The sequence below is a fragment of the Sulfurimonas sp. ST-25 genome, assembly GCF_048079205.1.
Lineage (GTDB): Bacteria > Campylobacterota > Campylobacteria > Campylobacterales > Sulfurimonadaceae > Thiomicrolovo > Thiomicrolovo sulfuroxydans.
The window spans coordinates 563522-619332 of record NZ_CP182225.1; the positions used below are offsets into that span (position 1 = coordinate 563522).

Genomic DNA, 55811 nt, shown 5'->3' on the forward strand with positions numbered 1-55811 from the left:
CCCGCTTTACGAGTGTGCTGGTCCCCTTTATGATCGCCGGCTATGTGCTGGGGGCGCTCGCCATCATCGTGCTGAACCTTGACAAGGTGCCGGGGGCGTTTGGGCTCATCTTTACCCATGCCGTCACGCCGATTGCCGCGGGGGGCGGCTTCGTCGGGGCGACGGTCGCGGCGGCCATAAGGTACGGGGTCGCGCGGGGCGTCTTTTCCAACGAATCGGGCCTCGGTTCCGCGCCCATCGCCGCGGCGGCGGCCAAGACGGATTCGCCGACCCGTCAGGCGCTGGTCAGCATGACGCAGACCTTCATCGACACCCTGGTCGTCTGTACGATGACGGCACTGGTCATCCTGATGGCGCCGCAGTGGCAAGAAGGGGTGGCGGCAGGGGAGCTGACGATGGCAAGCTTCACCCACTTCCTGGGCGTTGCCGGGACGGTGATTGTGACGGCCGCGACGGTGCTCTTCGCCTACTCGACGCTGATCGGCTGGGGCTACTACGGCGAAAAGGCGATTGAGTACCTCTTCGGCGAAGGGCACATCCGCTATTACCGCGTCGTTTTCGTGCTGATGATCTTCGTCGGGGCGGTGCTGAAGCTGGAGCTGGTCTGGAACATCTCCGACCTCTTCAACGGGCTGATGATCATCCCGAACCTGATCGGCCTCCTGCTGCTGCATAAGGTGATTGTGCGCGAGACCGAGCGCTATTTCGGCGGCAACGCGAAGCAATAACGTTTAGCGCTCTTTTTAGAAGCGGATGCAGAAGCGGTGCGTCCCCTCGCGGTAGTCGTAGACGAGGGTGAAGCCGTGCGCCTGCACGACGGTATCGGTGATGGAGAGGCCGAGCCCGAGCCCGCCAGCCGGATTGGCGCTGGAGAAGGGCTGCATGATCGTGTCCAAAGGGACATCCAGCGGTGCACCCGTGTTGGCGATGCAGATCCCCTGGCGGTCGGCGGTGACGGTGACCGGGGGCGCGCTGCTGTATTTTAGGGCGTTGTCGAGGAGGTTGGACAGGGCACTGATGAAGAGGGGGGCGTCGGCATTGATGCTGACGTCTGGTTCGATGGTGATCATCAGCGCCTGGCGCCGCTCGGCGGAAAGGTAGAGCTGATGCACTGCGGTTTCCAGCAGCGCACCGAGCTTTTGGGGTGTGCGGTCGAGCCCGATGCTCTGGAGCTTTTCGACCTGTGCGACGCCGTTGATGAGGTCGTCCATCCGGCTGAAAAGACGGTTGAGGTAAGCGGTCTGCTCGTTTTCTTCCATCATCGCCAGGGAGAGTTTGCCCTTGGTCAGCGGGGTTTTCAGCTCATGCATGACGTTGCGCAGAAAGAGCTGGCGTGACGCGCGCAGTTGCCGGAGCTGCTCCACGGCGTCGTTGAACTCGTTGGCGATCGCCGCGATCTCGTCGCGGCGCGTGCTGGAGGTGTCGATCTCGAGTTCACCCCGGCCGAAACGGCGGATCTGGGTGTGCAGATCGCGCAGCGGCAGCAGGCTGCGGCGCAGCAGGACATAGAGGGTGACGAGCCCCGCCAGCAGCAGCACGAAGATCAGCTGCAGGCCGCCGAAGTTTTCGGCGCTCCGTTCGTCTCTGATGACGAAAGGGTCGCGGCGGAGCGTGGAACGGAAGTAGTAGCTCCCGTCCGCCTCGTAGAGCCTCAGATGCGGTTTTTCCCGGTGTTCATCGTCCTCATGCTCCTTGTCGCGGCGGGGCGGTAGGAGTTCCCGGGCGCCTGCGGGGAGGGCATCGTGCTCGAGGAGCGTGAACTGCGCCTCCAGGAGTGCGGCGGCGCGTTCGGCTTCTCCTGCACTGCGGGTGTGGCGCAGCAGGCGCCCCAGCTCCATCCCCCGCAAAACCTCCCGGCGATCCTCCATATGCGATGCGGTGACATGGAACAGGGCAAAGAGCAGGGCCAGGGTGGAGAGGGCGAGGAGGAAGAAGAGGTTGAGCTTGAAAAAGATGGAGCTATGGCGGGGCATGGTCACTCCGTAAATTTGTAGCCGACGCCGCGGACGGAGTGGATGAAGGCGGGGTGTTTCGGGTCCGTCTCGATCTTGCGGCGGATGCGGCCGATGAGCACGTCGATGCTACGTTCCATGCTCTCCCAGCCGATGGCGTCGACGTTGTTGGCGATGAAATCGCGGGAGACGACTTCGCCTTTATGCTTGATGAGCAGGGCGAGAAGTTCGTATTCGGCGACGGTGAGGGAGAGGGGCTCGCCTTCTTTGTCGATGCGCATGCGCGCGGCATCGACCGAAAACCGTGAGGATTGGCGCGTGACGGTGCCCGCGTAGCGCCGCAGGTGGCTCTGGATGCGGGCGACGAGTTCGCGTGGTTCGTAGGGCTTGGGGAGGTAATCGTCCGCCCCGTACTCGAGGGCGATGACCTTGTCGCTGAGGTCATGCCGGGCGGAGGAGATGATGATGGGGATGTCACTGCGTTCGCGAAGACGACGGCACACCTCGAGCCCGTCGATCTGCGGCAGGGTCAGGTCCAGCAGCACGGCATCGTAGGATTCGATGCCGAGCGATGCCAGGGCGCTTTCGGGATGGGTATAGGAGACGACCTCCATCCCGTACTGCCCGAGGTAGCGTTCAAGCAGTGCGGTGATCTCGGTGTCATCTTCGATCAGCAGTATTTTTGCCATTTCCTAGTCGTATTTTGGTCTCTTCATTGGCATTTTATCACGATCGCACCGTTTATCCATACGCTGTTGCATACGGTCGCTGCGCGCGGCGATGTAGGCTTTCTTCTGGTCTTCGGTGAGGACGGCGAGGATGCGGTCGTTAGTTTTATCGCGCAGATCGTCCATCTGGTCTCTCAGTTTGAACCGTTCGTCCCGCGCTTCCTTGCGGATGGTCTTGAGCTGCTGTTTCTGCGCCGTTGTGAGGTCGAGGGAATTAAAAAGCATGCGGTCGCCGCCGTGCGGCCCTGCGAAGGCGCTCGTGCCGGCGGCTGCGAGCAGTGCTCCGATGAGAAGTGTCCGTTTCATGGTCTATCCTTTAGAGAAGTTTTCAAGAGGAAATCCTCTTTACGTTTACCATGATAGGACGTCAATGTAAGCGCTCGCGCAACGGGGTGTAAACCGGTGTAAACGGATGAAGGGTGCTAAGAGTTAAGAGTTAAGTGGGTAGTGCGCCGTAGGCGCGTTACGAGCTTCGGCGTGCCGAAGCGCATTAAGTTAAATAGTGTCTGTCGTTGAGCGGTTCTTTGAAAGCCATCCCGGAGGCACAAAGCCGGGAGGGATGAGCGATTCGCGAAACGACGCTTTTTGTGCTACTTTTTTTAAAAAAGTGGCAAGGGGTTATGCGTGGAGCTCGATAGTTGCTGTATCAGGCCCGCATCGATTGCCGTTTTGTCGATGCGCTTCCCTGTGCGGCCTCCCCGCCGCTGCTCTCCTCCGGGGCGTAGGTGCGCAGAAAGGGTGGGAGGCGTTTGCCGTGGCTCTTGGCAAAATCCGCGGCCATCGCGCGGCCGACGCGCTCTTTGTCACAGTGCCTGACATCGACGAGGTAGTCGAAGAGCAGGCGGGCCATCCGTTCCTGGGCGATCTTCCAGGTCGCCGCGGTCTCACCGTAGACCCAGGCGCTGAAATCCCGGAAACCGTCAAAGACCTTCCCCTCGGGCCAGAGCAGGGCGACACTGCGCGCAAAGTTGCCGCTGTTGTAGAGGATGTCCCAGTAACGGGCAAAACGCTTCATCCTCTGGATCTCTTCGAAGGAGACATGGGTCGTCTTGAGGACGTCGTAGGGCGGCGCGTCGGAATAGACCATGCCGAAGGGGTCGTCGTGGCGGGCCATCGTCGTACCGGAGAGCTTTTTCAGGATGCCGATCTGGATCTCCCCGCTGCTCCAGGAGACGAGGGTGTCGAGTCCCTTTGCAAAACTTTCCAGCGTCTCGCCGGGGAGGCCGACGATAAGGTCGAGGTGCAGGTGGGCGCGGGTATGCTCCTCGAGGAAACGGAGGTTTTCCTCTATTTTTGCCAGCCGCAGGGGACGGTGGATGTTCTCGGCGATCGCCGGGTTGAGGGTCTGGATGCCGACTTCGAGCTGCAGTGCGGCCGGGGCGAACCGCGCGATGCGGCCGCGCAGCGCTTCGGGGAAGTGGTCGGGGATCACTTCGAAGTGCAGGAAGTAGGGTTCATCTTTGGCGAGGAAAAAGTCGAGGATCCTGTTCGCGTAGGCGAGCTTGAGGTTGAAAGTGCGGTCGATGAACTTGTAGCTGCGCACCCCGCGCTGCCAGAGCTTCTCGAACTCCGCGGTCATAACGTCGATGTCGAAGTAGCGCATCTTGTCGTCAATGGCCGAGAGGCAGAACTCGCAGAGGTAGGGGCAGCCCCGCGACGTCTCCAGGTAAACATAGCGGTTTTGGATGTCGTTGCTATCGTAGTCGTCATAGGGGAGGGCAATGGCAGTGAGGTCTACCATTGGGGCCTTGATCATCCTTTCATTCCGTTCCGTGCCTGCCAGCAGGTCGCGGCAGAGCTCGTAGAAGGCGATCTCCCCTTCGCCGCTAATGATGTAGTCGGCGTGTGAGAAATCGACGCGGTGGGGGAGGTGCGACGCTTCCGGTCCGCCGAGGACGACGACGGTTTCCGGGGAGACCTTCTTGAGGATGCCGATCAGCTCCGCGACGTCGCCGGCGTTCCAGATGTAGGTGCTGATCCCGACGATCTTGGGGGCTTCGGCGAGGATGCGTTCGGCGAGCTGCTGGATGTTCTCGTTGATGACGAATTCGCGGATGACGCTCTGGGGGCGCAGTTCGCGCAGGTTGGCATAGAGGTAGCGCAGCGCGAGGGAGGCGTGGCTGTAGCGGGCGTTGAAGGTCGCGAGAACGATGGTATGCATAACGGCATTGTAGCGTGTCTGCGGCAAGCTGATTCTAAAAGGGGCGTGGCTATAATCAACGCAAAAAAAGGAGTGTACGCATGCGCATTACGGTTTTTCTGGCTTTGGCACTTTCAGTTATGGCGGCGTTCGGAGGCTGCTCATCCGCACAGATCAACGAGACGGCGGACAGCATCGGTTCGGACATCAAGAATTTCGGTGAAAAGGTGACCGAACAGCACTAAGCTGCCGGCGGCCTATACCTTATTCTGGATCGTGATCTTCGTCGCTTCGAAGAGCTCGGTCGCTTTCTGGATCATCGGCTCGTCGAGAATGGCGTTGCCGTCGATCTCCCGGGTGCTCAGATCCGGTTCACAGCTCCCGGTCACACAGCTTCCCGAACCCGTTTCGACCTCTTCGGTCATCGAGGCGCTCTGGGGCGCCTCTTCCGCAGCACTGTAGCTCTCCATATAGGCGGGGCGCTCTTCCATCTCTTCTACCGGTGACACACTCTCCCCTGAACCATAAGCGCTTTCTGGCATCGGAGCAGATTCTGGTGTCGGTACCGTACCCGCTACGTTTACCGGTCCGGAAACCGGTTCAGGCTTTGGGACAGCTTCCTCTGCCGGTTGCGAGCAGGGGTTGTGCTTGATTTTCGTCTCGAATCCGAACACCTCCCGCACCAGCTGTTTGATCACCGGGAAACCGTGTTTGAGCTTGGCGCGGCAGTCGTCGTCGGCGCAGCTCTCCCAGGTGAGGGTGTCATCGCCGTAAGCGATAAAGGTGATCTGTTCGCGGAAACATTTGCCGAGATCCGCGCTGCGGTCCTCGATGCGTGCGCAGAGCGCTTCGAACTTCGCCAGCGCGGGGTCGGGCGCCGGTGCGACGACCGGCTCCGGTTCGGCTGCGGCCGGCGTTTCCGGCGCCTCTTCGTTGACTGCGGCTGGTGCTGCGGTGGCAGTGGGGACAGCAGGGGCGGCTGTGGCAGCGGGAGCGGACGCATAGGCGACGCTGTCGGGGCGGGCGACCTGGGCTTCGAGGGATTCGATCATCTGGTCGATCTCTTTGACCTTCAGCGCCTCCATCATCTTGAAGAAGATCAGCCCCAGGACGAAGCTCCCTTCGGCGTTGATGGCGAAGAGGGACTTCGCCTCGCTGAGGATGCGGAAGAAACGCTCCAGCAGCAGCGGAGAGAAGCGGGCGTCGTCATGGTCGTAGAGGCGCTCTTTGAGCCAGGAGGTGAGTTCGTCGACGACCATCTCCGCCTCGTAGGCCTCCAGCTCCCGGAGGGTGTCGACGAGCCGTGCACGGTCTTTGGAAAAGACGACGCCGAAAAGCGACTCGAAAAACTGCGGGTCGATCAGGCCCAGCATCTCCGTGACGGTGGAGACGTCGACGTGGTGCTTGGAATAGATAATAGCCTGGTCCAGCAGGGTCAGGGTGTCGCGCAGACTCCCCGAACCGCTGCGGGCGAGGATCTGCAGCGCTTCGGGCTCGTAGGTGATATTCTCAAGGTTGAGGATGTGGCGCAGGTGCGCGCTGACATCCTGGTTCGAAATTTTCTTGAAACGGAAGTGCTGGGTCCGGCTGAGGATCGTTGCGGGGAGTTTCAGCGGGTCGGTCGTCGCGAGGATGAACTTGACGAAGGGCGGGGGCTCCTCCAGGGTTTTGAGCAGGGCGTTGAACGCCTCTTTGGTGAGCATATGCACTTCGTCGATAATGAAGATTTTGAACTTCGCGCTGGCGGGCTGGTACTTGGTGTGTTCGATGAGGTCGCGGATATCGTCGATCTTTCGGCTGGAAGCGGCGTCCATCTCGATGATGTCCATGTGGCGCCCCTCGTTGGCGGTGACACAGTGTTCGCACTGTTCGCAGGGGTGCGAAGTCGGTCCGTTTTCACACATCAGCGCCTTGGCGAAGATCCGCGCCGTCGAGGTCTTGCCCGAACCGCGCAGGCCGGAGAAGAGGTAGGCGTGCGAGAGGCGTTTGGAATCCAGCGCCAGGGAGAGCGTCTGCGCGATCGTCTCCTGCCCGATCAGGTCTTCAAAACGGCGGGGACGGTACTTCAGGGCCAGGACTTGCGAGCGCTCGTTCACGTTGGGAATCCTTTGACGATTAATGTCTTTGAGTTTAACACACGATGGTTGAAGCGGGGGTTATTTATGGCAGTTAGCCGGGCTTACGGGGTCGGGAGGCCGAGCCACTGCGCGGCGACCTGCCGCAGCCCGTCGGGGTTTTCCGAGGCGAAGAATTTCATCTCGGTGTTCGCGGCGCTCTCTTTGATGCCGTAATGGGCTTCGAGGTACTCCACGATCGCTTCGCCGGAGTGGATCATCAGCGCTTTATCCCCGAAATAGTTGGAGATGGCCCCGGCGATAAGGGGGAAATGGGTGCAGCCGAGGATAACGGCGTCGGGGGCTTTGCAACCGGCGAAGTAGTGGTGCATCGTGCTCTCAAGGACTTCGCCCTCAAAGAGCCCCTCCTCGACGATGGGGACGAAGAGGCCGGTCGCCTTGGCCTCGACGTTGCGGTAGCCGTGGGTCTGGAGCAGTTGCTGATAGGCCCCGGAGCCGACGGTCGCCTTCGTGCCGAGCACGAGGACCTCCGCGTCGCTGTCGCCCAGGGCGTTCTTGGCGGCGAGGATGCCCGGCTCGACGACGCCGACGACGTCGAAGGGGGCCTGGGCGCGCATCTCGTCCAGGGCGTAGGCGCTGACGGTGTTGCAGGCGACGATGAGCAGGTCGATGTCGAAGTTCTTGAAAAATTCCACCGCTTCGAGGGCGTAGCGGACGATGGTGTTGCGGTCTTTGACCCCGTAGGGGACGCGGGCGGTATCGCCGTAGTAGACGATCTCCTCGAAGAGGCGGTGTTCCAGCAGGGATTTGACGACGGTCAGGCCGCCGATACCGCTGTCGAAAACACCGACACGCACGGGCTTAGCCCTCGTTCATCATAGAGAGGAATTCGTCGTTGGACTTCGTCTTTTGCATCTTGGTGTAGAGGAAGCGGAGCGCTTCGACCTCGTCCTCTTGCTTGTGCAGCATGGAGCGGAGGATAAAGACCTTTTGCAGGACGTCCGGCCCGATAAGGAGCTCCTCTTTGCGGGTACCGGATTTGAGGATGTCGATCGCCGGGAAGATACGGCGGTCGGAGATCTTGCGGCTGAGGACGACCTCGGAGTTACCCGTCCCTTTGAACTCTTCAAAGATGACCTCATCCATACGGCTCCCGGTCTCGATCAGGGCTGTCGCGATGATGGTGAGGGAGCCGCCGTTCTCGATGTTACGGGCGGCACCGAAGAAGCGTTTCGGTTTGTGCAGGGCGTTGGCGTCGACACCGCCCGACAGGACTTTGCCCGAACTCGGTGTCACGGTGTTGTAGGCGCGGGCGAGGCGGGTAATGGAGTCCAGCAGGATGACGACGTTCTTGCCGATCTCGACGCGGCGCTTGGCACGCTCGATGACCATTTCGGCGACCTTGACGTGGTTCTTTGCCGGCATGTCGAAGGTGGAGGAGTAGACCTCGCCCTTGACGGAGCGCTCCATGTCGGTGACCTCTTCGGGGCGTTCGTCGACGAGCAGGACCATCAGTTCCGCTTCCGGGTGGTTGTGGCTGATACCGTGGGCGATCTCTTTCATGAGCTCCGTTTTACCCGAACGCGGCGGGGCGACGATGAGCCCGCGCTGCCCTTTACCGATGGGGGCGAAGAGGTCCATCATGCGGCCGGTGAGATGGGTCGGCTGGTACTCGAGCTTGAGCTGCTCCAGGGCATAGAGGGGCGTGAGGTTTTCGAAGAGCGGGCGCTTCTTGCTCTCTTCGGGTGGTACGTAGTTGATGGCCTCGATCTTCAGCAGGGCGTAGTAGCGCTCCTGGTCCTTCGGCGCACGGACCTGGCCGGTGACGACGTCCCCGTTACGCAGGGCGAAGCGCTTGATCTGGGTGCTGGAGACATAGGCATCGTTGAGGGAGTCGCTGAAGCTCTTGTCGACGGAGCGGAGGAAGCCGTAGCCGTCCTGCATCACTTCGAGAATACCGGTGAAGAGGATAAAGCCTCCCTGGGCCGTCTGCGCCTTGAGGATTTCGAAGATGATGTCCTGGCGTTTGAGCTCGTTGGGGCTCTCGACACCGAGCTCTTCGGCCATGGTGACGAGTTCGTCGATCGTCTTTTCTCTGAGGGCCTCTACAGTGTAGCCTTCGACGGGCTTATGGGTCCTGTTTTTATTGTTTCGTGAATTGTTGCTGCGCGAAGTATCGCTCATGAAGGTGTTCCTCTATGTCTGCTGAGTGGATTTTTCTAAGGAAGAAATCGAGGTCGTTAATGTGAAAGATTTCCCGTATTTTATACTATTTGCGTTTTACTTGTCAACAAGTAACGCGCTTTTTACCATCCCGGCGGTACAATGGCATCACTACTAATAGAGAGAGGAAGGAAGAGCTATTGATGAGAGCCTACCTTGAAAACGAAATTTCAGCTTCCATAGAGACCAAACAGAAGATTTTGAACGACGACGCCCTGCTGAACACGATCGCAGCAGCGGCCACGGCCTGTGTCGAGGCCTACCGCCGCGGCAACAAAACGCTGCTCGCGGGCAACGGCGGCAGCGCGGCGGACGCCCAGCACATCGCGGCGGAACTCGTCGGCCGCTACGGTTTTGACCGCCCCTCTATCCCGTCACTGGCGCTCACCACCGATACGTCGAACCTGACGGCCATCGGCAACGACTACGGCTACGACAAAGTGTTCTCCCGCCAGCTGGAAGGCATGGGCGTCGAAGGTGACATCTTCTTCGGTATCTCCACCTCGGGCAACTCCCAGAACATCGTCAATGCGTTCGAGAGTGCCAAGGCGAAGGGGATCACGACCATCGCACTTGTCGGCCGCGACGGCGGTAAGATGGGAGAGATGGCCGATATCGCCATCATCGTGCCCTCCAACGCGACGCCGCGTATCCAGGAGTCGCATATCCTGATCGGGCACATCATCTGCGACGTGATCGAAAAAGAGCTCTTCGGCGACGGCGTCGGAGCGTAGGTAAACAGACGATGCGTATGTCTGAGAATTCACAAAGAGCGCAAGGCGCGAGGGCACGCCGCCGAGGCGAACTCAGCGTTGGCGTAGCTGTCCGGACTTAGTTCGGATGGCGTTTTCATCAATGGGTAAACCGGCCCTCTTCCTCGACCGCGACGGCGTGATCAACGTCGACACGGACTACCTGTACCGCATCGAGGAGTTCGAGTTCATCGACGGCATCTTCGAGCTCTGCGCCGCCTACCAGGCACGGGGCTACATGATCGTCGTCGTGACCAACCAGTCCGGCATCGCCCGCGGACGCTACAGCGAAGCGGATTTTGACCGCCTGACGAAGTGGATGGTAGAGGAGTTCGGCAAACACGGCGTCAAGATATCCGGGGTTTATTACTGCCCTCACCATCCGGAGGTGACGGGGGCCTGCACCTGCCGCAAACCCGAGCCTGGGATGCTGCTTCAGGCCGCGGAAGAGCTCGGCATCGACCTGGCGCATTCGGTGCTGGTCGGCGACAAGGAGCGCGACATCGTCGCGGCCCATCGTGCCGGTGTGCGGGAAACCTACCTGTTCGATGGCGAAACGAAAGTGACGGAAGCATCGCGCACTATCAAATCATTAAGGGAGCTGATATGAAGATCCTCAATACCGGCGGGACGTTCAACAAACGCTACGATCCCATCCTCGGGGTGCTCGAGGTCCCCTTCGACAACGAAGCGGTCGAGGATATCGTCGAGAGCTTTGCCTACAGCGTCGAGATCGCCGGGATGCTCTATAAAGATTCGCTGGAGATGACCGAGGAGGATCGCGAGCAGCTCATCAACATCATCGACGTCGACGACGAGGAGGTCTACGTCATCGTCCACGGCACCGACACGATGGACCTGACGGCCAAAGCCCTGGCGGAGTGGATGGAGGAGGATGAAGAGGAGCGGGTCATCGTCCTCACCGGTGCCATGGTGCCCTACAGCATCGACAAGACCGAAGCCAGCGTCAACCTGGGTATGGCGCTGGGATACGCTGCGACGCAGCCCGCGCCGGGGGTCTACATCTGCATGAGCGGGATCATCGCGCCCTATGACCGCATCCGCAAAAACCGTGGAGAGGGGATTTTCGAGATTGTCTAACGTTAAGTGCGACCACTGCCATCTGCAGTTCGATGAATCGGTCATGATCAAGGAGGGTGACCTCCACTTCTGCTGCAAAGGGTGCCAGGGGATCTACCACCTGCTCAAAGACGAGGGGCTGGAGCGCTTCTACGACAAGCTCGGCGAGGAGACCCTCGTGCCGCCGACGGAGCAGTTCGAGGACAGCGGCAACTTCAACTCGCCGGCTTTCTACGACCGCTACGTTAAGACGGACAGCGAAGGGTTCAGCGAGGTGTCACTCATCATCGAGGGGATCCACTGCTCCGCCTGTGTCTGGCTCAATGAGAAAGCGCTGCACAAGATGGAGGGCGTCGTCGAGGCGCACATCAACCACACGAACAACAAGGCGCGCATCGTTTGGGACGACGAGGTGGTCAAACTTTCCAACATTATCGACATGATCCGCGCCATCGGCTACGACGCTTTCCCGTACGATCCGCAGATCCAGGAAGCGCGGGCGGAGAAGGAGCGCAAGGATTACTACCTCCGTATCGCCGTCGCCGTCTTCGCGATGATGAACATCATGACCATCGCCGTCGCGCAGTACGCCGGCTTCTTTACGGGAATGACGCAGGGGATCAAGAACATCCTCAACGTCGCCGAGTGGATTCTCTCGACGCCGGTGCTCTTCTACAGCGGCTGGGTCTTCTTCCGGGGGGCCTACTATGGCATCCGTACCCGGTCGGTCAACATGGACATCCTCGTCGCGACCGGGGCGTCGCTGACCTATCTCTACTCCATCTATATCACTCTCTTCGAGCTGGGCGAAGCCTATTTCGACTCGGTGACGATGATCATCACTTTCGTACTTGTCGGCAAGTTCCTGGAGGTGCTCAGTAAAAAAAGCGCCGCCGATACCCTTGATGTGCTCTCCAAGCATGTACCGGGCGAAGTGACCCTTCTTAAAGACGGTACCCAGGTGAACGTGAGCGTTAACGAGGTCGTCGTCGGCGACGTCATTTTGCTCAAGGCCGGGGAGAAGGCGGGCATCGACGGGGAGATCCTCTCGGGCGAGGGGAGCTTCGACGAATCGAGCCTGACGGGGGAGAGCGACCCTATCTATAAACGGCCAGGCGACAGCGTCGTCAGCGGCACGACGAGCATCGATGCCGTCGTACAGTATGAGGCGACGAAAGATTTCGAACATTCGACCCTGTCGAACATCCTGACGATGCTCGAACGCTCTATGGCGAAAAAACCGCGTATTGAGCAGCTGGCCAACAGGCTCTCCGAGTACTTCTCCACCGTGATTCTGCTGCTGGCTTTCGGCACCTTCCTCGTCTGGTGGTTCTGGCCGCACCCTTTCAATATCGCCTTTATGGTCGGCATCTCCGTCATCGTCATCGCCTGCCCCTGCGCCCTGGCGCTGGCGACACCGGTGGCAACCCTGGTCGGCCTGGGGCAGGGAGCGAAGCGGGGCATCCTCTTCAAAGAGGCGGCCCAGCTCGAGACCCTGGCGCAGACCGATACCCTTGTGCTTGATAAAACAGGCACCATTACCGAGGGGCGGCCGCAGGTCGTCGATGTTCAGTGGTATGCTGCGGAGGCCGAGCTTCAGCGCTATCGCCTGAAACTCCAGGCCCTGCTCAACGCCTCCAAACACCCCGTCGCCATCGGCGTTTCCGAATACCTCAGCGGCGAAACGGAACTGACGGCGCTGCCCATCCTCGATGAGGTGCGCCAGATCGCAGCCAAGGGGATGGTCGCGCGATGCGAGGAGCAGATGCTCAGCGGCGGCAATGCCGCATTGATGCGCGACCAGGGGATCGCTCCTACCGACGAGAGTGCACATACGCTCTTCTATTTTGCCGTCGGCGAGACGCTGGTCGCCCGTTTTGAACTGGCGGACAAACCCCGCCCTGATGCGGCAGAGGCGATCCGTGCGTTGACCCATGCCGGCATCGACGTCATCATGCTGACGGGGGACCATGAACGCTCCGCGCGCAAGGTGGCTGCGGCAGTCGGTATCGAGCACTACCATGCCGAGCTGACCCCCGAAGCGAAGGCGGCTTTGGTCGCGCAGATGCAGAGCGAAGGGCATAAGGTCGTGATGGCGGGCGACGGTGTCAACGACATCCTCGCGCTGGCCCAGGCCGAGATCGGCATCGCCATGGGCAACGGCAGCGATATTGCCATTGATGTCAGCGACGTGGTCCTGATGAACGATTCGCTCACCTCTTTGGAGGAGGCGTTCAGGATCGGACGGGCGACGTACGGCCTGGTCAAGCAGAACCTCGGCCTGTCGCTGGTGTATAATGCCGTTACCGTGCCGCTGGCGATGGCGGGCTACATCATCCCCCTGGTCGCCGCGATATCGATGTCATTGAGCTCCCTGCTGGTCGTGGGCAACTCGATGCGCATCGCCTACAGCTGGAAACGCGCGGCGAAGCGCCGCTGAATAAGGAGAGACATGGACAGTTGGGTGATTATCATGATGCTGGCCGTCTCGGTCTTTCTGGGATCGCTGGCACTGCTGGGGATCATGTGGGCTATCCGGACCGGGCAGTTCGACGACAAAGAGAAGTTCCTCAACCAGGTACAGTACGACGGAGAGGACGAACTCAATGACGCCGCGAAGCAGGCGGAAAAGAAAAAGGCGATGAAGAAGAAAAAAGAGGAGTACCGGCCGGAGTAGGGTCGGGAGTGTTGTGAAACGCACCGGACGCTTTTTTTCTCTTGCCCTGGTGTATGCGCTGCTGAGTTCAGCGCCGGGCAGCGCCACTGACACCATCGAACGGTCGGGAGATGCGCTTAGCATCATGCTTCCGCTTTGCGCGGCGGCGGCAACCGCCTACCATCATGACGGCGAGGGGGCGCTGCAGTTCACGGAAGCGTTCGCGACGACCATGGGGGTCACCTACGCGCTCAAGTACAGCATTGATAAAAGGCGTCCCGATGGCAGCGATCAAGACGCCTTTCCCTCCGGCCATACGGCTGCCGCGTTTTCCGGGGCCTCATTTCTGCAACAACGTTATGGCACGCCTTATGGACTTCCGGCTTATCTGGCAGCCGTTTATGTCGGTTGGAGCCGTGTGGAGGTAAAGGCCCACGCCGTTGAGGATGTGCTTGCCGGAGCCGCAATCGGGATCATCGGCACGTACCTGTTTACCAAGAGGTTCAAGCGGGAGATGTCTCTTGTCCCCGTGGTTGGCAATAAACAATTCGGTCTAGTGTTTCAAAAAAAGTTTTGAGGATCAATAGGGTGGTAACAAAGTGGCACGCCCGGAGGAATTCAGATCCCCGATACCTCGGTAGCGGACTTCTACACAAAATCTTGGGATACTATGGTTTTGCATTGCCATTGATTTTAGATTTTTTCTCATCCATATATTTCCGATACATGATCCAATTAACCCACAGTGATTCTGACAGGACGTGGATGCTGTCATCACCGTGATCAATGACGAAATCCTTTAGGTTGTCTTCATATCTCACTTGTCTCGGTACCACATTGTAATCCAGCCACAGATATTCTTCATGTTCGTTATCGTCAATTTGCCAGGAATTAAAGTTCTTATCTATGCATGCTTCCACATGCAGTTTGTAATCATGATGATCACTCAGGGCAATACATTCGCTTTTTAAACTTTGGCTGGCTTCTTCTATAGACTTGTACTTTTTCGTCTCCCTTTTCATCCGACGTTTGAACGCAAAAATCTTGTTCATGCATTTGACATGCAAATCGAATTTTTTAGAATACGCTTCGTCCAACTCGATTGCAAAAAACACTTCAGGCTTTCCTAGTCGTATCAGTTCCCGGGACATGCCCAAAAACAATGCATTTGCGGCAATCTCTTCATAATCGATATAGTTTTTGACATCGGGCAGCATAAGCTCCTCTTGCATTTCATTCATGAGCCAATTCAGTGGACTGATTTTGATATCATCTTCTCTGCGACAGGTGGCGGCATTCGCCGCTCCCGATACGCTTGGGGAATATTTTCCTCTGAAAACAGATACATTTTGGCTTCGTTTACCCACAAGAAGCTTGGAACTTTCACCATTACGGCAAATCACCAGACAACTCAACCCTAAATGATTTTCAACCATTGTTTCTTCGAGCTGATTGAGTCTTTTTCCCGGCATGCCCGGTTCCAAAACATCACGTACCGTTGTGTTGTGGATGATGCCGACATCAGCCATCATATTCGTAACAAGATAATTAAAATAAAAAGAGTTCTCCATTTTTATCGTAATGTTATCGGCACTCTTTTCAATCCCCTTTACGCGTAACGTCACTCCGTTATAATTGGATTTATTTGTCGCCTGATGGTAAAACTTTTCCTCTAGCTTCACTTTGGCCGATGCTGCAATAATCCATGGTAAAGCGTAGTGGTTGTTATCGTTGTGGAATAGAAGATTATCAATGGTAAAAGAGGGGTATTGAGGTTTGATCAAATAAATTGATCTGGTTAAAACCTGATTCTTACTGTCCATAATGTCAGTGATTGCCTCCGCCGTATAGCGGCTGCCGTCATTTTCATTCGATAAAATCCGAATCAGATCAGGGTAATGTGCCTCATATTTTTCAATGAGTTCTTTGTGACTGGTTGTAAATAATTGGTCTTCATCTTTATTGGTCTTGCAAAATAAGTACCACAGTGTAGGGAAAAATAATACAAACAATACGTACAGATTGTTTTCGAAAACACTGGAAACCCTATGAGCGAAATTAGCCATTATACGGGTTATTTGGAGTATTGGACTTTCTGTGTCATTCACCTTCATGTCATCGTCAATAAGAGCTTGTTGCAATGATTTTTGAGCCATCATTGAAACATTCGTATCTGTGTTGACTTGTGTTGTATTTCCTGACTGAAACAGAACAATGAATCCAGCAATGATCAGAATAAAATAGATCCACAATATTGATCTCTTTTTCTTTTGACTGTATTGAGATATCGTCGCAAAAAATGTATCTTTGTCAAGACAAGACATCATTTTTAAATTCACCCTTGTTTTCAAATACACCCTTTTAGTAGTTAAGACGGATAGCACTCGCATCATCTGATTTTTTGAATCTTGGAAACTTTTGCAGCATGGAGTCGTCTTCTTCAATTTTTCTGATTGCTTCAACGATATCAACAAGGCTATGCCCGAACAAATCTCCGATTGAAAAATAGCCATACGTATCCACAACAGCACTAAACCCGTCAGTACTCAAGAGGATTCTATCATTTTGCTGAGGATTTAATACGGTCTTGTCGATGAAGTTTGAACATTTTTTTATCCCTTCACTGTCAATCGTCAAGGCACCGTACCCATCTTCGGTATTTATCAATGATCGATGCTTCTTCAACAAACTTTTTATTTCATCATCAGAGATTGGGGCAATCTTCATTTTTGTTAGGATGAGGTTGTCGAGTGCACAAATTTTCGGTTCATTGAAAATGGAGTATTCGTCACCCTTTGTGGAATAGTATGCTTTGCAGTCACCTAATCTGCTTACTTCGACTTGCCCGTTGTCCAAATTTCTAATTAAAACCATGCTGGCAGAAGGCAGTTCATACTTCGGTAATGTGAATGTCCCTACTATCCCCATGTAAAGTTTTTGGATTTCGGACAATACATTTTCAATTAATATCTTTGTAGTAAGTCCGCGGGCATACTTTTCTTTGAATAATTTTATAAACATCTGGACAAACCATTTAGCATCGCTTTCAGCATGAGGAATATGATTCATCCCCAATCCTGTCGCGCCGTCTAACAGCAAATAGTAGGCATCATTAGTATCAAAGCCATCTTCGTTGGGTTTGTCACTTGAACCTGAACGGGATATATATTCAATTGATTTATTTAGTGTCATTTTTTTTTATTCAAAATACATTTTATGCCAGCAGCATAGAAGAGTCCAGTGAAGTTTTACTGATAGTGATGAGCTTACTCAATCCCTCTGTATAATCAGCTGAAGAGAAAGTAGTGGCACGCCCGGAGGGATTCGAACCCCCGACTCCTGGTACCGGAAACCAGTGCTCTATCCAGCTGAGCTACGGACGCATTTATAAGTGAAGAGCGAAATTATAGCCTAGAATCTTTAAGGGAGGTAAAGGGCGCGCAATGGAGGTTGGGCGAATGCCTAATCCGCCTTTGAAAAGTGGATGATTTTCCCCTCTTTGGTAATGGTGATCCCTGTCCCTTTCTGTTTTTGCCATGCGTTGTGCAGGGCAACGAGGAGGGCAAGATCGGGGCGTTTTTGCGTGATGACCGGCTTGAAAAATTCGGCCTCCTCGAAGATCTCGGCATGTGTATCCTGCTCAAAGCCCATCGATACCAGCCCCCTTGGGTGAGAAAGCCCGAGTGCCACGGCGATGGAGTGGAGGCTCGCTTCGTCCTTGCGCTCTATCGCTTCGTCGTAGATACAGTAGGCTTCCAGGGGGTTTTGAAGGTAGCACTGGTAGATGGATGCGAGATCCGCAATATAGAAGAGATCGTCGGTGAGCTGTTTGTAGGCTTCACCCCGGTCAGCCTCCGGGCCGAAATTCAGTGATGCGATATCACTCCCGGCCTGGTGGAGCAGGGCGCTGCCGATCACGACGAGCCATTCGGCCATGGAAAGCGTATCGATCTCCGCATCGCGGCCGATAATGATAACAGGCCCGACCCGTTCATTCCGAAACGCGATGCCCTTTCCCGTGACGTCGATAATAGGCGGGAGCGGATCGACCCCGAAGGCTTTGAGGTGGTCTTCCATAAAGGTTTTGGTTTTTTCGAACATCGGGAGAGCTCCGCGCAATTTTTGCGCTATTGTACCTTCATCATCGCCAAAAAGTGATGAACCGGTAAGGATGGCCAGTAAGGTATCAAGGTCAAAGATGAAAATCGAAGTGGGCCGCCTTCCCCTTACAGAAAAGAGCGGCCGGGTGTGAAAGGTTACGGGGCTAGATTGATTTTAAAGACGCCCTGTGCCTCTTCGGAAGCGCTGATGAGTTTCCAGCCTATGGTTTCATTACTGTCATCCTTGCTCGCATAGACTTTCCAGCGGTAGATCGCACCGTCTTGCAATGCAGTCGTACCATTGTATTCGACCGACGTAACACTGCTGTCCATATCAATTAGTTTCGTCAGGTTTTCATCACTCCTGGAAAACAGTGCAAAATGTTTCATGCTAATGCTCCTTTAATTTTGGTCGAGGTGAGTCACCGCTTGACAAAGGTGCGTGATGGTTAGCAGATGATCAATTAACTTGTCGGGTTTTAAAGCGATCTTTTTCACTCTGTTTTTTTGAACGTTATTTTTGATGAATATCTATAGGGTAAGTGTCGTAAAGTCGGCATTTGCTTTTTGCGGGGAGTGGCGTTGGGATAGAAGAGACAACACCCCGATCACAGGTGTTGTCGATCGTCGTTGATTTTCTGAAACGTTGTGAAATAGCTTACCTTAGCTAAATCAAGATCGGTATGACACATGACGTACGTGTTGGATACTTGGAAAATCGTTTAACAGTAGTAAGAATGTTTGTGTGGATTGTATTCTTGAAAGTAAATGGTGCGCCCGGAGCGATTCGAACGCCCGACCGCTGGTACCGCAAACCAGTGCTCTATCCAGCTGAGCTACGAGCGCACACCAGTTATCCGTTTAAGGAGGCTGAAATTATAGCTGTAAAAGCTTATAGTTTTTTTAAAAATCCTGCTTCTGAGCCAATTCCGTCAAAAAAGTCTCCATATCGTATTTACTGCGGTATTCCGGCGTCATAATGTGAATAAGAACGTCACCGAGATCGACGACGATCCATTCGCCGCTTTCATCCACCTGGTTGAACTGTTCGCCCGGCTTGAGGTCCTTCTTCAGATAGTCCAGAAGGGCGTGGGTATGGCGTTCACCCAGGGAGGTGGCGATGATGACGTAGTCGACGAAGTAGTCCCGCTCGCGGAGATCGAAGAGTTCGATCGCCTCCGCTTTGTTGCGGTCAAGTACGTCAATAATTTTCTCTAAGCGTTTTTGCACTGAATATCCTTGTAATAGTTTTCAATTTCTTCCCGGACGCCGTCGGGGATGAGGTGGGTCTTTTCCAGCGCCCGGAGTTCGGTCGAGCTGACGTCGACATCGACGTCCAGGCGCAGAAAGTTAGCGGGAACGTGACTGCCCGACCGGCTGGCCACGACCCAGGTGACCATCCGGTTCAATGCCTCATACTCATGCCACTTCGTCAGCGTATCGATGTTGTCCGCCCCGATGATGAGGAAGATGTCGGGATCGAGCGCTTTGAAATGGCGGACGGTCTCGATCGTCGGAACGGGACGCCCCGCTTCGATTTCGAAGGTGCTGACACGGACGCCATCCATAGAGGCAAAAATGCGCTCAAGCCATTTCAGACGCAGTTCCGGCGGGGCATGCGTGCCGCTTTTAAAAGGGTTGACGTATGCCGGAACGATATAGAGCGTTTCGATCGGCAGGGTCTCCAGTACCCGAGTAACGACGGCGGCATGCCCGGCATGGGGAGGATCGAAAGAACCGCCGAAAATCGCTATCGCCATGGCCCCGCTTTTTAACGAAATTATATCTTAGCTTGGGTAAAATCACGCACAATCATAACTCTAGTGAAGGACGACACTGCATGGAGCTTCTCAATATCAAAGATCTGGACCTGCAGGACAAAAAAGTATTTATCCGCTGTGATTTCAACGTGCCGCTGGATTCATTCGGGAATATTTCCGATGACCGCCGTATCCGTTCGGCGATAGCGACGATCAACTACTGCCTGGATAAAGACTGCGCCGTCATCCTTGCATCGCACATGGGACGTCCGAAGGGCGAGGTCGATCCGAAGTACTCCCTCGAACCGGTACGCCTGCGTCTGCAGCAGCTGCTCAAGCGCAGTGTCGCGCTGGCAAAGGACGTTGTCGGTGAAGATGCCATTGCCAAAGCAGCCGAACTGCCGCGCCATGAAGTCCTTCTTCTGGAAAACCTCCGTTTTGAAAAGGGCGAAACGAAAAATGACGACATTCTTGCCGAGAAGCTGGCGGGAATGGCGGATTTCTACGTCAATGATGCCTTCGGCGTCAGCCACCGCGCCCATGCCTCCGTTGAGGCGATCACCAAACATTTTGATGAGAAGCACAAGGCGGCGGGCTTCCTGCTGCAAAAAGAGATCCGCTTCTTCGGTACGCTGATCAAGCAGCCGGTGCGTCCCTTCGCGGCGATCGTCGGCGGGAGCAAGGTGTCGGGCAAGCTCGAAGCGCTGATCAACCTGCTGCCGCGCGTCGACAAGATCATCATCGGCGGAGGGATGGCCTTTACCTTCCTCAAACAGCTCGGTTATGACATTGGAAACTCCCTTGTCGAAGACGACCTGCTCGAAGAGGCGCAGAAGATCATGGACGAGGCACGCCGCCGCAAGGTGAAGTTCTATCTGCCGGTCGACGTCGTTGCTGCGCAGACCTTCTCCGCAGATGCCACGAGCAAACTCGTTTCCGCTCAGGAGATCCCGCAGGGGTGGATGGGCCTCGACATCGGGCCGGCAACAGTCCGTCTCTACCGCGAAGTCCTCAATGACGTTCAGACGGTACTTTGGAACGGCCCGATGGGCGTTTACGAGATGGAGCGTTTCGCCCGCGGCTCCAGCAAGATCGCCCACTTCGTCGCCGACTCCTACGCAACGACGGTCGTCGGCGGCGGGGATACGGCGGACTTGGTTCAGCGTATCGGTCTTGACGAAGAGATGACCTTTATCTCCACGGGAGGCGGGGCATCCCTGGAGCTGCTTGAAGGCAAAGTGCTTCCGGGTGTCAAGCCGCTCGTGATCAAGGAACACGATTGATCATTGCGGCCAACTTCAAGACGAACCATACCCGTGCCGCCACCGAGGCGTATCTGGCCAAAGTGACGACCTATATCGCCGATGCGGAGATTTCCGATGAGGTGATGGTCTTTCCGCCCGCGACGGCATTGTGCAGCAGCAAAGGCGATGTGACTGTCGGCGCACAAAACGCCTGGCCGACCGAAAACGGTGCCTACACCGGCGAGATCGGAACGGAGCAGCTTGACGAGTTCGGGATCCGGACCATCCTGATCGGCCATTCGGAACGCCGACATATCCTGGGAGAGTCCCAGGAACTTGTCGCCGAGAAATTCGCCTATTTCAAATCGCTGGGTTACCGCATCGTCTACTGCATCGGCGAACCGCTGGAGGTACGCGACGCGGGGAATGAAGCGTTGATGGCCTATCTTGCCGAACAGCTCGAAGGGATCGATCTCGGCTATGAGAACCTGGTCGTTGCCTATGAACCGGTCTGGGCGATCGGAACGGGACGGGTCCCCAGTGAAAACGAGATCGAGCTGATTCACGGTGCCCTGGCGAAACTGACGAAGGCTCCGCTGCTCTACGGCGGCAGCGTCAAAGTCGGTAACGCGGCTTCCATTCTGGCACTGAAGCATGTGGACGGGGCACTTGTCGGAAGCGGCGCGCTCGATCCGGATGATTTCTGCAAAATGATCGCCACGGCGAAACAAATTAATAAACAGGAGGTTTAATATGTTGATGAAAGGCAAAAAGGGTCTGATCGTCGGACTGGCAAATGACAAATCTATCGCGTACGGTATTGCAAAGGCGTGCCATGAGCAGGGGGCGGAACTGGCGTTCACCTACCTCAACGATGCGCTCAAAAAACGTGTAGAACCCATCGCCGAGTCGTTCGGCTCGGACAAAGTCTATGAGCTTGACGTCTCCAACCCTGATCATATGGATGCGATTGCAGGCCTGATCGAGAAGGATATGGGCAAGATCGATTTCCTCGTTCACTCCGTCGCTTTTGCACCGAAAGAAGCGCTGACCGGCAGTTTCCTGGAGACTACCAAAAGCGCGTTCAACATCGCCATGGAGATCTCCGTCTATTCGCTGATCGACCTGACGAACAAGCTCCAGCCGGTGCTGGCGGACGATGCATCGATCCTGACGCTGAGTTACCTCGGCGGACCGAAATACGTTGCCAACTATAATGTAATGGGTGTCGCGAAGGCGGCCCTGGAGTCAACGGTTCGCTACATGGCGGTCGACCTTGGGACGAAGGGACAGCGCGTCAACGCCATCAGCGCCGGTCCGATCAAGACCCTTGCTGCGGCGGGCATCGGCGACTTCAAACAGATCCTGCGCTGGAACGAACTCAACGCTCCGCTGAAGAAGAATGTTACAATCGAAGAAGTAGGGAATTCGGCGATGTACCTGCTGAGCGACCTTGCATCAGGCGTATCGGGCGAGATCCACTACGTCGATGCCGGCTATAATATTATGGGGATGGCTGCTGTCGAGAAGAACGCTGAGGGCAGAACGGTCCTCTGCTGGGACGAAAACAAGTAATCTTTTACCGAGGAGAGCGTTAGGCTCTCTTCATCTTATTTATAGAAGGTGCCCTCTACGGTGCCAACCCATCCTAATTCATTTTCCTATGACCGGCATTTCATTGAGTTTGTCAGAGTGCAACGGTTTCGTACGTCTTTTTTCTTTCTCATCAAGGTAGCGGTCCCATTTGTCATAATAGTATTGTAGTGTGAACCATTTACGGAAATCAGATTCAGAGTCGGCTTCTTCCTCCGTCTTCTCTTCCGATTCTCCAGCAGTGGTTACTTTTGCCGTAGCATTCGTATCCATCAGAGGAGCCGTATTACCATTGACTTTTTCCGGATCAGTAGTATTGACCGGCGAGCTCTCCAGTTCGGCAGCCGACTCCGGCTCGGTATCGGACGGCGCAGCTGTCTCGTCCTCTTCTTCATAGGCACGCTGGAGAAAGCCTTTTTTTTCAGGGTCGATCTTCCCGGAGGGGGTAATGGCATTGAGTTGAGTGTTCTGCGAGGGAGAGCTAGTGTCTATGTCAGTGGCACCTGCCGATACATGAAGGATACAACCTGTCAATATAATGGGCACAAAAAGTTTCATACTTGTTACCTTTGAGTTTTCTTGCATAGTATAGTTATATTAAACATAATCGAAGCTTTGGGAGAATGATAGACTTTTTTAATATTATCACAAAGCTATCAAGCCCGCTGTACAGGGGGTTTGGGCGGTGTAAAAATTTCTTTTGAATTACAGAATTTTTTAAGATTTGTGTGTTAGAATGGACGGCGACGAAACTTAAACATAGGTCAAGCTTAACTTGAAGGAGAATGAATGAAGTTAGTCAAAATGAGCCTGGCAGCAGCTATGCTGATGGGTGTTAGTGCGTTTGCGGTTGACAATGTTAAGATCAGCGGTGACGCTCAGGTTTTCTATAGCACATGGGATGCTGATGGTAAAGGTTACGATGCGGTTGCATCTGATCCGAGTGGTGCTCTTTTCGATAAAGACTCTTCTGCTGCAGATGCTGCGCTTCACCTGAGCGTTAGTGCTGATCTGCTGCCGATCGTTTCTGCCGGTGCTACTTATACGGCTATTTCAAGCCTCGGACTCGAAAACAACTTCGTTTCCAACGTTTGGGCAGGTTCTCACACTGCTGTAGCTGGTAACGGCAATAACTATGGTTCTGCTCTTGGCGGTGCTAAAGTTGAAAACGCTAGCTGGTTCAGCGAAGCATGGGCGGCGATCACACTTGGTCACACAACTGCAAAAGTCGGTCGTATGGCACTCGATACTCCGATGGCGTTCACGGAAACTTGGTCTATCGAGCAGAACACCTTTGAAGCGGCAGTTCTTCTTAACCAAGACCTCCCGGATACAACACTGGTCGCTGCATACGTCGGTAACGGTAACGGTACTGAGTGGTACGGTGACAGCCCGCTCTTCGGCCCTGGTGTAAATACAAGTAACGTTTATCAGCTTGGACTGGCAACAGGCGGTGTTGTAAATGCAGATGGTGGTTTTGCAACTTACGGTACAGACGGTGCATACGCATTCGCTATCGTCAACAACTCGTTCAAGCCGCTGACGGTTCAGGCGTGGTACTATGACGTTACGCGCATGGCACAGGCTTACTGGATCCAGGCTGACCTGAACATGGAAGGCATCCTGCTCGGCGGTCAGTACAACAGTACAGATACAGGCGACCTTACTACCCTGGATGCGAATACCGTTTATGCTGCAATGCTCGGTTATTCAACTGATGCGTTCACAGTCAAAGGCTCTTACTCTTCTGTAAGCGATGACAACGGTATCGTTGGTGCAGGTTTCAATACTGCAACAGATATTCGTTATGCTCAGTCTAAACTGTACACAGAAGCATGGTGGAACTACGGGTATGTTACTCGCCCGGATACAACTGCTTTCAACGTGACTGCGACAGCTGCACTTAGCGGATTCGATCTCGGTGCGTTCTATACAAGCACGTCAACCAACAACGACTTCTTCTACGGTGGCGATGTTGACATGAGCGAACTGACTCTCTCTGCAGGTACTACACTGCTGGGTGCTCTTGATGCTACACTTGTATACATCAACACAACTGCGGACGACCAAAACAATGGCGACGCTTACAACACTGTTCAGGCTTACCTGACACTGAACTTCTAATTCAGGAAGTTCTTCTTCCGCCTCCGGGCGGAACCCTTTCTTTTCTTTTTTCTTTTCCCGCTATAATTTTTCAACCCAACAAAAAGTACACGCTTTGAACCTACTCTTGCGCAAAGCAGGTTACCTGCTGCTGATGCTCCTGCTCATTACGATCATCTCTTTTTTGGCCATCCATGCTGCTCCCAACAGTTTTCTAAGCGGCGGTGAACTCAACCCGAACATGTCCGCAGAGGCTATCGATCGCCTCAAAGCCGTTTATGGACTTGATAAGCCGCTCTGGCAGCAGTATGCGGACTGGATCGTCAACATGACGCAGCTCGATTTCGGCATCTCCTTTGTCAGCGGGCAGGACGTGACCGCCGAGATCATGAAGCGTCTTCCGATCACACTGGGGATCAATATCGTCTCCTTGCTGCTCGTCTTCGCCCTGTCGCTCTGGATGGGCATCAAGGCGGCGATGCGTTTCGAGCAGAAAGCCGACCACGCCATCCGGCAGCTTTCTTTGGTCTCGTTCGCGATGCCATCGTTCTACCTGGCGCTGCTGATGATCCTGCTCTTCAGCGTCGAGCTGGAGTGGCTGCCGATCACGGGACTGCACAGCATCGGCGGACCGGAAGAGGGGGTGGCCTACTGGCTTGATACGGCGTGGCACCTGATCCTCCCCGTATTCGTCATGGTCTTCCTGGCCCTGGGATCTATGACGGTCTACGTCCGCTCTCTGACGCTGGAGATCCTCAAAAGCGACTACTACTTCTTCGCAAAGGCAAGAGACCTGCCGGAACGGACGCTCTTCCGGCGTTACATTTTGCCGAACCTGATGCCACCCGTCATTACGCTTTTGGGGCTCTCATTGCCCGGGCTCATCGGTGGTAGTGTTATTCTGGAGCAGATCTTCGGGATCGAGGGGATGGGACAGCTCTTCTACTTGAGCGCACTTAGCCGGGACTATCCCGTTATTATGGGGATTCTGATGATCACGGCGTTTCTGACGCTGCTGGGGAACATGCTGGCGGATATGCTCCTGCTGAAGCTGAACCCCTACGCGAAGCGGGGGTAAGCGTGATGGTTGCGCCGAATGAGCGTTGTGAGCTTCGGCGCGCTGAAGCGCATTAAGTCAAATTGCATTTGTCATTGAGCGTTCATTGAAAGCCATCCCGGAGGCACAAAGCCGGGAGGGATGAGCGATTCGCGAAACGACGATTTTTGTGCTACTTTTTTTAAAAAAGTGGCAAGGGTTTGTGTCTGGAGATCGGAGTTAACGGCGTCGAAGGCTTGTAGCAGTGAATGATTGACGGTCTGAGGGTTACGCTGATATTAAATTGGTAGTAAATACGCTGTAAAGGATGTTATATCGTCGGTCGACAGGCACGAAGTGCCTTATTCGCCGAACAGCGCTTCAAGGGAGGAGAGGTCCTCTTTTTTCTCTTCGGCAGGCATACCTTCTTCGGTGGTGGTCCCACCCTGCTCGACGAGCTCGATGGCGTAGCCGGTGAGCATGGAGGCCAGGCGGATGTTGATACCGCTTTTGCCGATCGCTTTGGATTTCTGGTCGCTCGGCAGGGTGACGATGGCTTTTGCTTCGCTCTCTTCATCCTCCGGGTCGCCTTCGATCGTAACGGAGCTGATGATCGCCGGGCTCATCGCACGGGCGATAAAGAGTTCAGGAACGGAGGTGTATTCGACACAGTCGATGTTTTCCCCCAGCAGTTCGTCACTGACGGCGTTGATACGAACCCCTTTGACACCGACGGTCGCGCCGACCGGGTCAACCTGTGGGTGGGTCGAGAGCAGGGCGATCTTGGCACGTTCGCCCGGGATACGTGCGCACTTTTCGACGATGACGAGCTTGTCGTTGATCTCGGGTACTTCGAGGCGGAGCAGCTCTTCGAGGAATTTCGGAGAGGTGCGCGACAGCTCGATGGAGATGCCGTTCACTTTGTCGATATTGACGCGGCGGACAACGGCATTGACGACGTCGCCGACTTTGAAGTGCTCGCCCTTGATACGGCTCTTCATCGGAAGAACGGCCTTCACCTCTTCCATTTCGATGTAGGTGTTTTGCTTGCCGTCAACGCGGGTAACGCGTCCGGAGACAATGGTGCCGATCTTCTCTTTGTACTTGTTGTACAGCTCGTTCTCGACCATGCGCTGGATATGGAACTCGATTTCGCGGAACAGTGTTGCGGCCGCGGTACGGCCGTGGGATTCGATGTCGTGCTCGATCTGGAACTCGTCGCCGACTTCGACGTCGGGGTCGACCTCGGCTTTGGCACGGGTCAGCCCGATGTAGGCGGCGGCCTCTTCGCCTTCAAGGCGTTCGTCGTCATCTTCCACAACGGTAATGGTCTGGTAGACGCGGATGCTTTTTGTCTCAGGATCGATTTCCGCATCATAGGCGAACTCCGGGTTGACCAGGCGCTTGGCCGTCTGGATAAATGCCGCTTTGACCGCCTCTTTCACGTTTTCGGAGGAGAGCCCTTTTTCGTGTGCGATCGATTCAATAATGTCCAGAATATTTTCCATAACTATCCCTGTGTGTATTCGCTAGTCGTTCCATAAAAAAATGAGGTGTGATTGTTTTTTATAGAAGGGTAGTATTATACCCAAAAAACACTAAAGTTGCCACTAAGCATACAACTTAATGCATGCTTAATCAAACGCGGGCTATAATCGCGTCAATATTAATAGCGCTGATATGAGGCGGGAGAAAGGATGAGTATGGAGCTTAAAATCGCTCGCAGTCACACCGATAAGAAACCGAAGAAAGTTGATGTCGATAAGATCGAGGGAATGGTCGAAAAAGAGGGTTCTGTGATCCTTTACTTTGACCGTGAAAACTCGCACAAGGACCTGCTGGCTCTGCAGGAACACTTCGAGAACGAAGGTAAAAGCGTTTATATGCGCGAAGTACGTTTCGGCCTTGCCGATAACGAATATATGTACGAAGTGCATATCCTCTAAGCCCTCCCGGGCACCCAAAGCATTCCCGTGAAAAAACTGTTTATCGAAACCCTCGGCTGTGCCATGAACGTCCGCGACAGCGAACATATGATTGCCGAACTCTCCCAAAAAGAGGATTATGCGCTGTGCGACACGGCCGAAGAGGCGGACCTGATCCTGATCAATACCTGTTCCGTCCGCGAAAAGCCGGTGCACAAACTCTTCTCCGAACTGGGCGCGTTCAACAAAAAGAAAAAGGCCGATGCGAAGATAGGCGTTTGCGGCTGCACAGCCTCGCACCTCGGCGAAGAGATCATTAAAAAGGCCCCTTACGTTAATTTCGTCCTGGGGGCGCGTAACGTCTCCAAGATCACCGATGTGCTGCACCGCGACAAGGCCGTCGAAACGGAAATTGATTACGACGAGTCCCAGTTCGCTTTCAGCGAGTTCCGCAGTTCGCCGTGGAAGGCTTTCATCAATATCTCCATTGGCTGTGACAAACAGTGTACCTTCTGTATCGTGCCAAAGACCCGGGGCGACGAGATCTCCATTCCCGCCGACCTGATCGTCAAAGAGGCGGAGAAAGCGGCGGCAACCGGTGCCAAAGAGATATTCCTGCTGGGGCAGAACGTCAACAACTATGGCCGCCGTTTTTCAGGTGAGCATGAGAAGATCAACTTCACCGAGCTGCTGCGCCGCGTCAGTGCCGTCGAGGGGATCGAGCGTATCCGCTTTACCTCCCCGCACCCTTTTCACATGGATGACGAGTTTATCGGGGAGTTCGCTTCGAACCCGAAGATCTGCAAGTCCATTCACGTTCCGCTGCAGAGCGGCTCGACACCCATTCTCAAGGCGATGAAGCGCGGCTATACCAAGGAGTGGTTCCTCAACCGCATTGAGAAGCTTCGCACGATGGTACCCGATGTGAGCATCAGTACCGACGTCATCGTCGCTTTCCCCGGGGAGAGCGAGGCGGATTTCGAAGAGACGATGGACGTTGTTCGCCAATCTTCCTTTGAACAGATGTTCAGTTTCAAATACTCGCCCCGTCCCCTAACCGAGGCGGCGGAGTACAGCGAAACGGTCGACCCGGAGGTTGCCTCGGAGCGCCTGATGCGCCTGCAGAGCATGCATGACGCGATGCTGGATGAAAAGTGCAAAGCATATCTGGGCCGAACCTTCACCGTCTATTTCGAAGAGCTGCGAAGCGACGGTTACGTGGCCGGGCGCAGCGGCAACAACCTTCTGATCAAAGTCAAGGGCAGCGAGGAGCTGCTGGGGCAGTTCGCGGACGTGCGCATTACCCAGACCTACCGCATGGGCCAGGTAGGGGAGCTGGTCGGCGAATAAGATGGCGGCAAAAACGAAGCGACAGTCGTTCAAGAAGGCGCTGCTTCAGAAGCTGGGCCTCTGGCTCCTCCCGCCGATCGGCGCCCTGCTGATCCGTCTCATCTACCACACCTCCAAAAAACAGTTCAACCTTCCGCAGCATGTGCCGGAGGACCCCGTCATCTTCGCCTTCTGGCACGGGGACCTGCTGCTGATGCCCTACCTCTACTACCATTTCCGCAAGATCCCCAATGCCAACGTCATGATCTCGGACCATTTTGACGGTCGGATCATCGCGCAGGTAATGCGCTTTTTCCGCCTGGGCACCATCCACGGCTCTTCCAACCGCAAGGCCGCGAAGGTGCTGATCGCGGCGATGCGCACCCTCAAAGCGGGGACGGATATCGGCATCACCCCCGACGGCCCCCGCGGGCCGCGCTATGAAGTAGCGGACGGGATCGTTGCCATGGCACAGAAGACCGGGGCGAAGGTGATTGTTTTCAACTGCGTGCCGAGCCGCTGCTGGCGTCTGAAGAGCTGGGACCGCTTCGTCGTTCCGAAACCTTTCAGCCGGTTGGCGTTTTACGCTTCCGAGCCGATCGATCTGAAAGGGCTGGAATTGGACGCGGCCAAAGACGTGGTAAAATCGAAACTGATGGAACACGCACTGGAGTAGAAAAAATGACCAAAGTCGACCTCGTCCAAAACCGACTTGACTTTCTTGACTATCTGTTGGATATCCGGGGCTATTCGGATCTGACGGTCAAGAGTTACGACGAGGCGCTGCGGGAGGCGCTCCCCCGGGTCGAAGTGGTGGAAGAGTCAGGCATTTCGGTCGTCGACCTGATGCCCTACCGGTTGATGATCGCTTCGCAGAAGCCCAGGACGATCGCGAAGAAGCTCAGCGCCTGGCGCAGCTACGTCGCCTACCTGAAAAAACAGGGACTGGCGGTGGAACTCCGCGCGGACGAAAGCATCAAAGTCCCCAAAACCCTTCCCAAACCCGTCTCCCACGCACATATCATGGAAGCTCTTGCGGTTGCTGAACCGGAGGAACGGCTCGTGGTGACCCTGCTCTATACCCTCGGGCTGCGCCTTTCGGAACTTCATGGCTTAAGCCTCGATCAGATCGGCCGGGAGTGGGTGCGCATCCGTGGAAAGGGAGACAAGGTCCGTGATGTTCCGCTGCCGCCTGCCGCCTCTGAGGCGATAGCGGCCCACCGGCAAACGTGTTCTCCACGAACTTTCCTTTGCGAGTGTAACGGCAGGCGTTTAAGCGAAAATAGTTTAAGATATCTCGTTAACAGGGCCTTTGCGCGGGTCGGCCTGAAGGTGACACCGCATCAGCTCCGCCATGCCTATGCGACCGAACTGCTCAACCATGATGCTCGGATCGCGGACGTGAGCGAACTGCTGGGCCATGCGTCGATGGCAACGACGCAGATCTATACAAAACTGGGCAGTGCCCTAAAAATGAAGCATTATCGGACCGCCCATCCGCTGTGCAAGGAGACCGATGGCATTGGCTGATTTTCTCGCCCGCTTTTATGACAAGGTCTTCATCGGCCTCTATGCGCATGACGATACCCTGCAGGTCGGTGTCGTGACGCAGACGAGACGCGGGGAGGTTCAGGTGCGGCAGCGGGTATTCTTCGCCGGTCTGGACGAAGAGGCAATCGCCTTTTTGCAAGAGGCGGTCGATCGTACCCCCTATAACTATATCGCTGTGCTGACCGATCATGAACGGTGCGGTGCTTTGCCGACCTGTTCACTCTCCAAGGCGAAGGAGATGGCGCCGATCGTCGAGCGAAGCCGGACGCTCTGCATCGATGAAGAGTGGATGAATTACTGCGACGAAGAGGTGCTTTACGGTATCCAGGCGGGATATGCGGATCTGGCACCCGATGCCATTTACACCCCCTTTGCCGTGCTGCATGCCTATTTCGAATCGATAATGGCGGGCGCGCACGCGCTTTATGTGCTGATTACGCCCGGGGGGATGAGCCTTGCGGTTGTCAAAGAGAGCCATTTGCGTTTTGCGGAGCAGTATCGCTGTGACGGGAACGGTTCCGCGGCCCCGATGGTGGAGAAAATCACGACGACGCTTGATACCTACTACGGCAAACCGTGCTGCCGCGGGGAATTTGTCGAGGCCGTTTATATCCTCGACGCCACCGGGTCGGGAGAGGAACTTGCAGCAGCATTGGAAGAGACGTTGCTGGTCGAGGCGCAGAACCGCATGGTCGATGCCGCCGCGCTTTGCGCCCAAACGTGTATGAAGGAGAACGGCTATGGATTATAGTTTTATTGATCAGGCGGTCAAAAGCCCCTTTACAGCCGCTGTCCGCCGGGTGTGGATCGGCGGGGCTCTCCTGATCGGGCTCCTGCTGGCGGCATCGGCGGCCCTGCACCTGATGAACGGGGAACTGCGTACTGCGGCACAGAAAGAGCAGCACGCCCAGGGGACGATCCTGTTGCAGACGACGCAGCTGCAAGCCCAGCAGGCGCAGTTCACGAAGAAAAAAGAGGCGTGGCAGCAGATCGTGGCCATGGACAAGCTCCTCGCGGATCAGCTTTATGATCTGCTTGACCGTATTCCCGATGACGCGGTGCTGTCGCGTTTCGCGTATGATGAGAAGCGGATCCTTTTCGAAGGAACATGCCGCCGTTTCGATGCGCTGAAGGCGGACCTCGAGCGGGGCTTGTCGGGGCGCTATGTTTTGGCCTCCGCCTCGGAGAAATCCGGCAGGTTTACTCTCCGGTTTAACGTGACGGGAGGGTTGCAGTGATACTGAGACGCCAGAGTACGAGCTTTGAATTGACCCTTTCGCTTTTCGCGGTCATTTTCCTGATCCTCGGCGTGACGATAGGTGTGCTGATCCCGGAGGCGAAAGCTTACCTGCAACTCCAGGATGACGTCCAGCGTGCGGTGGAGCACAGCGACAGGCTTCAGATGGAATATGACCGTCTTTATGAAGCAAAAGAGCAACTGGCTGCGGAAGATACCCGGCTTTCGGAGCGTTTCGAGAACAGTATTGATGCCGCACAGCTTCAGGGGTGGGTTGCAACGGTACTGGGCGATGCCCCAGTGAGCGTCACGGCAACGGACGGAGGCTTTGAGATCGCGGCGCGGGTGAAAACTCCGATGGCATTTTATACGCTGATCGGCAGCCTTGATACGGCTCCGTGGGTTTTAAAGGTCGGGCCTTCTGTTTCCATGCAGGCCGATCACGGGGCGGTACAGGTTACGTTCGCGCTTCGCCCTTTGCCGCAGCCAGCTCTCTCTTTACGGCGTTAAAGTATTCCTCGTTCGTACAGAGGTAGGGGCGGACGTTTGCGCCGATCCCCAGCACTCGGCACTCCTCACGGAAATCTTTCGGCATCGTTCGCGCTGTCAGCGGCGTCACCAATGTACATTGCGGTGTGATGCTCAGTGCGTAACGGCGTCCGATGACCAGATCGTTTTCGGTCATCATCCGCTCTTTTTCCCCCTGGCGGAGCAGGTACCCTCTCTGTTTCAGCCAACGGTCGACGGCGCGCATCAGTGCCGCACGTTCCTGCTGCCCGGTATACATCAGTATTTCCGCCTCGATGGCGGGAAGGGGCAGCGGCGGTAGGGCCGCTGCATCGCGGCTGAGAAATGCCAGCGAGTTTTGAATTCCGCTGCGGTATTGCTCCAGCAGCGGTCCCGCATGCTGTTCCCGGAAGCGGTTGCGTTTGTAGCGCGGGTTACCGTTGGAACTGTCTTCAAAGTAGCGGTAGCCTTGCCTGTCAAGCCAGGATTGCAGATCGTTTTTAGTGGTACTCAGCAAAGGGCGGACCAGCCGGTACCCCTCACGCTGCGTAACCGGGGCCATCCCCAGCAGCTCGGGCAGTCCGGCCCCCTTGCACAGCTGCATCAGCAGCCACTCCAGCCGGTCATCGAGTTGGTGTGCCGTCAGTAGGACAGTATAGCCGTGCTCTGTGATCAGTGTGTCAAAGAAGGCGTAGCGGATACGGCGGGCTTCCGCCTCGAAGTTTTCCCGGATCGTTTCGGCGTCATGGACGTAGCATGCCTTACCGTACTCTTCCGCGAGGGCAAGGGCATGGGCGGCTTCCGTATCGCTCTGTGCACGCGAATGGTAGTTGACATGGGCGATATCGAAAGGGATCTTTTCGTTCAGCAGCAGGTAGAATAGGGCCGTGGAATCGATGCCGGCGGAGAAGGCCAGCAGATTCTTCCCTGCTTTTAAATGTTCGAGGGTCTGTGCCTCAAGCATGGCCCGTAACGGTTGCCGTCAGTGTCTCCCCGACAAGCTCAGTGATCTTGGCGCGGTAAGGTACGCCGAAAGAGAGTGCTTCGTCGAGGGCGTTGTCGTTGACGTAGATCTCGCCGTCGATCTCGGGGGCCCAGCGCAGGTCGCGGGCGCTGAGGAGGTACTCGTGTTCGTCGCTCTCGCCGTCGATAACGAGAACGATCTCGCGGCCGACCATCTTCTGGAGGGAGACAAGCTTGGCCTCTTCGGCGATGGCGCCCAGGATCTCGGCGCGTTCCGCAATCGTCTCCGCATCGACCTTGTCCGTACGCTCATAGGCACTTGTGCCCTCCTCATCGGAGTAGGCGAAAACATTGATCCGGTCAAACCCGAAATCGCGGGCATAATCACACATTGCCCGGAAGCTTTCATCCGTTTCGCCGGGGTGGCCGACGATGAAGCTGGTCCGTACGAAACTCTCCGGCAGCTTGCGCATGTAATCGAGCAGCATCTGCGTCTGTTCCCGACCGGCACCGCGTTTCATAATTTTGAGCATAGCGTCGTCGATATGCTGGATCGGCATGTCGAAGTAGTTGTGGAAGGTCGTTGACTTCGCGATTGTCTCCAGCAGTTTCATCGATGTCGTCGTTGGATAGAGGTAGAGAATGCGTGCACTCTTAACCCCTTCGATCAGTTCAATGCGCTTGATGAGCTGAATAAGCCCGTCTTTGAACCCTTGGTCGCGCAGGAAGGAGCTTGAGTCCTGGGAGATGAAACTGAAGTCGTAGTACCCCTTTTTGACGAGCCCTTCGACTTCGGCGGCGATGCTCTCCAGGGTACGGGAGTGGAGCTTGCCTTTAAAGGAGGGGATGGCGCAGAAGGAGCAGCTCTGGTTGCACCCCTCGGAGAGTTTGATGTAGGCATGGTAGGTCGAGCCGGTGACGACACGCTCGGCGCCGTCGATGAGGTAGACCTCCTCGCTGAAGCGGCTCTGTTTCGCGGCCAGGAGTTCGTCGATCTTGTCGTAGTCGCCGACGCCGGTGAAGATGTCCACTTCGCTGAGCTCCTTGCTCAGCTCCTCTTTGTAGCGTTCGCTGAGGCAGCCGGCCATGACAAGGACCGAGTGCTCCTTGCGGGAGGCATCGAGGCTCAGGACCGTATTGAGGGACTCCTCCTTTGCCGCGTCGATGAAGCCGCAGGTATTGACGATGATGACGTCGGCGTCTTCGCTTTCGGGCGTCAGTTCATACGATTGGAGCCGTCCCATCATGACTTCGGTGTCGACGAGGTTCTTCGTACACCCCAACGAGACGATATGCAGTTTTTTTGTACTCATGCTTTGCCTGTGAGAGGGCACAGCGGTTTTCCCCATGCCCTTTATTATAATTACGCAATTATACCGAAAGGGGACGCGTGGAGTTTGATGTAGCCATTCTCGGCAGCGGCGCGGCGGGTCTGATGGCCGCGGCACGCCTGAGCGAACGGGGCGGTCTCTCTGTTTGTGTCGTTGAGGGCAATGCGAAACCCGGGGCGAAAATCCGCATCAGCGGGGGCGGGAAGTGCAACCTTACCAATGTTTCGGTCTCCGAAAACAACTATCTCGGAGATGAGACACTGGTAAGGAGTGTTCTCAAACGTTTTGACGAGCATGCATTGCTGAAATGGGTGCGGATGCGGGGCTGTGAGCCTGTTGTCCGCAAAGCACGTTACTATTTCTGCCCCCGCAGTGCCCAGGAACTCATCGATATCCTGATCAAATCCGCCGAAGGGGTCCGCTTCTTCCTCGGACACAGAATCGAGACGGTCCGGCAGAAGGAAAATGGCTTTATCGTTACGACGGATAAAACGACACTCAAGGCACGCAACGTGATCGTCGCCACGGGAGGGGTCAGTTACGCTTCCGTGGGCGCGACGGACATTGGCCTGAAGATCGCTGAAAGTTTCGGGATCGAGACGGTGCCTTTCCGTCCGGCCTTGGCGGGGATGACACTGCAAAAAGAGCAGTTCTGGATGAAGGCGTTGACTGGAATCAGTTTTCCGGTGACGATACATGTCAGCGAAAAACGTCTCAGGGAGGATATGCTTTTTGCCCACCGTGGCATCAGCGGTCCGGCCGTCCTGTCCGCGTCGCTCTACTGGGAGAAGGGGACGATCACGATCGATTTCCTAGACGGCCTTTCTGTCGAAGAGGTGTTGAAACGGGGTGGGAACAAAAAAATTGCCACTGCTATTCCGCTGCCGAAACGTTTTGTAACAGCGTTTCTCGATATGCTCGGGGTGGCGGATAAGCCCTGCAGTACAGTGACAGCAGAAGAAAAAGTAATGCTCAAAACATTGAGCACCTATACGTTCGCCCCGGCCGGGACCTTCGGGTTTACGAAAGCGGAGGTGAGCAAGGGCGGTGTCGCCTGCAGTGCGCTGAAACCTTATTCATGTGAGAGCAGAGGCGTACGGGGGCTCTATTTTGTCGGGGAGGTCGTCGACGTTACTGGCGAACTCGGCGGCTACAACTTTCAGTGGGCCTTTGCAAGTGGACGGTGTGCGGCGGATCACATCGGGGCGGTTTAAAGTTGCGTTAAAATCGCAGTGGGTATAATCAGGGAAACACAGCAGGTGTTATACTGTAGTAAAAGGTGTACTATGCTTAAAAAAATCATGCTGCCGGCGTTATTGGTTCTGGGAATGAATGCCTATGCCGAGGACGCAAAAGGTCTTCTCGGTGTGGAAGTCGGTTATATTAATACGAAGTACAACACGCCGGGGACCGCGGGTACGGAAACAAGTCAAGTGGGTATGATGTCGGGCGGTCTGAAACTGGGGGCGGAGAGCCGCCACTACCGCGTATTTATCGACAGCAGTTTCTGGTATGCGGATGACCAGTACAAGAAAGCCGGCAAGGTCGGCGGGGCACTGCAGTATCTTCTGCCGATCGGGGATGTGTTCAATATTTTCATGGGCCTCAACGGTGGTGTGATTAACTCTGCTGGCGATACGGACGTTGATCCCTACTATGGTGCGGACCTCGGTTTCAACCTCAACCTGAGCGAAAGTTTCGGGATCGAAGTGGGCGGACGCTTTTGCGACGTGGCGAATTCGAACAAAGACAGTGTTGTGACAGACTTCATTCAGGGATATGTCTCTGCAATCTTCAAATTCGACAGCGATTATTAATGCGCTGTCAGTGCAGCGGTAGCTCCGCTGCACTGCATCTACAAAGCATTTTTTCATAATGCGACGGTTTCTTCCCTATCTCAGGGAGGCGGTAATAGGCTATAGAGACCGTACTTCCCATCACGATTCAGGAACATAGAATGATTCGAAAAATTGCCCTGGGGCTTTTGCTCGCTGTCGGTCCGTACATCATGGCCGAAGAGAACAGCTTCTCCTCCATTTTCGGTGTAGAAGCTGGTTATGTCGAGACGAACTATAATGCTCCCGGTTCGGCGGGTACGGTGTCCGAAAACGTTTCAACAGGGTATGTCGGTTGGAAATTGGGCGGCGAGGAGGGTGACGTCCGATTTCTGCTCGACGGAGCTATCTGGCACACTGACGATTACAACTACGCCGGCCGCATCGGGGGATCATTGCAGTACGTCTACCGTCCGTCCAAAACGTTCGACCTCTTTTTCGGTGCGGATTTCGGGGGCGCGAATTCCGTCGGGAGGACGAACGTCAATCTCTATTACGGCGCGGAAGGCGGGCTTGACGTGGCTCTTTCTGGAGGGTGGTGGCTGCAGGCAGGCGGGCGGTACGGCGATGTCGACGAAGGCAGCGATGATCAATGTCTCCGTGACTTTTCTCAACTCTTTCTAGCCGTCATCTATAAGTTCGGGGAGAGTTGATAGATGCTCCGTTGCGATGATATGCCACAGGGATTCTTCCGATGATCGAAACGCCGTATGTAAGTGTCGACGGCATCGTCGAGCTCTTTGACAGTGAGGGGCATTTTTCCGGCATCGTGCTGATATCGCGGAAAAACCCACCTTATGGTTGGGCACTTCCCGGCGGATTCGTCGATATCGGTGAAACGGTCGAACAGGCCGTGCGCCGCGAGATGAACGAAGAGATAAGCCTGGATGTACAGGTGGATCGGCTGCTGGGTGTCTACTCGGACCCTACCCGCGATCCGCGTTTTCATACGGTATCGGCCGTTTTCGTCTGCAGGGCAACGGGAGTGCCGCGGGCGGCTGACGATGCGAAAGAAGTTCGAGTCGTCTCACGCGATGAAGCGCAGGCCTTGCCACTGGTCTTTGATCATCAGCGGATTGTGGAAGACTACCTTTCAGGAAAGCAGTGCGTGACCTACTGAGCTGTCGCCATCGATGCCTCAGAAAGGAGTGGCTATAATTGCGTAATTTTTTTCAAGGCGATTGCGATGTTGACATTTAGTGACCTGCTGCTCAAACTGCAGCAATTTTGGAAGGAACAAGGCTGTAATATCGTCCAGCCCTACGATATCCCGGCCGGCGCGGGGACCTTTCACCCCGCAACCTTCCTCCGTTCGCTTGATTCGACGCCGTGGTCGGTAGCCTATGTCGCCCCCAGCCGCCGTCCGACGGACGGGCGCTACGGCGAGAACCCCAACCGCCTGGGAAGCTACTACCAGTTTCAGGTCCTGATCAAGCCGAGCCCGGACAATATCCAGGAACTCTACCTCAAAAGCCTGGAGTACCTCGGACTGAATCTCAAAGAGCACGATATCCGCTTCGTCGAGGATAACTGGGAATCACCGACACTCGGGGCCTGGGGCCTTGGATGGGAAGTGTGGCTCAACGGGATGGAGGTGACGCAGTTCACCTACTTCCAGCAGGTCGGAGGTGTCGCCTGCGACCCGGTTGCCGTCGAGATCACCTACGGCACGGAGCGTTTGGCCATGTATCTTCAGGGCGTTGATACGGTCTTTGACATTGTCTGGAACGACAAGGTGAACGGCGGAGCCGGAGAAGGTGCCCTGGGGCAAAACGCATTCGGCAAGACGCTCTACCGCGATATCCACAAAGAGGGGGAGATCGAGTTCTCCAAATACAACTTTGAAGTGGCGGACACGGCGATGCTCTTTGCCGACTTCGATGCGAAGGCTGCGGAGTGCAAGCGTGCCCTCGATGCGGAACTTCCCCTCCCGGCCTATGACCTTTGTATGGCGGCCAGCCACACCTTCAACACCCTTGACGCGCGTAAGGCGATCTCCCAGACCGAACGTGCCAACTACATCCTCAAGATCCGTGAACTGGCCAAGGGGTGCGCGGAGCTCTACAAAGCCCAGGAAGCGGAGCGGCTCGCACGCGTAAAGGCGTAATCTTTTTCCTATGAAACTCATCGGCCAGATCGAGAAGATCTTCTACGAGGACGAGGGCTTCTTTGTCGGCGTACTCGGGACGGGCGAGAAGATCAGCGGCCACTACTTTGAAAGCAGCGTCGGCAGCATCGAAAATGCGGCCGTCACCCTTGAGGGTGAGTATGTTGAGCACCCCAAATACGGCCGCACCTTTAAATTCCATACCCTCAACGTCAATCAGCATGAGCTTTTTTTCTTTCTCAACCGTGTCGTAAAGGGATTCCCGAAGAAGGTGACGGCGGAGCTGATCGAGCGCTTCGGTGAAGAGGGAGTGATCGAAATTCTCGACAACGACATCGAAAAACTGACGGAATTCGCGGGCATCAAACAGAAGCGTCTTGAACGGATACAGGGGCGCTGGAAGCAGTTCCGTTCCATGCGCGAATTGGGGAGCCTTCTGGCCCCCTATAATGTAACCCCCGCCATGTTGACGACAATCGCCGGCGCGATGAAAGAGGTCAACGATCCTGTTGCGGCGATCCGAAGGAATCCCTATATCCTGACCAATGTAGAGGGGATCGGGTTTAGGCGTGCCGATGAGCTGGCGCTGAAAATGGGGGTCTCCGAAGCGGATGAACGGCGTCTCGCCTGCGCCATGGAGTATGCGATCGCACAGCGCTGCGAACGCGAAGGCAACAGCTGCCTGGGTAAAGCGGAGTTGTTTGCAGAACTGGATGTCCTGCTGCAGGAGGGGGCGGTCCCGCAGCGTTATGAGGCCGTGCTGGGAGAACATATCGCGGACGAGTCGATACGTCCGCTGAGCGGAGAACTGCTTGCCCCGGTACGGCTGTACGAGGCCGAACGCTTCATTCACGAGGAGTTTCGTCGCCGTTTGAAACGGCACGACGAACCGTTGACAGGCGATCTCGAGGCCTTTTTGGCGGAGGCGTCCTTTACGCCGGGGTCGGAGCAGCGCGAAGCGCTCGAGACGCTTAACGGAGGAACGCGGCTGCTCTGTCTGGTGGGATACGCCGGGACGGGGAAGAGCACGACGGCAAAGCTGCTGCTGGACCTACTGGCAGAGCGGCATGGACATGAACAGATGATCACCTGTGCGCTCAGCGGCATTGCTTCGCAGCGTATCGGGGAGGTGAGCGGGTACGAGAGTGCGACGATCCAGAGCCTTTTGGTGCGCTTCGAAGGCCGCGACGCCATGCCCTACAAGGTCGTTCTCATTGATGAAGCTTCTATGATCAACGCGCCGCTCTTCGCCCGGCTGCTCAGCAAGTGCCACCGGGACGCGACGATCATCATTGTCGGTGACGACGCCCAGCTCCCTCCGATCGGTGCTGGGGACGTGCTGGGTGACATCATCCGTTTCAATCTGATGCCGGTGGTGACGCTGACGAAGATCTACCGCCAAAGCGAGACACAGGCGATCCCGGCCATCGCCGATGCCGTGCGGCACAGCGAGATCCCCGCACTTTTCGGTGATTACGACGACTTCCGGTTCTTGCCGATCGCTTCGCGGGAGTTCCCTGACCGCGAGGCGCATGCCGGGGCGGTGTTGGCCGCATTGGCGGAAGCAGCGGTGCAGGCGATCCCGGCATGCCGCGAACACCTGAAACAAAAAGAGCTCTATGCCTACCTTACGGCCTTCCAGGTGATCAGCCCGATGAAGGGCGGGACCCTCGGCACGGAAAATCTCAACCGGGTGCTGCAGGAATACTTCAACCCCTCTCCCCGCCAGACGGTCCAGCGGGGCGACAGACGGTTTGCACTGATGGACAAGGTCGTTCACACGAAAAACGACAACATGCCCGCCTGGAGCCAGGAGGGGTACAAAGCGGAAGCCCCTTCGGAGAAGCATCGCATTTTCAACGGGATGCTGGGGCTGCTGTTCCGGATCGACGAGGAGGCGGAGCAGGTCTACGTCGTCTATCCCCTTGAAGAGATGGTCGTCTGCTACGACTACACGCAGCTCACTTCCCATCTGATGCTTGCCTACGCCCTGACCGTGCACAAAGTCCAGGGGATGGAGTACGGCACCGTTGCGATGCCGTTGACCTTCAGCCACTACGCGATGCTGGACCGGAAACTGCTCTATACGGCGATCACCCGTGCGAAAGAGCACTGCTTGATCGTCGGTGAGACGGATGGGTTTACTCGCGCTCTGCTTCGGGGGGAAACCGTATCGCGCCGTACGGTGCTGCAGTATCTGGCAGACGTACATTAGAAGATTCGGGGTTCAGCCAATGCAATAGGCTGACCGAAACGGCAGAATGTGCGGGTGGGGACTATTCGCCGATGCCTTTGAAATAGTGCCGGGCGTCGGGCAGACTTTTGCGGGGGATCTGCACGAGAACGGGGCTCTTCGCCGGATCGAGCCAGCGGATGATCTTTGCGAGCGAAGTCGCCGGCATCGACGTGCATCCGGCGGTTCCGGCACCGGCGCCTCTTTCGATATGCAAAAAAATGCAGGAGCCGCGCCCGGCCTCGCCTCCCCTATTGTGCTCGACGACAACCCCCTGCCGGTAAAGCCCGTCTTCCCGTCGCATCCACTCGAAACTTCCGAAGGCGTGTTCCGGCCGAACGCGGACAATACTGTTATAGGCTTCTGCACGGCTGTCGTCGACGCAAATGAGGTCCGGCGTGGCCTGGAGGTAGGGCATAGCTGTTGCGGTTTTGTCCGCATAGCCGAAGACCGGACCCAGGGCAAAGATGCCGGCGGGTGACCGACCGTCCCCTTCATGTTTGACCGGGTCGGAGGGGGCATGGGGCAGCGCTATGGACCCGATGCCCCAGCCGAGTCCGTTTCGACCGAGGTTGACGGTGATGCTTTCGCCGACCGGTTCCCATCCGCCGGAAACAGCGGCGTAACGCTGCAGGAGCGCAGTGGAACGGTTCATGTCTTCCGACACGACGAGCAGAAGCTGGTCGTGCGCGTAGACTGTCACACTTATCACATAAGAAAACAGATAAATCATATTTGCAAAACGTAACATCTCGTGGTACACTTACCTCATAACGATAAAATGGTGATTACATCATAACATAGACGGCAGGGACGCAGATGAATTTGAGTGTCAGAAAAGCGACGGAAAATGACGCTGATATCGTGGCAGACGCTATGCTTACAAGCTCGAGAGCCGGGAAGAAGATCGGTATTTTCGACCTGATTTTCGAGACGTCGGACAATGGGGTTTTGAAAGAGCGTCTGCGTGCGTTGGCGCTGTCCGCGACCAAAAGCTACTGCCATTACAGCAATTTTCTTCTTGCGGTGTCGGGCGGTGCCGTTGCCGGAACGATCTGCGGATATGAACCCCGGGTAGCGACCCATGACGTCTTTACAAAAGCATTGGCCGAATTGGGCGTCGATGAAGGCTACCAGGAACGGATTGCTACTTTTCTGCTGGTCAAACCGGAGATCGACCGTCAGACCTGGGTCGTGGATTTTATGACGGTGAATGAGGGGTACAACCCCCTTACCGTTTTTGCGGAGTTGATCAAAAAGAGCCTGCTCTCCGCGCGATTGAAAGGGTATCGGAAGGCACAGACGATGGTGGAAATAGGCTCTTCGGACGCGCAGATCCTTTATGAAAAGCTCGGCTTCGAAGTGATGGACGAGAAGCGAAGCGAGCTTTACGACGATCAGTTCGGGCGGGCCGGCATCAAACGACTGCAGATGGCCCTGTGACCTACACGCCTGACGTTTTTTCACTGCTGCCGCCTGTTGCGGCAATCGTGCTGGCTCTGCTGACAAGGCAGGTGCTGCTCTCCCTGGCGGTCGGCACCCTGGCAGGTATTCTGGTCTATACCCATTTCGACCCGGCAGCAGCCGTCACAGAGATAGTAGCGCTTTTTGCCGGGCTCTTTACGACGCCGTGGATCTTAAAGACCCTCGCATTCGCCGTTTTGGTGGGATCGGTCATGGAGCTTGTACGGCGATCGGGCGGGATTGACGGCTTCGTTCATCTGCTGCAGGAGCGTTACAAGATGCTCCGTTCCCGGCGCGGCGCCTTGCTGTTGGTGTTCGCGACGGGGATCGTCATTTTTATTGAATCTTCCATAACTTCGTTGATTGCCGGTGCCATTGGCAGACCGCTGGCCGGGCGTTTCGGCTTTAGCCGCGAAAAACTGGCCTATGTCTGCGATTCTACGGCGGCCCCGGTCTGTTCCCTGCTCGTCATTAACGGCTGGGGGGCGCTGCTGTTGGGACTGATTACTACGCAGATTGCCGCCGGGTACCTTCACGGCGAGGCGGTTAATATTCTCGTGCATTCGGTGGTATTCAACTTCTACGCCATGATCGCGCTCGCAGTGACCTTCTCCGTTATCTGGTTTGACTGGGATATCGGGCCCATGCGGCACACTAGTGCACCGCATGGAGCCTATGAGCAGGAAGTGAGTCACGGGGATGCCTCTTTGATGATCATACCGCTGCTGCTGATGGTCGCGGGGGTGTTTCTCTTTTTATGGATCTCGGGGGGTGGGGATCTGCTCAAAGGGAGCGGAAGCAGTGCCGTTTTTTATACGATGCTGCTGACGTTGGGCGGGATCGCGCTGCAGTACCGTCTGAAGGGTGTCATGTCGTGGAAAACGTACTGGGACGCCGCTCTGGACGGTGCACGCGCACTGATACCGATCGCGACCATTCTACTCTTTGCTTTTGCCATCGGGAAAGTGATCGATCTCGTCGGGACCGGGAGCTATCTGGCGGGCTTTCTGCAGGCGGGGATGGCCCATGTATGGCTGCCGGCAGCCGTCTTTGTATTGGCGTCGATTATGGCGTTTGCGACGGGGACGAGCTGGGGAACGTTCAGTGTGATGCTGCCCATTGCCGTGGCAATGGGGGCCGCGGGGGAGAGCTATATGCCCCTACTGATCGGTGCCGTGATCTCCGGCGGAGTGTTCGGCGACCACTGTTCCCCCATTTCCGATACAACGATCATCTCATCCCTCGCGGCAGGGTGTGATCATATCGACCATGTACGGACCCAGTTGCCTTATGCACTGCTGGCCGGAGGTGCAGCGCTTGTTATGTTCCTGGCGGCTGGATACGGTATCGAAGGGTTTTAGGAGGAGAGGAGCTCGAAGCCTTCCGCTTTTTTGGCGGAGATAATGTTGAGCGAACCGAGCAATGCCTCTTTTTTGCTGCTGAAGTAATGCTTTTTGGATGATTTTGAACAGTGAAGCCCGCAGTGGTGGATAACAAGGTAATCGTTGAACAGCGTCGGGTAGAGGACGATCTTGTAGTAGGAGAGGGACCGGTTGTTTTTGCGTACCAGGGTCATTTTCCGCATTCCTGTTCGGTTTTGTTCATTGTAGCGGATTTGTTTTCAAAATGCAAAAAAACGGGGAAGAACACAGCCGGAAACAATGGAGAAAATAGGATCTATTCGTTGTCGGGAAAAGCAGCTACTTTACGGTATGCACCGCTGTCGATATAGTGCAGCAGGGCTTTTGGGTAGACGGGCGGGATGGAAACGGTGAGCTCGCCTTTGGGCCCCAGGAAGAGCAGGGTCGTCTCCGTTTGGGCCGCAGATTCAAGCCAGGAGCGCGGTACGCTGATGTAAAAGTTGTCGTAATAGAGCCCGTCACGGATTTGGGAGGTATAAGGGAAGACATCATGCTGTTTCCCGGCGGTATCGATGGCTTTTTTGAACCCGCCCCAGGCCTTTGCCCTGAGACTGAAGAGAAGCAGATAGCGCGTGGGGATGATATCGGTCACTTCGCCCGAGTCGTCCAGGGTGAGTTGGACGGTAAACGTCGTGCTGATGGCCGCACGCTCTCCCACAAAGCGGGGGGAGGAGAGTCGGCTTGGCGGAACGATGCTGACAAGGTTGCTTTCCGGATAGGAGACCTGCATGTGCTCCAGAAGGTACGCTTCCGTCATGGGATCGGGCACGGACTCCGGCACCGGTTTTTTGGCACAGCCCGTAACAAGCAGGATAATAAGAAGCGGGAGTAACCGGATGAGTGTTCGTTGCATTGTCGACAATTTTACCATATCCTGATACAATCAACCGTATGAAGAATGCGACGATACTGCTGCTCGAAGACGATACGGCCCTGCATGAAACCCTGAGTGAATACCTTGAAGAGGAGGGGTTTGACGTGGTTGGCTGTTTCGACGGCGAGAGCGCGGAAGATCAGCTTTATGAGCGCACCTTCGATCTTTTGATCCTGGATGTCAACGTCCCGGGGAAGAACGGTTTCGAGGTACTGAGGGAGGCCCGGGAGCGCGGCGTTGAGACCCCGGCGCTTTTCCTGACGACGCGCGACAGTGCCGCCGATGCGGAACGGGGGTTCGAGAGCGGGGCGGACGATTATGTGCGCAAACCCTTTTCACTCAAAGAGCTTCTGCTGCGGGTGCAGAGCATGCTCCGCCGCCGCTTCTCCCACCCCGTCAGCGAGAAGATGGATCTGGGAAAAGGGTTGGCCTTTGACCTGCAAAACGCACTGCTCTACGACAACGGGGAACCGGTCAAACTGGCCGAAAAACCTCGAAGACTCCTGGAACTGCTGCTGCAGCGCCGCGGCGATGTCGTGACCCACGAAGTGATCAACGCGCACCTTTGGGGCTTTGATGAGAGCCCCAGCGAGGAGGCGCTTCGCACCTACATCAAAACCCTCAGGAGTGCTGTTGGCAAAGACCGTATCATCAGTCACAAACGTACGGGCTATCAGTTTCGCTGAGAACCGGACGTTCCGCGCTTTCGTTCTGCTCTATACCCTGATGGGACTTGCCATCCTGGCACTGCTGGGGTTGCTTTACTTTCAGACCTCAAAAGCGGAAATGCTCTCATCACACCGATTGGCGATGCAGCTCGAAGGGGAGAGCTACCTGCCGAACCTGATCAAATGGATGCAAGGGGAACAGTCGGATTTTCCGGAAGACCCCGCCTACGATACAGCCTTTTATCTCGGGGGCAAACGGGTCGGAGGCGATCTGCCGATGCCGCCGCCGGATTTCGCACCCGGTATTCACGAAAGCAGCGGCATGATCTACCTGATCATACCGATGGGCTCCTACGGACTCAAAGACGGCAAAACGGTGATGATGACAGAGGACGACGGGCTGTGGCGTCAGCTCTATTGGCGCAGTGCGGCCATGTACGGTGCGATTTTGTTTGTGCTGCTGCTGTTGACCGGGGTGGGACTGTCACGCCTTTTCCTCCGTCCGATGAAGGAGGCGGTAGCGCTGCTCGACAGTTTTATCAAAGACACGACCCATGAGCTCAATACGCCGGTGACGGCAATTTTGACGAACGTCGAGCGTCTTGAGACGGCGGCACTGGATGAAAAACAGCGTAAAAAGGTTGCCCGCATTGAAACGGCCGCGCGGACGATCGGGTCGATTTACGATGATCTGACCTTTCTGCTGCTGCGCCGGGATGTCCGTATTGAAGACGTTCCGATTGACATGGAGTCTTTTGTGCATGAACGCCTGGAGTATTTCCAGACCCGTTTTGATGCGAAGGGGCTGAAGCTTGATATGAGCGTGGATGCGCCGATGGGTGTTGTCATGGACCGGACTCTGGCGGCGCGTTTGATTGACAATCTTCTGTCCAATGCCGTCAAATACAGTGACAGGGAGACGAAAGTATCGGTAGAGATCGGGAAGAATGTTCTGCGGATCGCCAATACCGGGGTGCCGATCCCCGAAGCGAAACTCTCTCACATTTTTGAGCGTTTCGCCCGGGCCGATGAGAGCCGGGGCGGTTTTGGTATCGGCCTGCACCTCGTAGCACAGATCGCAGCGCGCTACCGTATCCGCATCGCGGTGGAAACGGAGGGGAAAGCGACGCAGTTCGTGCTTACTTGGCCCCGATGAATTCGGCGATCGTTTTGATCTGTGTCTCGTCCAGGGAAGCGGCCTGCCCCTTCATCAGCGCTTTCATCGATCCGCCGTAAGTTCCGTCTTTGTAGCCGCTGAGGGCGGTTTCGATCTCGGCGGGTGTCATCGTGTTGATGACTTTGCTTTTACCCAGGGCATGCTTTTCGCCGTTGGCACCGTGACAGGCGGCACATTTATTAAAGAGGGCCTGTCCGTCCGCCGCGCTGAGCGCGACACCGAGGATGGTGATGAGTAACAGTGACTTTTTCATTGTGTATCTCCTAATGTTTTGATATAGGCAGTATAGGAAACCATTGTGGAGGGATTGTGAAGCTTCCGGAGGGAGCAAGAATATGCCGACAGACGACAAATTGTCTATAGGTTCAACGCCTTTATAATAAGGGAGAATAGGGCTGTTGGAAACGGTATGGATAAGCTTAACTTTGCTCTTTCAGGATGGTTATGCCTTCAACGACGTATAATTCCACACTTCGTTTTTGTATGCGGCCCGCACACAGTGTCTTAAGCGAAAGCAAACGGCAGGCTCAATACCATATAAGAACAGCAAAAGAGAGAAGGCAGACAAGATGATAAATGCGGAAGCACTGGAAGCATTAGGCATTAAGAATACCCAAGAGATTTTTTACAACCTTTCCATGGACGATCTGATCGACCATGAGCTGAAGAACGGCGAGTGTCATATGACCAGCAGCGGTGCGACCACGGTCGATACCGGTATCTTCACCGGCCGCAGCCCCAAGGACAAGTTCTTTGTCTTTGAAGAGCCTTCCAACAAGTACATCGCCTGGGGCGACGTCAATCAGCCGGTTTCCAAAGCGGTGTTTGATGAGGTCTATGCCGTCGCCATCAATGAGCTCTCCGGCAAAAAGCTCTATGTTAACGATCTCTTCAGCGGTGCCAGCGCCTCCAGCCGCCGCAACATCCGTTTCGTCTCCGAAATTGCATGGCAGTCCCACTTCGTCCGCAACATGTTCATCGTTCCGCAGGCGGAGGAGCTTGAAGGCTTTACACCGGACTTCACACTGCTCAATGCCTGTAAAGCCGTCAACGAAAAGTGGGAAGAACATGGGCTCAATTCCGAGGTATTCGTCCTGTTCAACGTTGAAGAAAACATTGCCATCGTCGGCGGTACCTTCTACGGCGGGGAGATGAAAAAAGGGATCTTCTCCATGATGAACTACTGGCTGCCGCTTGAAGGCAAGATGGCCATGCACTGTTCCGCCAACGTCGGGAAGGATGGCGATACGGCACTCTTCTTCGGCCTCTCCGGTACGGGCAAGACGACGCTTTCCACCGACCCGAACCGCGCGCTGATCGGTGACGATGAGCATGGCTGGGATGATGAAGGTGTCTTCAACTTCGAGGGCGGCTGTTATGCCAAAGTTATCGATATCGATCCGAAGAACGAACCGGAGATCTACGCGGCGATCCGCCGCGGTGCCCTGCTGGAAAACGTCGTCTTTGACGAAGAGGGTGTAGTCGACTACGGCGACGGCAGCAAAACGGAAAATACCCGCGTTTCCTACCCGATCGAGCACATCGAGAACCGCCAGCAGAACCTGATGGCAGGGCATCCTAAAAACATCATCTTCCTGACGGCGGATGCCTTCGGAGTTCTGCCCCCGGTCTCCAAGCTCACCAAAGAGCAGGCGATGTACTACTTCCTCAGTGGTTACACGGCAAAGGTCGCAGGTACAGAACGCGGCATTACCGAGCCGGTCGCGACCTTCTCGGCCTGTTTCGGCGAAGCATTCCTGCCGCTGCACCCGACGGTCTATGCGAAGCTCCTCGGCGAGAAGATCGACAAGCACGGGGTCAATGTCTACCTGGTCAATACCGGCTGGACGGGTGGCCCGTACGGCATCGGAAGCCGCATGAGCATCAAGGATACCCGCGCCTGCATCAACGCGATTCTTGACGGTTCCATTAATGACTGCGAGTTCGATACGACACGCACCTTCCGTCTCCAGGTACCGAAAGCCCTCGGCGATATCGATCCGAAGGTCCTGAACCCGCGCAACGCCTGGGAAAACAAAGCGGAATTCGATGCCGCTCGCGATCGCCTGGCAGCGATGTTCATCGACAACTTCCACAAGTATGAAGAGGGAAGCGGTCATGAATTCGACTACCACGAAGCGGGACCGAAGATCGAGTCCTGACATGTGGGCGGGGTCTCCCCGTTGACCTTTCCTTCTCCTCTTTAGAGTATAATCCCCCAAATTTCTTTTTCGGATACTATATGGAAGATATGTTCTCCAACCTGACGACGTACGGTTATATTGCCCTTTTTCTCTACTCGCTCGGCGGCGGCTTTGTAGGCCTGATGGCGGCGGGGGTCCTCTCTTACATGGGCAAGATGGATCTTGCAACGGCCATGGCGGTGGCGATGATTTCGAACTTTCTGGGCGATTCCCTGCTGTTTTACATGGCGCGCTACCACAAGAAAGAGGTGTTGAACTATTTTCACAAACACCGCCGCAAACTTGCACTGTCGCATATGCTGATGAAAAAGCACGGCAGCTGGATCATCTTTATGCAGAAGTTCGTTTATGGCATCAAAACGCTGATTCCGCTGGCCATCGGCATCACGAAGTATGACTTTACCCGCTTCTCCGTTCTCAACTTTTTCGCGGCGTTGCTCTGGACGCTGGTTGTGGGGCTGGGGAGCTACCTGGCAGGCAAACCGATCATGGGAGTTTACGAGGCAATCGTCGAACGTCCCTATATCGCACCGCTCATCATCGTTGTGTTGGGTGGGCTTATTTGGTTCTATCTCAGTCGGGCCACGAAAAAGCGCGCCTAGAGCTGCCGGATCTTGGTGATTTCGTCGCGTAGGCGGGCCGCCTCTTCGAACTCCAGTTTCTTGGCCGCTTCTTTCATCTTCTGATTCAGTTCGGCCAGGATCTTTTTACGTTCGGCGGCCGGCATCTTCTCCATTTTCTTGCGCTTGTTGTAGAGTTCGCCCGTCTCTTCGAGCTTGAGGTTTTCGTCGAGCTTGCGTTTGACGGTCGTCGGTGTGATGCCGTGGGCCTCGTTGTGGGCCATCTGTTTTTCGCGGCGGTGGGTCGTCGTGTCGATGGCGGCTTTCATGGAACGCGTCATCTTCTTGGCGTAGAGGACGACGCGCCCTTCCGCATTCCGCGCAGCACGGCCGATGGTCTGGATCAGGGAGGTCTCTGAGCGCAGGAATCCCTCCTTGTCGGCGTCGAGGATGGCGACGAGGCTGACTTCCGGAAGGTCCAGGCCCTCGCGCAGCAGGTTGATCCCGATGAGGACGTCGAACTCCCCTAGACGCAGGCTGCGGATGATCTGGTTGCGTTCGATGGCATCGATATCGGAGTGCATGTACTGCACCTGGATGCCGAGGTCGGCCAGGTAGGTGGTGAGTGACTCGGCCATCTTCTTGGTCAGCACCGTCACGAGAATGCGGTCCCCTTTTTCGACGGTCTTCTTGATCTCGTCGTGGAGGTCTTCGACCTGGTTGTCGGAGTCCTTGATGATGATCTGCGGATCGAGCAGGCCCGTCGGGCGGATGATCTGCTCGGCTTTGACGGCGCTGAGCTCCAGTTCTACGTCGGCGGGGGTGGCGGAGACGAAGAGGTAGTGGGGCGCCTTGTCGATAAACTCCTCGTATTTGAGCGGGCGGTTGTCCAGGGCGCTGGGAAGACGGAAACCGTATTCGACGAGTACCTCTTTGCGGCTGCGGTCGCCGGCGTACATCCCGCGGAACTGGGGCAGGGAGACGTGCGACTCGTCGACGATGATCATATACTTGTCATGGTTGATGGCGAAGTAGTCCAGCAGGGTGTAGGGGGCTTCGCCCGGCTTTTTAGCGGTGAGGTGGCGGGAGTAGTTCTCGATCCCTTTGCACATGCCGACGGTCTCCAGCATCTCGAGGTCGAACTCGGTGCGCTGTTTGAGGCGCTGCGCCTCGACGATCTTCTCGTTGGCCAGCAGGTTGTCCAGCCGCTCACCGAGTTCATCCTCAATCGTCTTCACGGCCCGGGAGAGTTTCTCCTGCCCGACGGTAAACTGGCTTGTGGCGTAGACGGTGACCTTCTCCTTCTCCTCAAGCTTTTTGTTGGCGATCACTTCGAAGGTGTAGATGGCCTCGATCTCGTCGCCGAAGAACTCCACCCGGATCGCCTCGTCCTCAAGGTAGGGCGGGTAGATGTCGAGCACGTCGCCGCTGACGCGCAGGTGCCCGCTGTCGAAGTAGGTGTCGTTGCGGCTATAGCCCATCTCCACGAGGCGCAAGAGCAGCTCCTTCTGCTCAATCTCCTGTCCGACCTCGAGGATCTGCACCATTTTGGCGTACTCCTCCGGGTCCCCCAGACCGTAGTTGGCGGAGACAGAGGCAATGACGATGACGTCGTCGTAGCTGAGCAGATTGGCCGTCGCCGAGAGGCGGAGACGTTCAAGTTCGTCGTTGATGGAGCTGTCCTTTTCGATAAAAAGGTCCTGGCGCGGGATGTAGGCCTCTGGCTGGTAGTAGTCGTAGTAGCTGATGAAGTATTCGACGTGGTTGTTGGGGAAGAAGGCCTTGAATTCGCTGTAGAGCTGGGCGGCAAGGGTCTTGTTGTGGGTCATGATGATCGTCGGCAGCTGGGTCTTTTCGATAACCTTCGCCATCGTATAGGTCTTCCCGCTTCCGGTGACACCTTCAAGGGTCTGGTAACGGTGCCCTTGGAGGACGCTCTTGGAGAGGGTGTCAATCGCTCCGGGCTGGTCTCCTGCCGGTGCATACTCGGTGACGACTTCAAATCTGCCCACGCATCATCCTTTACTCTTATCTCTTTGTGATAGAATTATAGCCAAGCGCGGCAGGGAGCGTTCCCGCCGCACAAACGAGAGAAACAGGACAGAGAAATTATGGAACAGCAAGGACAAAGCGTCGTTGACAGACTCGGCGGAAAAATTTCACAGGTGATGGCACAGCTGCAGGCACTGAAAGAGGAAAATGAGGTCCTGAAAAACGACCTGATGAACCAGCAGACGCAAAACGACGCCTACCGCGGCCAGATTGAACGCCTTGAAGCGGACAACGCAGCCAAAGAGCGCGAGATCGAAGAGATCGTCAACAAGATCGAGAGTATTCTCGGGTAAGCCGGAGGATCCGGCAAGCGCATGAGCAAAAAAGTCTCCCTCACCGTCAACCGCAGCCGTTTCGATATCGACCTCGACGATGCCTTCGCGGATTTCTTGCTCGATCAACTCGATAAAGATTTCAAACTGGATGCCAACAATGATCTGAAAGTACTGCTGCAGGCATATGTGCGCAAAAACTACGAACTCTTCGAGCTCGAAAGCAGACTTGAAACGATGTTGGCAACAGTGGACGGTAAAAAATAAACAATTCCATTAATCTTTCTATAAGTAAGAAGATTACATAATAACATCAGGTTACGAGTGTGGCCAAAACTTATGTTAAGGAGTCTCTTATGAAAAGAGCTGGTTTTACAATGATCGAATTGATCTTCGTTATCGTTATTCTTGGTATTTTGGCGGCTGTCGCCATCCCGAAACTTGCTGCAACACGTGATGATGCGAAAATTTCTGCCATCATCGGAAATGCGCGTACACTGATCGGTGATATTACTGCAAAGCGTACTGCACTGGGTGAGGCAGACTTTAAACTTGCTCTCTATTCAGATGTTTCCAGTGTTCCTGCTAATAAAGGGGCGTGTGGTACTGCTTATGCTGCAGCTGATAAGCTTGCAGGTACGACTGCCTATTTGTGCGACTCTGACGCTGGTACTGGATGTGTAACGCTCCAAGTTGATGCGAACGGATCCACAATTACAGTTGGCACAAATACAGGTACTACTGTTTGTGATGGTGTCGCTGCTGACCCGGCGATCATTGCGTATAAAGCAACACCGATCAATATGGGTGGATCAACCGTTACTCGCTAATTTTTCTTAACAACCCCCCGGGCTTAAGCTCGGGAGTAATCCCCTTTTCAACCTTCGCTATACACATGTATACTACTGCTGTTTATTATCGCACTTTTTTGTTTTAAGAATGCAATTAGAATTAAAGGTGTAACATGGATATTAAGGGATCAACCATGAAAAAAGCCGCTTTTACGATGATTGAGTTGATATTCGTCATGTTGGTGTTAGGAATTCTTGCAGTCATCGCGATCCCAAGATTAGCGGCGGTGCGTGATGATGCAGAAATATCGAGAATGGCGAGCGATGTTATGACGGGCAGCTTTGAATGTGCTGCTCATGTTGTGGCGAGGGGAGCGGTCGATCCAACGATGTCAAATATGTCTCAAGCGATCAAAAATGTTGTTATTGCTGGAAAAGCGACCGAATCTCCAAGGCATGTCTCATTTATTATGGGAACGATTCCAAACTGTGTCATGCTTGACATTAATCAAAGTAGTGATGGAAATGTTGAAGAGATCCAACTCAGTTATGCGAATGCTGGTAGCGATGATCTCTGTCTCGGGTTACATGATGTTATCGACGAAGGGAAATTTCCCATTCCATTGAAAGGAAGAACCATTGTACGCTAAACGATATGGATTTACAATGATTGAACTTGTTTTTGTTATTGTTGTACTGGGAATTTTGGCGGCTATTGCCATTCCAAAATTTGCAGCGACAAGAGAGGATGCGCAGATATCCAAAGGGGCGGCTGATGTCGCTGCGATCCGTTCCGGAATCATTTCTGTACGGCAGCAATACCTCCTGCGAGGGCAGACATCCTATCCCTCTTCGTTGAGCGGTGCAGGCGTTGCAAGCGGGAAACTGTTTGACGGAAACGGAACAGGGACGATCCTGATGTACGCAGTAACACCCAAGACGGCCGGAGGGCACTGGCGGGGTACCGACCCGAATTATATCTACCAAGTAGGAACGGTGAACTGCGGCTTTACCTATAATAATGCAAACGGTACGTTTAATCTAACGACAACCGGTCAGATATACTGTGACGGGCTTGTCGGTAACTGATGTTGCTACGGCTATTGTGAAACTTTTTTCTCTCCTTTCACGATAGCCAATGCCCTATTTTGAACTCTCTCTTTTAAATACCCCGCTTGGTGCACTGACTTACGCATCTGATACACCTTTGGAGAAGGGGCAAATCATTGAGGTGTCGCTACAGACGAGAAAGCGTCTCGGTATCGTAATGAAGCAGGTGGAACAACCTGCTTTTGAAACCGAAAAGATCACTGCACTACAAAGCGCCTATTTCAAAAATTGGCAAATCGAATTCGCAAGATTTATCTCCGAATACTATTTTTGTTCCCTGGGGGAAGCGCTGGGGCTCTTTGTCCCTTATGACGGATTGTCAAACGAGGTAGATCAGACGCTGTATGGCTCAATTGCACTTTCGAAACGCCAGGAAGAGGTGTTGACTTTTCTGAAAAAGCATCCGGTCTCACTGCTTTTCGGCGATACCGGTTCGGGCAAGACAGAGATCTATATGAAATATTTTGAGGCGATGCTGTCACAGGGAAAACGTTCTTTGTTCCTCATGCCGGAAATCTCGCTGACACCGCAGATGCAGAAGCGCCTGGAGGCGCATTTCGGGGATGCCGTGGTGATGTGGCACTCGAAACTGACGAAGAAGCAGAAAGAGAAAGCACTGATCAAGATTCGTAGCGGAGAGGCGGGGATCATCGCCGGCCCGCGCTCTGCGCTTTTCCTGCCGATCGACGATCTTGGCGTGATCATCGTTGACGAGGAGCATGACGACAGTTATAAATCCTCCTCACGCCCGCGCTACCATGCCCGGGATATGGCGATCTATTACGGGAAACTGCTCAAGATCCCGGTGGTGCTTGGCAGTGCGACCCCTTCACTCAGTTCCTATGTGAAATTCCCCCACTACCGGCTCAAAGGCGGGCATTTTCAGAGCGAGCGCGCGTTTGAGTTTGAAGCACATGCCGAGGGGATTACGCCGAAGATCGAATCGGCCATCGAGGCGACCGTGGCGCAAAAAGAGCAGGCGATGCTTTTTATCCCGACCCGGGCGAATTTCAAATATCTCATCTGCAGCAGCTGCGGCTATACCTATGAGTGCCCTTTTTGCAGTGTCGGGATGAGCGTACACCGCTACCGCCGTCAGGTACGCTGCCACTACTGCGGGTTTGCCGAGGCGATTCCCCAGCACTGTCCCGAATGCCAGACGGGTGACCTTGTCAGTTCGCGTCTGGGCACGGCGGAAGCGGTCGAATATTTCCATGAGCAGCAGCCGCAGTGGCGGGTGGCGCAGTTCGACCGGGACAAGATCACAACCCAGAAAAAGCTCAAAGAGCTGCTGCACGCTTTTAACGAACACGAGATTGATCTGCTTGTCGGGACGCAGATGCTCTCGAAGGGGCATGATTACCATGCAGTGACGCTCGCGGTCGTTTTGGGTCTGGACAACCTTCTCAGTCTCAGCGATTACCGAGCTCGGGAGCGCGCATTGTCGCTTTTGCTGCAGATCGCGGGGCGCAGCGGCCGGAAAAAGGCGGCACGCGTCATTGTGCAGACTTTCAATGCCGAATTCTTTTCCGCCTATGTCGATGCGTATGAACGGTTCTTGGAGGAGGAGAAACTCTTCAGAGAAGGGATGTACCCGCCCTACAAAAAGCTCTGCCGCGTGCTCTTTGCCCACAAAAAAAGCGAGACTGCCGAAGCGGCGATGCGTCAGATGGAAACGGGACTGAAAGTGTTCGACACGGTGGAAATCGTCGGGGCCGGGAAGGCACCGATTGAAAAGATCGCGGGGAAATACCGCTATCAGATTCTGTTGCGCTCCGATAAGAGCACTGACCTGATCCGGGCGCTCAAAACGACGAAGGTGCCGCTGGCCGAGATCGATATGGATCCCATCGAGTTCGGCTAATATCGATTTGAAAGCTCAAACTAACGGCCATCTGGCTAAAATCCCTCTATGATTAAGCGCTATCCTACCAAGCAGATTTATGTCGGAAATGTCCCCGTCGGCGGGGATGCGCCTATTTCCGTTCAGTCGATGACCTACAGCCGTACCCGCGACGTCGAAGCGACGGTTGAACAGATCAACCGCCTTCATTTCGCGGGGTGTGACATTGTGCGTGTCGCCGTCCCGGATATGGAAGATGCGCTGGCACTCAGATCGATCAAGGAACAGATATCTTTGCCGCTTGTCGCCGACATCCATTTCAACTATAAGTTGGCCCTCGTAGCGGCAGAAGTCGTCGACTGTATCCGCATCAACCCGGGCAATATCGGTGAAAAAAGCCGGGTAAAGGATGTCGTCAAAGCCTGCCAGGAACGCAACATCCCGATCCGTATCGGCGTCAATGCGGGCAGCCTGGAAAAACAGTTCGATGCGAAGTACGGCCAGACGGCGGAGGGGATGGTCGCCTCGGCGGAGTACAACATCAAATTTCTCGAAGACCTCGGCTTTACGGATATCAAGGTTTCCCTCAAGGCCAGCGACGTGCAGCGTACCGTCGAGGCGTATCGCCTGCTGCGTCCGAAGAACAATTACCCTTTCCATCTTGGGGTGACCGAAGCAGGCACGAAGTTCCACGCGACGGTGAAGAGTGCCATCGGTCTGGGCACGCTGCTGCTGGAGGGGATAGGCGATACCATGCGCGTTTCCATCACCGGCGAACTCGAAGAGGAGATCAACGTCGGCCGCGCTATTCTCAAAGATTCCGGCGCGGCGGGGGAGGGGCTCAATATTATCTCCTGCCCGACCTGTGGCCGGATCGAAGCGGACCTGGTGAGCGCGGTGGACGAGATCGAAAAG

At 55.3% G+C, this 55811-nt stretch carries 61 protein-coding genes and 2 tRNA genes (2 of these 63 running past the window's edge); 39 read left to right on the plus strand and 24 right to left on the minus strand.

Going from position 1 to position 55811, the window contains the following annotated elements; translation table 11 throughout:
- Positions 1-728: the 3' portion of an alanine/glycine:cation symporter family protein gene (locus tag ACM66T_RS02810; protein WP_416768756.1), read on the plus strand. It extends 607 nt beyond the left edge of the window; the window shows 728 of its 1335 coding nt (coding positions 608-1335); its start codon lies beyond the left edge, outside the window; it ends in the stop codon at positions 726-728.
- A 15-nt stretch (positions 729-743) separates the two neighbouring features.
- Here the strand turns inward: ACM66T_RS02810 and ACM66T_RS02815 are convergent, their stop codons facing one another.
- From ACM66T_RS02815 to ACM66T_RS02830, 4 genes are all read right to left on the minus strand, one after another.
- Complete coding sequence (locus ACM66T_RS02815) at positions 744-1973, minus strand: ArsS family sensor histidine kinase (protein ID WP_416768757.1); 1230 nt, start codon at positions 1971-1973, stop codon at positions 744-746.
- A 2-nt stretch (positions 1974-1975) separates the two neighbouring features.
- On the minus strand, positions 1976-2641 hold the full coding sequence (locus tag ACM66T_RS02820) for a response regulator transcription factor (protein WP_416768758.1): 666 nt from the start codon (positions 2639-2641) through the stop codon (positions 1976-1978).
- A gap of 3 nt (positions 2642-2644) precedes the next feature.
- Complete coding sequence (locus ACM66T_RS02825) at positions 2645-2986, minus strand: Spy/CpxP family protein refolding chaperone (RefSeq protein WP_231020285.1); 342 nt, start codon at positions 2984-2986, stop codon at positions 2645-2647.
- 340 nt (positions 2987-3326) lie between these two features.
- Positions 3327-4841 (minus strand): B12-binding domain-containing radical SAM protein, encoded by a 1515-nt coding sequence (locus tag ACM66T_RS02830; RefSeq protein ID WP_231020286.1) that lies wholly within the window; start codon positions 4839-4841, stop codon positions 3327-3329.
- Positions 4842-4921: 80 nt separating this feature from the next.
- Here ACM66T_RS02830 and ACM66T_RS02835 point away from each other — a divergent pair, with 80 nt between their 5' ends.
- Positions 4922-5065, plus strand: coding sequence for a hypothetical protein (locus ACM66T_RS02835; protein WP_231020287.1), 144 nt, complete (start codon positions 4922-4924; stop codon positions 5063-5065).
- A gap of 12 nt (positions 5066-5077) precedes the next feature.
- On the opposite strand, the gene ACM66T_RS02840 is transcribed toward ACM66T_RS02835, so the two are convergent.
- The 3 genes from ACM66T_RS02840 to rho all read right to left on the minus strand — a co-directional run bounded on the left by ACM66T_RS02840 (position 5078) and on the right by rho (position 9079).
- Positions 5078-6916 (minus strand): DNA polymerase III subunit gamma/tau, encoded by a 1839-nt coding sequence (locus tag ACM66T_RS02840; RefSeq protein ID WP_416768759.1) that lies wholly within the window; start codon positions 6914-6916, stop codon positions 5078-5080.
- A gap of 83 nt (positions 6917-6999) precedes the next feature.
- On the minus strand, positions 7000-7752 hold the full coding sequence (gene murI / locus ACM66T_RS02845; protein ID WP_416768760.1) for a glutamate racemase: 753 nt from the start codon (positions 7750-7752) through the stop codon (positions 7000-7002).
- 4 nt (positions 7753-7756) lie between these two features.
- Positions 7757-9079, minus strand: a complete 1323-nt coding sequence (rho, locus tag ACM66T_RS02850; RefSeq protein WP_231020290.1) for a transcription termination factor Rho — start codon at positions 9077-9079, stop codon at positions 7757-7759.
- Between the two features lie 182 nt (positions 9080-9261).
- Between rho and gmhA the strand changes: the two genes are divergently transcribed.
- The 6 genes from gmhA (at position 9262) to ACM66T_RS02880 (ending at position 14183) form a co-directional block, all read left to right on the plus strand.
- Positions 9262-9852 (plus strand): D-sedoheptulose 7-phosphate isomerase, encoded by a 591-nt coding sequence (gene gmhA, locus ACM66T_RS02855; protein ID WP_231021213.1) that lies wholly within the window; start codon positions 9262-9264, stop codon positions 9850-9852.
- 121 nt (positions 9853-9973) lie between these two features.
- Positions 9974-10480 (plus strand): D-glycero-beta-D-manno-heptose 1,7-bisphosphate 7-phosphatase, encoded by a 507-nt coding sequence (gene gmhB / locus ACM66T_RS02860; protein ID WP_231020291.1) that lies wholly within the window; start codon positions 9974-9976, stop codon positions 10478-10480.
- Positions 10477-10971 (plus strand): asparaginase domain-containing protein, encoded by a 495-nt coding sequence (locus ACM66T_RS02865; protein WP_231020292.1) that lies wholly within the window; start codon positions 10477-10479, stop codon positions 10969-10971. Before gmhB ends, ACM66T_RS02865 begins: the two co-directional genes overlap by 4 nt.
- On the plus strand, positions 10964-13390 hold the full coding sequence (locus ACM66T_RS02870) for a heavy metal translocating P-type ATPase (RefSeq protein WP_231020293.1): 2427 nt from the start codon (positions 10964-10966) through the stop codon (positions 13388-13390). Before ACM66T_RS02865 ends, ACM66T_RS02870 begins: the two co-directional genes overlap by 8 nt.
- Before the next feature lie 12 nt (positions 13391-13402).
- Entirely contained in the window at positions 13403-13627 is a 225-nt protein-coding gene (gene ccoS, locus ACM66T_RS02875; protein WP_231020294.1) for a cbb3-type cytochrome oxidase assembly protein CcoS, read from the plus strand.
- A 13-nt stretch (positions 13628-13640) separates the two neighbouring features.
- Positions 13641-14183 carry a phosphatase PAP2 family protein gene (locus tag ACM66T_RS02880; RefSeq protein WP_231020295.1) on the plus strand — a complete coding sequence of 181 codons (543 nt, stop codon included), beginning with the start codon at positions 13641-13643 and terminating at the stop codon, positions 14181-14183.
- Between the two features lie 91 nt (positions 14184-14274).
- Here ACM66T_RS02880 and ACM66T_RS02885 read toward each other — a convergent pair whose 3' ends face one another.
- From ACM66T_RS02885 to nadD, 8 genes are all read right to left on the minus strand, one after another.
- The gene (locus tag ACM66T_RS02885) at positions 14275-15999 is read right to left on the minus strand and encodes a hypothetical protein (RefSeq protein WP_416768761.1); all 1725 of its coding nucleotides are present in this window, start codon (positions 15997-15999) and stop codon (positions 14275-14277) included.
- Positions 15968-16798: a hypothetical protein gene (locus ACM66T_RS02890; RefSeq protein WP_231020297.1), complete on the minus strand. Its 831-nt coding sequence runs from the start codon at positions 16796-16798 to the stop codon at positions 15968-15970. Before ACM66T_RS02890 ends, ACM66T_RS02885 begins: the two co-directional genes overlap by 32 nt.
- A 114-nt stretch (positions 16799-16912) precedes the next feature.
- A tRNA-Arg gene (locus ACM66T_RS02895) sits at positions 16913-16989 on the minus strand.
- 79 nt (positions 16990-17068) lie between these two features.
- The gene (locus tag ACM66T_RS02900; RefSeq protein WP_231020298.1) at positions 17069-17707 is read right to left on the minus strand and encodes a hypothetical protein; all 639 of its coding nucleotides are present in this window, start codon (positions 17705-17707) and stop codon (positions 17069-17071) included.
- A 155-nt stretch (positions 17708-17862) separates the two neighbouring features.
- Entirely contained in the window at positions 17863-18096 is a 234-nt protein-coding gene (locus ACM66T_RS02905; RefSeq protein WP_231020299.1) for a hypothetical protein, read from the minus strand.
- A 379-nt stretch (positions 18097-18475) separates the two neighbouring features.
- Positions 18476-18552 (minus strand) — tRNA-Arg (locus tag ACM66T_RS02910).
- Between the two features lie 57 nt (positions 18553-18609).
- Positions 18610-18936 carry a ribosome silencing factor gene (gene rsfS / locus ACM66T_RS02915; protein ID WP_231020300.1) on the minus strand — a complete coding sequence of 109 codons (327 nt, stop codon included), beginning with the start codon at positions 18934-18936 and terminating at the stop codon, positions 18610-18612.
- Positions 18921-19466: a nicotinate (nicotinamide) nucleotide adenylyltransferase gene (nadD, locus tag ACM66T_RS02920; RefSeq protein ID WP_231020301.1), complete on the minus strand. Its 546-nt coding sequence runs from the start codon at positions 19464-19466 to the stop codon at positions 18921-18923. Before nadD ends, rsfS begins: the two co-directional genes overlap by 16 nt.
- Positions 19467-19546: 80 nt before the next feature.
- On the opposite strand from nadD, the gene ACM66T_RS02925 reads away from it, so the two are divergent.
- From ACM66T_RS02925 to fabI, 3 genes are read left to right on the plus strand one after another with little or no spacing between them, the layout of a single operon-like run.
- Positions 19547-20749 carry a phosphoglycerate kinase gene (locus tag ACM66T_RS02925; RefSeq protein ID WP_231020302.1) on the plus strand — a complete coding sequence of 401 codons (1203 nt, stop codon included), beginning with the start codon at positions 19547-19549 and terminating at the stop codon, positions 20747-20749.
- Positions 20746-21462 carry a triose-phosphate isomerase gene (locus ACM66T_RS02930; protein ID WP_231020303.1) on the plus strand — a complete coding sequence of 239 codons (717 nt, stop codon included), beginning with the start codon at positions 20746-20748 and terminating at the stop codon, positions 21460-21462. The genes ACM66T_RS02925 and ACM66T_RS02930 overlap by 4 nt, the downstream gene beginning before the upstream one ends.
- Before the next feature lies 1 nt (position 21463).
- A complete protein-coding gene (fabI, locus tag ACM66T_RS02935) occupies positions 21464-22285 on the plus strand; it encodes an enoyl-ACP reductase FabI (RefSeq protein ID WP_231020304.1) in 822 nt (273 codons plus the stop codon).
- A gap of 78 nt (positions 22286-22363) precedes the next feature.
- Here fabI and ACM66T_RS02940 read toward each other — a convergent pair whose 3' ends face one another.
- Positions 22364-22861 (minus strand): hypothetical protein, encoded by a 498-nt coding sequence (locus ACM66T_RS02940; protein ID WP_231020305.1) that lies wholly within the window; start codon positions 22859-22861, stop codon positions 22364-22366.
- Between the two features lie 231 nt (positions 22862-23092).
- On the opposite strand from ACM66T_RS02940, the gene ACM66T_RS02945 reads away from it, so the two are divergent.
- Complete coding sequence (locus tag ACM66T_RS02945) at positions 23093-24427, plus strand: hypothetical protein (protein WP_231020306.1); 1335 nt, start codon at positions 23093-23095, stop codon at positions 24425-24427.
- Between the two features lie 94 nt (positions 24428-24521).
- A complete protein-coding gene (locus ACM66T_RS02950) occupies positions 24522-25484 on the plus strand; it encodes an ABC transporter permease (RefSeq protein WP_231020307.1) in 963 nt (320 codons plus the stop codon).
- 320 nt (positions 25485-25804) lie between these two features.
- Here the strand turns inward: ACM66T_RS02950 and nusA are convergent, their stop codons facing one another.
- Positions 25805-26950: a transcription termination factor NusA gene (gene nusA / locus ACM66T_RS02955; protein ID WP_231020308.1), complete on the minus strand. Its 1146-nt coding sequence runs from the start codon at positions 26948-26950 to the stop codon at positions 25805-25807.
- Between the two features lie 195 nt (positions 26951-27145).
- On the opposite strand from nusA, the gene ACM66T_RS02960 reads away from it, so the two are divergent.
- Genes ACM66T_RS02960 through ACM66T_RS02990 form a run of 7 tightly spaced genes read left to right on the plus strand, consistent with a single transcriptional unit; the run spans position 27146 to position 31994 of the window.
- Positions 27146-27388 (plus strand): HP0268 family nuclease, encoded by a 243-nt coding sequence (locus ACM66T_RS02960; protein WP_231020309.1) that lies wholly within the window; start codon positions 27146-27148, stop codon positions 27386-27388.
- Between the two features lie 27 nt (positions 27389-27415).
- Positions 27416-28717: a tRNA (N6-isopentenyl adenosine(37)-C2)-methylthiotransferase MiaB gene (gene miaB / locus ACM66T_RS02965; protein WP_416768762.1), complete on the plus strand. Its 1302-nt coding sequence runs from the start codon at positions 27416-27418 to the stop codon at positions 28715-28717.
- 1 nt (position 28718) lies between these two features.
- Entirely contained in the window at positions 28719-29372 is a 654-nt protein-coding gene (locus ACM66T_RS02970; protein WP_231020310.1) for a lysophospholipid acyltransferase family protein, read from the plus strand.
- Positions 29373-29377: 5 nt separating this feature from the next.
- Positions 29378-30226, plus strand: coding sequence for a tyrosine-type recombinase/integrase (locus ACM66T_RS02975; RefSeq protein WP_231020311.1), 849 nt, complete (start codon positions 29378-29380; stop codon positions 30224-30226).
- A complete protein-coding gene (locus ACM66T_RS02980; RefSeq protein WP_231020312.1) occupies positions 30213-30998 on the plus strand; it encodes a hypothetical protein in 786 nt (261 codons plus the stop codon). The genes ACM66T_RS02975 and ACM66T_RS02980 overlap by 14 nt, the downstream gene beginning before the upstream one ends.
- Complete coding sequence (locus ACM66T_RS02985) at positions 30988-31485, plus strand: hypothetical protein (RefSeq protein ID WP_231020313.1); 498 nt, start codon at positions 30988-30990, stop codon at positions 31483-31485. Before ACM66T_RS02980 ends, ACM66T_RS02985 begins: the two co-directional genes overlap by 11 nt.
- Positions 31482-31994 (plus strand): cell division protein ZapB, encoded by a 513-nt coding sequence (locus tag ACM66T_RS02990; protein ID WP_231020314.1) that lies wholly within the window; start codon positions 31482-31484, stop codon positions 31992-31994. The genes ACM66T_RS02985 and ACM66T_RS02990 overlap by 4 nt, the downstream gene beginning before the upstream one ends.
- On the opposite strand, the gene tilS is transcribed toward ACM66T_RS02990, so the two are convergent.
- Together tilS and rimO are read right to left on the minus strand one after the other, a co-directional pair.
- Entirely contained in the window at positions 31942-32955 is a 1014-nt protein-coding gene (gene tilS / locus ACM66T_RS02995; protein WP_231020315.1) for a tRNA lysidine(34) synthetase TilS, read from the minus strand. The two genes, ACM66T_RS02990 and tilS, sit on opposite strands and share 53 nt — an antisense overlap.
- Complete coding sequence (gene rimO / locus ACM66T_RS03000; RefSeq protein WP_231020316.1) at positions 32948-34267, minus strand: 30S ribosomal protein S12 methylthiotransferase RimO; 1320 nt, start codon at positions 34265-34267, stop codon at positions 32948-32950. Before rimO ends, tilS begins: the two co-directional genes overlap by 8 nt.
- Before the next feature lie 77 nt (positions 34268-34344).
- Here rimO and ACM66T_RS03005 point away from each other — a divergent pair, with 77 nt between their 5' ends.
- From ACM66T_RS03005 to ACM66T_RS03030, 6 genes are all read left to right on the plus strand, one after another.
- Entirely contained in the window at positions 34345-35499 is a 1155-nt protein-coding gene (locus ACM66T_RS03005; RefSeq protein WP_416768763.1) for an NAD(P)/FAD-dependent oxidoreductase, read from the plus strand.
- 72 nt (positions 35500-35571) lie between these two features.
- On the plus strand, positions 35572-36102 hold the full coding sequence (locus ACM66T_RS03010; protein ID WP_231020318.1) for a hypothetical protein: 531 nt from the start codon (positions 35572-35574) through the stop codon (positions 36100-36102).
- Between the two features lie 140 nt (positions 36103-36242).
- A complete protein-coding gene (locus ACM66T_RS03015; RefSeq protein WP_231020319.1) occupies positions 36243-36773 on the plus strand; it encodes a hypothetical protein in 531 nt (176 codons plus the stop codon).
- Positions 36774-36814: 41 nt separating this feature from the next.
- The gene (locus tag ACM66T_RS03020) at positions 36815-37240 is read left to right on the plus strand and encodes an NUDIX domain-containing protein (protein WP_231020320.1); all 426 of its coding nucleotides are present in this window, start codon (positions 36815-36817) and stop codon (positions 37238-37240) included.
- A gap of 66 nt (positions 37241-37306) precedes the next feature.
- On the plus strand, positions 37307-38227 hold the full coding sequence (gene glyQ / locus ACM66T_RS03025) for a glycine--tRNA ligase subunit alpha (RefSeq protein ID WP_231020321.1): 921 nt from the start codon (positions 37307-37309) through the stop codon (positions 38225-38227).
- Positions 38228-38237: 10 nt separating this feature from the next.
- Complete coding sequence (locus ACM66T_RS03030; protein WP_231020322.1) at positions 38238-40442, plus strand: AAA family ATPase; 2205 nt, start codon at positions 38238-38240, stop codon at positions 40440-40442.
- A gap of 61 nt (positions 40443-40503) precedes the next feature.
- Here ACM66T_RS03030 and ACM66T_RS03035 read toward each other — a convergent pair whose 3' ends face one another.
- A complete protein-coding gene (locus ACM66T_RS03035) occupies positions 40504-41163 on the minus strand; it encodes a L,D-transpeptidase family protein (protein WP_231020323.1) in 660 nt (219 codons plus the stop codon).
- 173 nt (positions 41164-41336) lie between these two features.
- On the opposite strand from ACM66T_RS03035, the gene ACM66T_RS03040 reads away from it, so the two are divergent.
- Entirely contained in the window at positions 41337-41903 is a 567-nt protein-coding gene (locus ACM66T_RS03040; protein WP_231020324.1) for an acyl-CoA acyltransferase, read from the plus strand.
- On the plus strand, positions 41900-43285 hold the full coding sequence (locus ACM66T_RS03045; RefSeq protein WP_231020325.1) for a Na+/H+ antiporter NhaC family protein: 1386 nt from the start codon (positions 41900-41902) through the stop codon (positions 43283-43285). Before ACM66T_RS03040 ends, ACM66T_RS03045 begins: the two co-directional genes overlap by 4 nt.
- Here ACM66T_RS03045 and ACM66T_RS03050 read toward each other — a convergent pair.
- The gene (locus ACM66T_RS03050) at positions 43282-43500 is read right to left on the minus strand and encodes a hypothetical protein (RefSeq protein WP_231020326.1); all 219 of its coding nucleotides are present in this window, start codon (positions 43498-43500) and stop codon (positions 43282-43284) included. The two genes, ACM66T_RS03045 and ACM66T_RS03050, sit on opposite strands and share 4 nt — an antisense overlap.
- 101 nt (positions 43501-43601) lie before the next feature.
- Positions 43602-44198 carry a hypothetical protein gene (locus tag ACM66T_RS03055; protein ID WP_231020327.1) on the minus strand — a complete coding sequence of 199 codons (597 nt, stop codon included), beginning with the start codon at positions 44196-44198 and terminating at the stop codon, positions 43602-43604.
- 38 nt (positions 44199-44236) lie between these two features.
- Between ACM66T_RS03055 and ACM66T_RS03060 the strand changes: the two genes are divergently transcribed.
- On the plus strand, positions 44237-44905 hold the full coding sequence (locus tag ACM66T_RS03060) for a response regulator transcription factor (protein ID WP_231020328.1): 669 nt from the start codon (positions 44237-44239) through the stop codon (positions 44903-44905).
- Positions 44853-46043 carry a sensor histidine kinase gene (locus ACM66T_RS03065; protein WP_231020329.1) on the plus strand — a complete coding sequence of 397 codons (1191 nt, stop codon included), beginning with the start codon at positions 44853-44855 and terminating at the stop codon, positions 46041-46043. The genes ACM66T_RS03060 and ACM66T_RS03065 overlap by 53 nt, the downstream gene beginning before the upstream one ends.
- Here the strand turns inward: ACM66T_RS03065 and ACM66T_RS03070 are convergent.
- Positions 46027-46317, minus strand: a complete 291-nt coding sequence (locus tag ACM66T_RS03070; protein WP_231020330.1) for a c-type cytochrome — start codon at positions 46315-46317, stop codon at positions 46027-46029. The two genes, ACM66T_RS03065 and ACM66T_RS03070, sit on opposite strands and share 17 nt — an antisense overlap.
- Before the next feature lie 316 nt (positions 46318-46633).
- Between ACM66T_RS03070 and pckA the strand changes: the two genes are divergently transcribed.
- Together pckA and ACM66T_RS03080 are read left to right on the plus strand one after the other, a co-directional pair.
- A complete protein-coding gene (gene pckA, locus ACM66T_RS03075) occupies positions 46634-48226 on the plus strand; it encodes a phosphoenolpyruvate carboxykinase (ATP) (protein WP_231020331.1) in 1593 nt (530 codons plus the stop codon).
- A gap of 80 nt (positions 48227-48306) precedes the next feature.
- On the plus strand, positions 48307-48870 hold the full coding sequence (locus tag ACM66T_RS03080) for a DedA family protein (protein ID WP_231020332.1): 564 nt from the start codon (positions 48307-48309) through the stop codon (positions 48868-48870).
- Here the strand turns inward: ACM66T_RS03080 and uvrB are convergent.
- Complete coding sequence (gene uvrB, locus ACM66T_RS03085) at positions 48867-50840, minus strand: excinuclease ABC subunit UvrB (RefSeq protein ID WP_231020333.1); 1974 nt, start codon at positions 50838-50840, stop codon at positions 48867-48869. The two genes, ACM66T_RS03080 and uvrB, sit on opposite strands and share 4 nt — an antisense overlap.
- Before the next feature lie 99 nt (positions 50841-50939).
- On the opposite strand from uvrB, the gene ACM66T_RS03090 reads away from it, so the two are divergent.
- The 7 genes from ACM66T_RS03090 to ispG form a co-directional block, all read left to right on the plus strand.
- Positions 50940-51173, plus strand: a complete 234-nt coding sequence (locus ACM66T_RS03090; protein ID WP_231020334.1) for a hypothetical protein — start codon at positions 50940-50942, stop codon at positions 51171-51173.
- Between the two features lie 21 nt (positions 51174-51194).
- Entirely contained in the window at positions 51195-51419 is a 225-nt protein-coding gene (locus ACM66T_RS03095; protein WP_416768764.1) for a hypothetical protein, read from the plus strand.
- An 89-nt stretch (positions 51420-51508) separates the two neighbouring features.
- Complete coding sequence (locus ACM66T_RS03100; protein WP_231020336.1) at positions 51509-51982, plus strand: type II secretion system protein; 474 nt, start codon at positions 51509-51511, stop codon at positions 51980-51982.
- Positions 51983-52137: 155 nt separating this feature from the next.
- Complete coding sequence (locus ACM66T_RS03105) at positions 52138-52593, plus strand: type II secretion system protein (protein ID WP_231020337.1); 456 nt, start codon at positions 52138-52140, stop codon at positions 52591-52593.
- 16 nt (positions 52594-52609) lie between these two features.
- A complete protein-coding gene (locus tag ACM66T_RS03110; protein WP_231020338.1) occupies positions 52610-53032 on the plus strand; it encodes a type II secretion system protein in 423 nt (140 codons plus the stop codon).
- A gap of 49 nt (positions 53033-53081) precedes the next feature.
- Entirely contained in the window at positions 53082-54917 is a 1836-nt protein-coding gene (locus ACM66T_RS03115; protein WP_231020339.1) for a primosomal protein N', read from the plus strand.
- Between the two features lie 48 nt (positions 54918-54965).
- On the plus strand, positions 54966-55811 hold the 5' portion of the coding sequence (gene ispG, locus ACM66T_RS03120) for a flavodoxin-dependent (E)-4-hydroxy-3-methylbut-2-enyl-diphosphate synthase (protein WP_231020340.1). It continues 216 nt past the right edge of the window; only the first 846 of its 1062 coding nucleotides appear in the window; its start codon is at positions 54966-54968; the stop codon falls past the right edge of the window.

Coding starts and splice junctions, on each gene's coding strand:
- ACM66T_RS02815 (WP_416768757.1), bottom strand. CDS start 1,973: ATGCCCCGCCATAGCTCCATCTTTTTCAAGCTCAACCTCTTCTTCCTC.
- ACM66T_RS02820 (WP_416768758.1), bottom strand. CDS start 2,641: ATGGCAAAAATACTGCTGATCGAAGATGACACCGAGATCACCGCACTG.
- ACM66T_RS02825 (WP_231020285.1), bottom strand. CDS start 2,986: ATGAAACGGACACTTCTCATCGGAGCACTGCTCGCAGCCGCCGGCACG.
- ACM66T_RS02830 (WP_231020286.1), bottom strand. CDS start 4,841: ATGCATACCATCGTTCTCGCGACCTTCAACGCCCGCTACAGCCACGCC.
- ACM66T_RS02835 (WP_231020287.1), top strand. CDS start 4,922: ATGCGCATTACGGTTTTTCTGGCTTTGGCACTTTCAGTTATGGCGGCG.
- rho (WP_231020290.1), bottom strand. CDS start 9,079: ATGAGCGATACTTCGCGCAGCAACAATTCACGAAACAATAAAAACAGG.
- gmhA (WP_231021213.1), top strand. CDS start 9,262: ATGAGAGCCTACCTTGAAAACGAAATTTCAGCTTCCATAGAGACCAAA.
- gmhB (WP_231020291.1), top strand. CDS start 9,974: ATGGGTAAACCGGCCCTCTTCCTCGACCGCGACGGCGTGATCAACGTC.
- ACM66T_RS02865 (WP_231020292.1), top strand. CDS start 10,477: ATGAAGATCCTCAATACCGGCGGGACGTTCAACAAACGCTACGATCCC.
- ccoS (WP_231020294.1), top strand. CDS start 13,403: ATGGACAGTTGGGTGATTATCATGATGCTGGCCGTCTCGGTCTTTCTG.
- ACM66T_RS02885 (WP_416768761.1), bottom strand. CDS start 15,999: ATGATGCGAGTGCTATCCGTCTTAACTACTAAAAGGGTGTATTTGAAA.
- ACM66T_RS02890 (WP_231020297.1), bottom strand. CDS start 16,798: ATGACACTAAATAAATCAATTGAATATATATCCCGTTCAGGTTCAAGT.
- ACM66T_RS02900 (WP_231020298.1), bottom strand. CDS start 17,707: ATGTTCGAAAAAACCAAAACCTTTATGGAAGACCACCTCAAAGCCTTC.
- ACM66T_RS02905 (WP_231020299.1), bottom strand. CDS start 18,096: ATGAAACATTTTGCACTGTTTTCCAGGAGTGATGAAAACCTGACGAAA.
- nadD (WP_231020301.1), bottom strand. CDS start 19,466: ATGGCGATAGCGATTTTCGGCGGTTCTTTCGATCCTCCCCATGCCGGG.
- ACM66T_RS02925 (WP_231020302.1), top strand. CDS start 19,547: ATGGAGCTTCTCAATATCAAAGATCTGGACCTGCAGGACAAAAAAGTA.
- fabI (WP_231020304.1), top strand. CDS start 21,464: ATGTTGATGAAAGGCAAAAAGGGTCTGATCGTCGGACTGGCAAATGAC.
- ACM66T_RS02940 (WP_231020305.1), bottom strand. CDS start 22,861: ATGAAACTTTTTGTGCCCATTATATTGACAGGTTGTATCCTTCATGTA.
- ACM66T_RS02945 (WP_231020306.1), top strand. CDS start 23,093: ATGAAGTTAGTCAAAATGAGCCTGGCAGCAGCTATGCTGATGGGTGTT.
- nusA (WP_231020308.1), bottom strand. CDS start 26,950: ATGGAAAATATTCTGGACATTATTGAATCGATCGCACACGAAAAAGGG.
- ACM66T_RS02960 (WP_231020309.1), top strand. CDS start 27,146: ATGGAGCTTAAAATCGCTCGCAGTCACACCGATAAGAAACCGAAGAAA.
- ACM66T_RS02970 (WP_231020310.1), top strand. CDS start 28,719: ATGGCGGCAAAAACGAAGCGACAGTCGTTCAAGAAGGCGCTGCTTCAG.
- ACM66T_RS02975 (WP_231020311.1), top strand. CDS start 29,378: ATGACCAAAGTCGACCTCGTCCAAAACCGACTTGACTTTCTTGACTAT.
- ACM66T_RS02980 (WP_231020312.1), top strand. CDS start 30,213: ATGGCATTGGCTGATTTTCTCGCCCGCTTTTATGACAAGGTCTTCATC.
- ACM66T_RS02985 (WP_231020313.1), top strand. CDS start 30,988: ATGGATTATAGTTTTATTGATCAGGCGGTCAAAAGCCCCTTTACAGCC.
- tilS (WP_231020315.1), bottom strand. CDS start 32,955: ATGCTTGAGGCACAGACCCTCGAACATTTAAAAGCAGGGAAGAATCTG.
- rimO (WP_231020316.1), bottom strand. CDS start 34,267: ATGAGTACAAAAAAACTGCATATCGTCTCGTTGGGGTGTACGAAGAAC.
- ACM66T_RS03010 (WP_231020318.1), top strand. CDS start 35,572: ATGCTTAAAAAAATCATGCTGCCGGCGTTATTGGTTCTGGGAATGAAT.
- ACM66T_RS03015 (WP_231020319.1), top strand. CDS start 36,243: ATGATTCGAAAAATTGCCCTGGGGCTTTTGCTCGCTGTCGGTCCGTAC.
- ACM66T_RS03020 (WP_231020320.1), top strand. CDS start 36,815: ATGATCGAAACGCCGTATGTAAGTGTCGACGGCATCGTCGAGCTCTTT.
- glyQ (WP_231020321.1), top strand. CDS start 37,307: ATGTTGACATTTAGTGACCTGCTGCTCAAACTGCAGCAATTTTGGAAG.
- ACM66T_RS03030 (WP_231020322.1), top strand. CDS start 38,238: ATGAAACTCATCGGCCAGATCGAGAAGATCTTCTACGAGGACGAGGGC.
- ACM66T_RS03040 (WP_231020324.1), top strand. CDS start 41,337: ATGCTTACAAGCTCGAGAGCCGGGAAGAAGATCGGTATTTTCGACCTG.
- ACM66T_RS03050 (WP_231020326.1), bottom strand. CDS start 43,500: ATGACCCTGGTACGCAAAAACAACCGGTCCCTCTCCTACTACAAGATC.
- ACM66T_RS03055 (WP_231020327.1), bottom strand. CDS start 44,198: ATGCAACGAACACTCATCCGGTTACTCCCGCTTCTTATTATCCTGCTT.
- ACM66T_RS03060 (WP_231020328.1), top strand. CDS start 44,237: ATGAAGAATGCGACGATACTGCTGCTCGAAGACGATACGGCCCTGCAT.
- ACM66T_RS03070 (WP_231020330.1), bottom strand. CDS start 46,317: ATGAAAAAGTCACTGTTACTCATCACCATCCTCGGTGTCGCGCTCAGC.
- pckA (WP_231020331.1), top strand. CDS start 46,634: ATGATAAATGCGGAAGCACTGGAAGCATTAGGCATTAAGAATACCCAA.
- ACM66T_RS03080 (WP_231020332.1), top strand. CDS start 48,307: ATGGAAGATATGTTCTCCAACCTGACGACGTACGGTTATATTGCCCTT.
- ACM66T_RS03090 (WP_231020334.1), top strand. CDS start 50,940: ATGGAACAGCAAGGACAAAGCGTCGTTGACAGACTCGGCGGAAAAATT.
- ACM66T_RS03095 (WP_416768764.1), top strand. CDS start 51,195: ATGAGCAAAAAAGTCTCCCTCACCGTCAACCGCAGCCGTTTCGATATC.
- ACM66T_RS03100 (WP_231020336.1), top strand. CDS start 51,509: ATGAAAAGAGCTGGTTTTACAATGATCGAATTGATCTTCGTTATCGTT.
- ACM66T_RS03105 (WP_231020337.1), top strand. CDS start 52,138: ATGAAAAAAGCCGCTTTTACGATGATTGAGTTGATATTCGTCATGTTG.
- ACM66T_RS03110 (WP_231020338.1), top strand. CDS start 52,610: ATGATTGAACTTGTTTTTGTTATTGTTGTACTGGGAATTTTGGCGGCT.
- ACM66T_RS03115 (WP_231020339.1), top strand. CDS start 53,082: ATGCCCTATTTTGAACTCTCTCTTTTAAATACCCCGCTTGGTGCACTG.